The 57,671-nt window shown below is 54.8% G+C and carries 53 protein-coding genes and 1 pseudogene (2 of these 54 running past the window's edge); 39 read left to right on the forward strand and 15 right to left on the reverse strand.

The genetic code is table 11. From position 1 onward, the window contains the following. Positions 1-522 carry the 5' portion of an HAD family hydrolase gene (locus J4772_RS12350; protein WP_116061126.1) on the reverse strand. Its footprint begins 231 nt before the window's first position, so only the first 522 of its 753 coding nucleotides appear in the window; the start codon lies at positions 520-522; its stop codon lies beyond the left edge, outside the window. 132 nt (positions 523-654) lie between these two features. On the opposite strand from J4772_RS12350, the gene J4772_RS12355 reads away from it, so the two are divergent. Next, the gene (locus J4772_RS12355) at positions 655-792 is read left to right on the forward strand and encodes a hypothetical protein (RefSeq protein WP_209075425.1); all 138 of its coding nucleotides are present in this window, start codon (positions 655-657) and stop codon (positions 790-792) included. A 34-nt stretch (positions 793-826) separates the two neighbouring features. Here J4772_RS12355 and J4772_RS12360 read toward each other — a convergent pair whose 3' ends face one another. Beyond that, a complete protein-coding gene (locus J4772_RS12360; RefSeq protein ID WP_116061127.1) occupies positions 827-1,057 on the reverse strand; it encodes a hypothetical protein in 231 nt (76 codons plus the stop codon). A gap of 135 nt (positions 1,058-1,192) precedes the next feature. On the opposite strand from J4772_RS12360, the gene J4772_RS12365 reads away from it, so the two are divergent. Beyond that, entirely contained in the window at positions 1,193-1,921 is a 729-nt protein-coding gene (locus tag J4772_RS12365) for a phosphonate ABC transporter ATP-binding protein (RefSeq protein ID WP_116061128.1), read from the forward strand. A 147-nt stretch (positions 1,922-2,068) separates the two neighbouring features. On the opposite strand, the gene J4772_RS12370 is transcribed toward J4772_RS12365, so the two are convergent. Beyond that, entirely contained in the window at positions 2,069-2,206 is a 138-nt protein-coding gene (locus J4772_RS12370) for a DUF6254 family protein (protein WP_181917670.1), read from the reverse strand. A gap of 38 nt (positions 2,207-2,244) precedes the next feature. On the opposite strand from J4772_RS12370, the gene J4772_RS12375 reads away from it, so the two are divergent. From J4772_RS12375 to J4772_RS12390, 4 genes and pseudogenes are all read left to right on the forward strand, one after another. Continuing rightward, positions 2,245-3,000, forward strand: coding sequence for an MOSC domain-containing protein (locus J4772_RS12375; protein ID WP_371822851.1), 756 nt, complete (start codon positions 2,245-2,247; stop codon positions 2,998-3,000). A gap of 653 nt (positions 3,001-3,653) precedes the next feature. Then, the gene (locus J4772_RS12380) at positions 3,654-4,658 is read left to right on the forward strand and encodes a 2-oxoacid:acceptor oxidoreductase family protein (protein WP_116061130.1); all 1,005 of its coding nucleotides are present in this window, start codon (positions 3,654-3,656) and stop codon (positions 4,656-4,658) included. 93 nt (positions 4,659-4,751) lie between these two features. Further along, positions 4,752-7,068: pseudogene (locus J4772_RS12385) on the forward strand (thiamine pyrophosphate-dependent enzyme). A gap of 19 nt (positions 7,069-7,087) precedes the next feature. Beyond that, on the forward strand, positions 7,088-7,399 hold the full coding sequence (locus tag J4772_RS12390; protein WP_116061132.1) for a hypothetical protein: 312 nt from the start codon (positions 7,088-7,090) through the stop codon (positions 7,397-7,399). Positions 7,400-7,474: 75 nt separating this feature from the next. On the opposite strand, the gene J4772_RS12395 is transcribed toward J4772_RS12390, so the two are convergent. After that, positions 7,475-7,987, reverse strand: a complete 513-nt coding sequence (locus tag J4772_RS12395; protein WP_247741077.1) for a hypothetical protein — start codon at positions 7,985-7,987, stop codon at positions 7,475-7,477. 159 nt (positions 7,988-8,146) lie between these two features. Here J4772_RS12395 and J4772_RS12400 point away from each other — a divergent pair, with 159 nt between their 5' ends. The 3 genes from J4772_RS12400 (at position 8,147) to J4772_RS12410 (ending at position 11,923) form a co-directional block, all read left to right on the forward strand. Beyond that, the gene (locus tag J4772_RS12400) at positions 8,147-8,671 is read left to right on the forward strand and encodes an ADP-heptose synthase (protein WP_116061133.1); all 525 of its coding nucleotides are present in this window, start codon (positions 8,147-8,149) and stop codon (positions 8,669-8,671) included. Between the two features lie 57 nt (positions 8,672-8,728). Further along, complete coding sequence (locus tag J4772_RS12405) at positions 8,729-10,693, forward strand: tetratricopeptide repeat protein (RefSeq protein ID WP_209075426.1); 1,965 nt, start codon at positions 8,729-8,731, stop codon at positions 10,691-10,693. A gap of 237 nt (positions 10,694-10,930) precedes the next feature. Beyond that, on the forward strand, positions 10,931-11,923 hold the full coding sequence (locus J4772_RS12410) for a CobW family GTP-binding protein (protein ID WP_209075427.1): 993 nt from the start codon (positions 10,931-10,933) through the stop codon (positions 11,921-11,923). Between the two features lie 92 nt (positions 11,924-12,015). Here the strand turns inward: J4772_RS12410 and J4772_RS12415 are convergent, their stop codons facing one another. Genes J4772_RS12415 through J4772_RS12425 form a run of 3 tightly spaced genes read right to left on the reverse strand, consistent with a single transcriptional unit; the run spans position 12,016 to position 15,809 of the window. Then, entirely contained in the window at positions 12,016-13,176 is a 1,161-nt protein-coding gene (locus tag J4772_RS12415; RefSeq protein WP_209075428.1) for a Ger(x)C family spore germination protein, read from the reverse strand. Between the two features lies 1 nt (position 13,177). Beyond that, a complete protein-coding gene (locus J4772_RS12420; protein ID WP_209075429.1) occupies positions 13,178-14,734 on the reverse strand; it encodes a spore germination protein in 1,557 nt (518 codons plus the stop codon). Beyond that, positions 14,709-15,809 (reverse strand): GerAB/ArcD/ProY family transporter, encoded by a 1,101-nt coding sequence (locus J4772_RS12425; RefSeq protein WP_209075430.1) that lies wholly within the window; start codon positions 15,807-15,809, stop codon positions 14,709-14,711. The genes J4772_RS12420 and J4772_RS12425 overlap by 26 nt, the downstream gene beginning before the upstream one ends. 179 nt (positions 15,810-15,988) lie before the next feature. Between J4772_RS12425 and J4772_RS12430 the strand changes: the two genes are divergently transcribed. Further along, a complete protein-coding gene (locus J4772_RS12430) occupies positions 15,989-16,435 on the forward strand; it encodes a GNAT family N-acetyltransferase (protein ID WP_209075431.1) in 447 nt (148 codons plus the stop codon). 118 nt (positions 16,436-16,553) lie between these two features. Next, on the forward strand, positions 16,554-18,521 hold the full coding sequence (locus J4772_RS12435) for a copper amine oxidase N-terminal domain-containing protein (protein WP_209075432.1): 1,968 nt from the start codon (positions 16,554-16,556) through the stop codon (positions 18,519-18,521). 117 nt (positions 18,522-18,638) lie between these two features. Here the strand turns inward: J4772_RS12435 and J4772_RS12440 are convergent, their stop codons facing one another. Then, complete coding sequence (locus tag J4772_RS12440; RefSeq protein ID WP_209075433.1) at positions 18,639-18,995, reverse strand: hypothetical protein; 357 nt, start codon at positions 18,993-18,995, stop codon at positions 18,639-18,641. Positions 18,996-19,162: 167 nt separating this feature from the next. Here J4772_RS12440 and J4772_RS12445 point away from each other — a divergent pair, with 167 nt between their 5' ends. After that, on the forward strand, positions 19,163-19,963 hold the full coding sequence (locus J4772_RS12445) for a hypothetical protein (RefSeq protein WP_209075434.1): 801 nt from the start codon (positions 19,163-19,165) through the stop codon (positions 19,961-19,963). A gap of 12 nt (positions 19,964-19,975) precedes the next feature. Here the strand turns inward: J4772_RS12445 and J4772_RS12450 are convergent, their stop codons facing one another. Both J4772_RS12450 and J4772_RS12455 read right to left on the reverse strand, forming a co-directional pair. Then, positions 19,976-21,490 (reverse strand): sensor histidine kinase, encoded by a 1,515-nt coding sequence (locus tag J4772_RS12450; protein WP_209075435.1) that lies wholly within the window; start codon positions 21,488-21,490, stop codon positions 19,976-19,978. Next, positions 21,487-22,182 (reverse strand): response regulator transcription factor, encoded by a 696-nt coding sequence (locus tag J4772_RS12455; protein ID WP_209075436.1) that lies wholly within the window; start codon positions 22,180-22,182, stop codon positions 21,487-21,489. The genes J4772_RS12450 and J4772_RS12455 overlap by 4 nt, the downstream gene beginning before the upstream one ends. Positions 22,183-22,405: 223 nt before the next feature. On the opposite strand from J4772_RS12455, the gene J4772_RS37405 reads away from it, so the two are divergent. The 10 genes from J4772_RS37405 (at position 22,406) to J4772_RS12505 (ending at position 34,950) form a co-directional block, all read left to right on the forward strand. Continuing rightward, a complete protein-coding gene (locus tag J4772_RS37405; protein WP_209075437.1) occupies positions 22,406-23,959 on the forward strand; it encodes an efflux RND transporter periplasmic adaptor subunit in 1,554 nt (517 codons plus the stop codon). Beyond that, a complete protein-coding gene (locus J4772_RS12465; RefSeq protein ID WP_209075438.1) occupies positions 23,959-24,672 on the forward strand; it encodes an ABC transporter ATP-binding protein in 714 nt (237 codons plus the stop codon). Before J4772_RS37405 ends, J4772_RS12465 begins: the two co-directional genes overlap by 1 nt. After that, on the forward strand, positions 24,669-25,844 hold the full coding sequence (locus J4772_RS12470) for an ABC transporter permease (RefSeq protein WP_209075439.1): 1,176 nt from the start codon (positions 24,669-24,671) through the stop codon (positions 25,842-25,844). The genes J4772_RS12465 and J4772_RS12470 overlap by 4 nt, the downstream gene beginning before the upstream one ends. Positions 25,845-25,879: 35 nt before the next feature. Then, positions 25,880-26,449, forward strand: coding sequence for an RNA polymerase sigma factor (locus tag J4772_RS12475; RefSeq protein WP_209075440.1), 570 nt, complete (start codon positions 25,880-25,882; stop codon positions 26,447-26,449). 69 nt (positions 26,450-26,518) lie between these two features. Then, positions 26,519-27,217, forward strand: a complete 699-nt coding sequence (locus tag J4772_RS12480) for a response regulator transcription factor (RefSeq protein WP_209075441.1) — start codon at positions 26,519-26,521, stop codon at positions 27,215-27,217. Beyond that, a complete protein-coding gene (locus J4772_RS12485; RefSeq protein ID WP_209075442.1) occupies positions 27,214-28,587 on the forward strand; it encodes a sensor histidine kinase in 1,374 nt (457 codons plus the stop codon). Before J4772_RS12480 ends, J4772_RS12485 begins: the two co-directional genes overlap by 4 nt. Positions 28,588-28,758: 171 nt before the next feature. Then, the gene (locus J4772_RS12490; RefSeq protein ID WP_209075443.1) at positions 28,759-31,863 is read left to right on the forward strand and encodes an efflux RND transporter permease subunit; all 3,105 of its coding nucleotides are present in this window, start codon (positions 28,759-28,761) and stop codon (positions 31,861-31,863) included. Positions 31,864-31,887: 24 nt separating this feature from the next. After that, positions 31,888-33,081, forward strand: coding sequence for an efflux RND transporter periplasmic adaptor subunit (locus J4772_RS12495; protein ID WP_209075444.1), 1,194 nt, complete (start codon positions 31,888-31,890; stop codon positions 33,079-33,081). 38 nt (positions 33,082-33,119) lie between these two features. Continuing rightward, a complete protein-coding gene (locus J4772_RS12500; RefSeq protein ID WP_209075445.1) occupies positions 33,120-33,692 on the forward strand; it encodes an RNA polymerase sigma factor in 573 nt (190 codons plus the stop codon). A gap of 103 nt (positions 33,693-33,795) precedes the next feature. Then, positions 33,796-34,950 (forward strand): metallophosphoesterase, encoded by a 1,155-nt coding sequence (locus J4772_RS12505; RefSeq protein ID WP_209075446.1) that lies wholly within the window; start codon positions 33,796-33,798, stop codon positions 34,948-34,950. A gap of 367 nt (positions 34,951-35,317) precedes the next feature. On the opposite strand, the gene J4772_RS12510 is transcribed toward J4772_RS12505, so the two are convergent. Further along, positions 35,318-35,989, reverse strand: coding sequence for a stalk domain-containing protein (locus J4772_RS12510; RefSeq protein WP_209075447.1), 672 nt, complete (start codon positions 35,987-35,989; stop codon positions 35,318-35,320). Positions 35,990-36,332: 343 nt separating this feature from the next. On the opposite strand from J4772_RS12510, the gene glpX reads away from it, so the two are divergent. From glpX to J4772_RS12560, 10 genes are all read left to right on the forward strand, one after another. Continuing rightward, positions 36,333-37,298 (forward strand): class II fructose-bisphosphatase, encoded by a 966-nt coding sequence (glpX, locus tag J4772_RS12515; RefSeq protein ID WP_116061154.1) that lies wholly within the window; start codon positions 36,333-36,335, stop codon positions 37,296-37,298. Positions 37,299-37,782: 484 nt separating this feature from the next. Next, positions 37,783-39,852 carry a bifunctional aldolase/short-chain dehydrogenase gene (locus J4772_RS12520; RefSeq protein ID WP_209075448.1) on the forward strand — a complete coding sequence of 690 codons (2,070 nt, stop codon included), beginning with the start codon at positions 37,783-37,785 and terminating at the stop codon, positions 39,850-39,852. A gap of 22 nt (positions 39,853-39,874) precedes the next feature. Further along, positions 39,875-40,246 carry a sensory rhodopsin transducer gene (locus J4772_RS12525; protein ID WP_116061156.1) on the forward strand — a complete coding sequence of 124 codons (372 nt, stop codon included), beginning with the start codon at positions 39,875-39,877 and terminating at the stop codon, positions 40,244-40,246. Between the two features lie 25 nt (positions 40,247-40,271). Next, entirely contained in the window at positions 40,272-41,534 is a 1,263-nt protein-coding gene (rhaA, locus tag J4772_RS12530) for an L-rhamnose isomerase (protein WP_209075449.1), read from the forward strand. A 20-nt stretch (positions 41,535-41,554) separates the two neighbouring features. Further along, positions 41,555-43,039, forward strand: coding sequence for a rhamnulokinase (locus tag J4772_RS12535; RefSeq protein WP_209075450.1), 1,485 nt, complete (start codon positions 41,555-41,557; stop codon positions 43,037-43,039). A 62-nt stretch (positions 43,040-43,101) separates the two neighbouring features. Then, entirely contained in the window at positions 43,102-43,869 is a 768-nt protein-coding gene (locus J4772_RS12540) for a DeoR/GlpR family DNA-binding transcription regulator (RefSeq protein WP_116061159.1), read from the forward strand. Positions 43,870-44,042: 173 nt separating this feature from the next. Further along, entirely contained in the window at positions 44,043-44,765 is a 723-nt protein-coding gene (locus tag J4772_RS12545) for a (Fe-S)-binding protein (protein WP_209075451.1), read from the forward strand. A gap of 1 nt (position 44,766) precedes the next feature. Next, the gene (locus J4772_RS12550; protein WP_209075452.1) at positions 44,767-46,290 is read left to right on the forward strand and encodes a LutB/LldF family L-lactate oxidation iron-sulfur protein; all 1,524 of its coding nucleotides are present in this window, start codon (positions 44,767-44,769) and stop codon (positions 46,288-46,290) included. Continuing rightward, positions 46,277-47,008, forward strand: coding sequence for a LutC/YkgG family protein (locus J4772_RS12555; RefSeq protein WP_116061162.1), 732 nt, complete (start codon positions 46,277-46,279; stop codon positions 47,006-47,008). The genes J4772_RS12550 and J4772_RS12555 overlap by 14 nt, the downstream gene beginning before the upstream one ends. A 19-nt stretch (positions 47,009-47,027) precedes the next feature. Next, positions 47,028-47,735: a FadR/GntR family transcriptional regulator gene (locus tag J4772_RS12560; RefSeq protein ID WP_209075453.1), complete on the forward strand. Its 708-nt coding sequence runs from the start codon at positions 47,028-47,030 to the stop codon at positions 47,733-47,735. A 20-nt stretch (positions 47,736-47,755) separates the two neighbouring features. On the opposite strand, the gene J4772_RS12565 is transcribed toward J4772_RS12560, so the two are convergent. Both J4772_RS12565 and J4772_RS12570 read right to left on the reverse strand, forming a co-directional pair. Next, positions 47,756-48,736, reverse strand: a complete 981-nt coding sequence (locus J4772_RS12565; RefSeq protein ID WP_209075454.1) for an alpha/beta fold hydrolase — start codon at positions 48,734-48,736, stop codon at positions 47,756-47,758. Positions 48,737-48,816: 80 nt separating this feature from the next. Then, a complete protein-coding gene (locus J4772_RS12570; protein ID WP_209075455.1) occupies positions 48,817-49,608 on the reverse strand; it encodes a TetR/AcrR family transcriptional regulator in 792 nt (263 codons plus the stop codon). Between the two features lie 216 nt (positions 49,609-49,824). Here J4772_RS12570 and J4772_RS12575 point away from each other — a divergent pair, with 216 nt between their 5' ends. Beyond that, positions 49,825-50,025, forward strand: coding sequence for a hypothetical protein (locus J4772_RS12575; RefSeq protein WP_209075456.1), 201 nt, complete (start codon positions 49,825-49,827; stop codon positions 50,023-50,025). On the opposite strand, the gene J4772_RS12580 is transcribed toward J4772_RS12575, so the two are convergent. Further along, the gene (locus tag J4772_RS12580; protein ID WP_209075457.1) at positions 50,022-50,261 is read right to left on the reverse strand and encodes a hypothetical protein; all 240 of its coding nucleotides are present in this window, start codon (positions 50,259-50,261) and stop codon (positions 50,022-50,024) included. The genes J4772_RS12575 and J4772_RS12580 overlap by 4 nt on opposite strands. Positions 50,262-50,443: 182 nt before the next feature. Here J4772_RS12580 and J4772_RS12585 point away from each other — a divergent pair, with 182 nt between their 5' ends. The 6 genes from J4772_RS12585 (at position 50,444) to J4772_RS12610 (ending at position 56,971) form a co-directional block, all read left to right on the forward strand. Continuing rightward, on the forward strand, positions 50,444-51,220 hold the full coding sequence (locus J4772_RS12585) for a CPBP family intramembrane glutamic endopeptidase (RefSeq protein ID WP_209075458.1): 777 nt from the start codon (positions 50,444-50,446) through the stop codon (positions 51,218-51,220). A 31-nt stretch (positions 51,221-51,251) separates the two neighbouring features. Further along, complete coding sequence (locus J4772_RS12590) at positions 51,252-52,412, forward strand: sensor histidine kinase (protein ID WP_209075459.1); 1,161 nt, start codon at positions 51,252-51,254, stop codon at positions 52,410-52,412. Continuing rightward, positions 52,412-53,080 (forward strand): response regulator transcription factor, encoded by a 669-nt coding sequence (locus J4772_RS12595; RefSeq protein ID WP_209075460.1) that lies wholly within the window; start codon positions 52,412-52,414, stop codon positions 53,078-53,080. The genes J4772_RS12590 and J4772_RS12595 overlap by 1 nt, the downstream gene beginning before the upstream one ends. Positions 53,081-53,233: 153 nt before the next feature. After that, entirely contained in the window at positions 53,234-54,265 is a 1,032-nt protein-coding gene (locus J4772_RS12600) for an ABC transporter substrate-binding protein (protein WP_209075461.1), read from the forward strand. Between the two features lie 3 nt (positions 54,266-54,268). Beyond that, complete coding sequence (locus tag J4772_RS12605) at positions 54,269-55,018, forward strand: ferric iron reductase (protein ID WP_209077123.1); 750 nt, start codon at positions 54,269-54,271, stop codon at positions 55,016-55,018. A gap of 183 nt (positions 55,019-55,201) precedes the next feature. Beyond that, complete coding sequence (locus tag J4772_RS12610) at positions 55,202-56,971, forward strand: helix-turn-helix domain-containing protein (protein ID WP_209075462.1); 1,770 nt, start codon at positions 55,202-55,204, stop codon at positions 56,969-56,971. A gap of 86 nt (positions 56,972-57,057) precedes the next feature. Here J4772_RS12610 and J4772_RS12615 read toward each other — a convergent pair whose 3' ends face one another. Next, positions 57,058-57,671 carry the end of a M81 family metallopeptidase gene (locus J4772_RS12615; protein ID WP_209075463.1) on the reverse strand. 865 nt of this gene lie beyond the right edge of the window, so the window shows 614 of its 1,479 coding nt (coding positions 866-1,479); its start codon lies beyond the right edge, outside the window; it ends in the stop codon at positions 57,058-57,060.

Genomic DNA, 57,671 nt, shown 5'->3' on the forward strand with positions numbered 1-57,671 from the left:
GAAGATGCCTCCGGACAAAATCTGTTCCAGCGCATCCGTGTTCTTATGTTGGCGAATGTAGATCCGATTGTCGAAGTAGCGCTCCAGCCGCATGCTTTCGATTTTGCGCAACTGGATCGAGGCATCTCCGCCGGTATACAGATGAAGCTCGTGGCCTTCCGTAGCCAACGATTCCAACGTTTCCTCCATCATCGGATAAGGCTCGATTTCCAGATCGTAAACGCTGTTGCCAAGCTTCCATAGCAGATCCTCTTCGAGAGAGGAGCCGGATCGTCCGGTAACGAGCTGGAAGTGCCGGTAGGTGTCGATCATCGATTGAGGGAAGTGCTCGCTCTGAAAGCCAAGAACATGAACGCCGGCGATGTCGATCTCCGTCTGCTTGGCCGCGATCTCTTCCTTACGGATGCCGGCGGAGCCGAACCAATCAACCATCCGGTCGGCGAAGCGATCCAATATGGAATGAAAATATTTGTTGCAATAGACAAGCGTATCGTCAAGGTCGAATAAAATTTGCTGGTTCATATGCTGCGTTTCTCCTTAAATCCTGATTCGTTTTTCTCATTATGGCTCGCTGCGGCGGGTTTGTAAATGAGTGAAAAGAGGAAAACTACAAAGTAACCCTATCGGACAGTCGATGGGCAGGGGGTGAATTGTATGGATAAGAAGCAGTTCAGAAGCTCGAACGGGCCTATGAAGCCATCGGGAGTCAAGGAACATAAGGAAGATCCAGACGTAAAAAGAATGACGCGCTTTCCGCCCAGCTTAAACGGAATCAATAAAAATCTGCCCTAATTAAGCCGGGCGGAGGGCGCGTCCCTCGTTTGATTCAAGCATGCTTGAGAATTTTCTCTGCCAGGTTGCGCTTTATTAGACGAATGCGTTGACGGACGTAGAAATCGTAGCTGCCCCCGCTGAGCTCGCGGGGGCTCAGCGTGTTGCCTGTGTCGTTATCCAGGATGACAAGCTTCCCGTCGTCGTAAAATTTGAAGGTCAAGTCTCTAGACGGTCTGGCGCCTCTCTGAGGCTCCAAGTAACGGAGATGTTCGCATTTCACCATCCATTATCCCACCTTAGAAAACAGAATAAGAACTTTTGTTCCTGTTTTTATTATAGCAAACGTTTGTTCGTATGGCAAGGGATGGGATTATACTTTACACTAGATTTATCAAGATTGAAGGGATAGGACACAGCCATGATCGTAATTTCTGGATTGACTCGCACAATACCCGACGGGAAAACGATTCTTAAAGATGTGGACGCGAGGCTGGAGCCCGGAAAGTTCATCGCCGTCGTCGGCTCGAGCGGCAGCGGGAAATCCGCATTGCTGAGAGCGCTTGCGTTAAAGGAAGTGTGGACCTCGGGGGAGTATAAGATAGATGGGAAAGATTTGATGGAGTCCGGTTTTCTGGCGAAGATGCGCTTTAAGCGGCAAATCGCTTATTTGGAGCAGAAGCCGATTCTATACGAAAAAAAGACGGCGCTCAAAAACGTGCTGATAGGAGCGTCCGAGCAAACGCCGATCTGGCGAAGAATTACCGGCATGGTGCGCAGCGACGATTATATGGGCGCAATGGATATGCTTGAGCATGTCGGCCTGATGGAACGGTCGAAGCAAATCGTGGAGCGGATGAGCGGAGGAGAGCGACAGCGCATCGCGATCGCCCGAGCGCTCGTTCACGGCGCCCGCCTTGTACTGGCTGACGAACCTGTCTCCGGTCTGGACCCTCATACGTCCGAGGAGATGATGGCGACGCTCAAGAAGCTGTGCCGCGAGAAAGGGACGACGATCGTCGCCGCCTTGCACCGGGTAGAGCTTGCAGAGAAGTTCGCGGACGAAATCTGGGGAATGCAGGACGGGCGACTGGTTATGACCGCGAGAGGCCGCCGCCTGACGGCGGCGGAGAAGATGCGGCTAACATAGAAGCAAAAAAATGCTTCCTAAGATGGAAGGGACTGTCGAATACATGAGACCGCCAACCATTGAAGCGGAGAGCAATCCAGCCTTTGCTAGGGCTGTTTAGCTGTCCTGTTAGAGTGCTGAATGCCTAATACAAACAAGCGAACGCGTTCAGGTCGTCGAGTCGGGCCTGTCTTCGTTGGCCGTCTCGGCGGACAGCTCACGAAGCGAAGAAATTTTTCCGTGAGGCTGGGGATTTTGCTTGCGGCTTTTCCAGACGCTTTCTCGGCGACGTTTAGAGGTGGACATGTTGTTCCCGCCTTTCGTTTAATGGGTGAGAAAGATGAATGGTACATCAGTTATCGTGGCGTATCCGGCTTGTGCTTATTCAGCAGTCGTCGCTAGCGGGGGAAGAAGGGAGCAATTGGTGCATGGGCAACGCCGTGACTACGCAGGTTTATCCGCTGCTGGCGCTCAATATCGGTAAGGTTCAAGCTGCTATGTATAAAGGCAAAGAGGCGAAATCCGGCATTGCCAAGAGCTCTGTCGAACAGGCGGTGCAACTGACCAAGCTCGGCTTCGAAGGAGACGAGCAAGCCGATCTGGTGCACCACGGAGGACCGGATAAAGCGATATGCGTGTATAGCTACGACCATTATCTCCACTGGGAAAAGGTGCTTGGGCATAGGCTCGATTATGGGGCGTTCGGAGAAAATTTTACGGTTGAACGATTGAGCGAACGGGACGTGCGCGTCGGCGATATTTATCGCATTGGTTCTGCGACCGTGCAGGTAAGCCAGCCCAGGCAGCCTTGCTGGAAGCTGGCCATGAGGTGGGGTTTGGACGAGCTTCCTCTGTTAGTGACGAACAGCGGAGCTACCGGTTTTTATTTTCGCGTGCTGGAGACGGGAGTGGTACATGCAAGCGACGAACTGGCGTTGCTGCAGTCTCACCCGCACGGCATAACTGTAGCTGAAGCCAATCGGGTTATGCACCAGGATAGGGACGACGCGGAAGGCATCCGACGCTTGCTTGCCGTGGACGCCCTATCCGAGAGCTGGACGACTACGCTGACTAAACGGTTGGGACGATTGAGCGGCTAAAACGCCGCTCTCGTTTATGGCCGCACCAATAAGACCGCCCCACGAACTTATCCACCACCTCCGTACCGCAAACGCATCAATAAGACCGCCTCACGAACTAATCCGCCATCTCCGTACCGCAAACGCACCAATAAGACCGCCCCACGAACTTAACCGCCACCTCCGTACCGCAAACGCACCAATAAGACCGCCTCACGAACTTAACCGACACCTTCGTACCGCAATCGCACCAATAAGACCGTCTCACGAACTAATCCGCCGCCTCCGTATCGCAATCGCACCAATAAGACCGCCCCACGAACTTATCCACCACCTCCGTACCGCAAACGCACCAATAAGACCGCCTCACGAACTAATCCGCCACTTACCCGTCATTTTCTCATCAATGAGCCAATTCTCCGCCTCCACCATAAGCCCGAAGGAACTGTAAGACGGCAACAAGCAATAGGGCAAGGCTGTAACATCGCGAACATATAATAAGCAAGGGAGGGGAAGGGACGCGGCACAAATTTCAGATAAAGTTTGGCTATATTTGGCGCATTTCCACACGAGAGGAAGGAATTCATCTTTTAAAGGCGAAATAATTAATGTTTGTATATTGTAAATTTTCTGAATGTTCCTTCACCACAAGCGAAAGGGGATTGCAGAAAAACATGGTGACGCTGCCTAAGGTTAACGAGCTCGGTTTTTTTGAAATTCGACTGGAATCGATCGGCGGGCTGGGCGCCAATCTGGCCGGCAAAATGCTCGCGGAAGCCGGGGTGATGGGCGTCGGACTCAACGGCGTCAGCTTCAGCTCCTACGGCTCGGAGAAGAAGGGTTCGGCGGTTAAGGCCCACATCCGGTTCTGCGACATCAACACTCGCATCCGGGACACGTCTCCTGTAGAGCGGCCGCATGTGATCGGAGTGTTCCACGAGAACCTCTCGAAGACGATTAACGTCATTTCGGGAATGCAAGAAGACAGCATCGTACTCGTCAATTCCAAGAAGACCCCGGAGCAGCTCAAGAGCCAGCTTAAGCTCAAGGCCGGCATTATCGCGGTCGTGGACGCCACCGGCATCGCGATGGAGGAGAACAACCGCGTCAACATGGCCATGCTCGGCGGGCTGTTCCGGTTGTGCGAATTTCTTGATGCCGAGTTCATGAAAGGCGTTATCCGCAAGTCGCTTGAGAAAAAGTATCCCGCCGCCGTTCAGCCGGCTTTGAACACCTTTCAGCGCGGCTACGACGAAATGAGCTTTCAGACGTTCGGTCTGGAGGAGGGAGACGAAATGCCGACCTTCGTCCGCATGGACACGCCGGTGCTCGGCTACGAGACGCAGCCGATTGGCGGCCTGATCACGAACCCGGGCAACAGCATCTTGAAGGATTTGAGCATTTCCCGCGCAGGCAAAATGCCGCATTTCGCCGATGACAAATGCATTCATTGCGCGGCGTGCGACAACGTCTGCCCCGATTTCTGCTTCGTCTGGGAGGAACAGTCCGACAAGAAGGGACGCCCGCAAATGTTTCTGCAGGGCATCGACTACCAGTATTGCAAAGGCTGCTTGAAATGCGTTCAAGCCTGTCCGACGGATGCGCTTTCTTCCGAACTGGAGGAAGACGGATACGCGGACGGTCACCGCGTTGCGCACAAGTTCCATTTGGCTATATAAGAGTTTGGCTATATAAGAGGTTTGAACTTTCAGAGATAAAGCCTCTATGTTCTTCATTCAACGAGAACCCGATAGGAAAGGTGGAGTCTGGAAATGTCGATCGATATTCGCCAAGAAGCGGTGAAGCAAGGAACCGTAGAGCAAAGGATCGTCTATGAATCAGGCAACGAGATGGCCGCATACGCCGCACACCAGATCAACTATCACATCATGGGTTATTTTCCGATCTCTCCTTCAACGGAAGTCGCGCAATTTCTCGATTTGATGAAAGCAAACGGCCAACACGACATCGTGCTTATTCCCGCAGACGGAGAGCACGGCTCTGCAGGGGTATGCTACGGGGCTTCGGCAGCGGGCGGAAGGGTGTTCAACGCCACTTCGGCGAATGGCTACCTCTATATGCTCGAACAAATGCCTGTGCAGTCGGGAACGCGGTTTCCGATGGTGCTCAATCTCGTATGCCGTTCGGTAAGCAGAAGAGGGGCCGCTCGACATTCACGGGGATCATTCGGATTTGTACTTCGCGCTTAATACGGGCTGGCCGATCGTGCTATGCCGCGATCCGCAAGCCGTGTACGATATGAATATTATCGCGCTTAAGCTCGCAGAGGACCCGGAGGTTCGCCTGCCGGTCATCGTCGCTTCGGACGGCTATTTCACCAGTCATCAGAAGCGCAGAGTAATGACGTTCACTCACCGCGAGGACGTGCAGAAGTTCGTCGGCGAGCATCCGCCGGAAGGGTTCCAGCATGTGCTGGATCGCGACAATCCGATTACGGTAGGCCCTTATATGAACGAGCCCGATTACATCAACAACTGTTACCAACAAAGCATGGCGATGTATCGCGCCGAAGAAGTGTTTGAGCGCATTCAGCAGGAATATGCGGAGCTGACCGGACGGGAATACCCGATTTTGGAGCTGTACCGGATGGAGGACGCCGATGTCGCCGTCTTCCTGCTCAATTCGTCGGCCGAGATTATCAAGGATGTCGTCGACCAGCTTCGCGGGCGCGGCATCAAGGCGGGGGCGATCTCTCCGAACATTATTCGGCCGTTCCCGGCGAAGAGAATCGCGGAGGCGCTGAAGCACGTCAAAGCCGTCACCGTCGGCGATCGTGCCGATTCTTACGGGGGCCACGGCGGCAACATGGTAATGGAGGTGCGCGCCGCGCTTCAGCAGTACGGCAATTCGTCCACACTTGTCATCAGCCGCATCTACGGCCTTGGGGGCAAAGATTTCTACGCCGAGGACGGTCTGGCTTTGTTCCAGTTCGCGATCGACGCGATGAACAAGGGCTATGTGGAGAAGCCGTTCGACTATCATGGCGCAACGCCCGGCGATCCTACGAAAGCGCCTAAGCGCGTGTTGGAGCCGATGAAATACGAGGATTTGAAAACCGGGCTGATTACCGTAACTCCGAACGAGGAGACGGGCAAAGTCAACGTGCGGATTCCGCCGCTGCGTTCGCTGACGAAGAAGCCGAAACGGATTGCTCCGGGACACGGAGCTTGTCCGGGGTGCGGCATTTTCTCGGGGCTCGAGCTGTTCTTCAAAGGAATCGAAGGCGATATCGTCGCCCTGTTCCATACCGGCTGCGCGATGGTCGTCACGACGGGCTATCCGTATTCGGCGCATAAGGCGACATACATTCACAATCTGTTCCAGAACGGCGCGGCTACGCTGTCCGGCGTCGTCGAGATGTTCCATGAGCGCAAGCGCCGCGGAGAGCTGGATCAGTACGGGCTGAAGGACGATTTTACCTTTGTGATGATTACGGGCGACGGCGGAATGGACATCGGCATGGGGCCGGCGATCGGCGCCGCGCTTCGCAACCATAAGATGATCATTCTCGAATACGACAACGAAGGCTACATGAACACAGGAGCGCAGCTCTCGTATTCGACGCCGATGGGACACCGGACGTCGACGTCCAACGTCGGCAAGTTCCAAGGCGGTAAAGTGTTCCACCATAAGGATACCGCGCAGATTATGGCCGCTACGAATATTCCTTACGTCTTCACCGGCAGCGAGGCGAGTCCCCAGGACCTCGTGCGCAAAGGGGCCAAGGCGCAGTGGTATGCGCAAAACGTCGGCCTTGTGTACGGCAAAATCCTGATTACGTGTCCGCTTAACTGGTTGTCCGACGACAAGGACGGCTCCGATATTATCGATCATGCGGTGAACAGCTGCTTTTTTCCGCTTTACGAGGTGGAGCGCGGCGTTACGACGATTACCTATAACCCCGAGGAGAAGGGAAAAAGGGTGCCCGTCGCCGACTGGCTCAAAATGATGGGCAAGACAAGACATCTGAACAAACCGGAGTATGCGGAGACGCTGCGAGAATTCGAAGCGGAGATCGAGCGCCGTTGGAACGTGCTGAAGGCGAAGCACGACAATCCTTACCTTTGATGGGGCGGAGGCTGAGAAGATGCCTTACGCATATCGCCACGCGGCCACGGGAACGCTGTTGGCCGCCTGGCAAACGAACGGGTATAAGCTTACTTATTATGGAATCGTAACTTGGGAGAACGTGCCGTCTGCAGCAGCTGCAGCGGAAGCGTTGGCCCAAGCCGGAATCTCTCCGGAGGATACGACAGCAGGCAGACTTGAGGAATGGGAGACGCTGGAGCTGACGGAGCATGAGGCGAAGCTTGCCAATGTCAAGCTTCGCAACGACCCGGCCAGAATCGTCTTCTACCGAGACGGTGCGCTCGGAGCCAGTACGGCGCCGAACGTTTAACGGCATTAAACAAGCGTCCTTCGAATCTGGAAGGACGCTTGTTATTTTTGCGATAGTGCACGGGTGGTTGTCTGCCTACGCTTCCGGAAGCAGGGAAGCCGATTTACTGCCGTTGACCGACAGAAGGTCCGACACTTTCTGGAGGCGAAGCACTTCGTTAGGCTTAAGCTCCCGCTGAAAGTAGCCGTATAGATAAGCCGCTTCAAGAAAGCTCAGGCCCGGGTAGCAGACGACCTGCTGATGCGAATATGGATTGTCAAGCAGAATTTGCCATTCGCCGTCGCGACCGGTAAGCGGGATGGCGGCAAGCACATCGTTTTTGATGACGAAAATGAGCTCGAGTTCGTCCCAGACGGCATTCCAGGAAGGACTAAACCGCTGCGGCTCGGGAAAAAGCTCGCGGGCTCGGGACAGCTTGCGGTCAATCGTGGCGATCCTGTCGTCTCCGTACGTTTTCAGTTCTGTGCGAAAATCCTCGATAAACCGGTAAAAGGAAAAATATCCTTCCTGCGCGATCCGTTCACTGTACGTTTGCTCTAATTCCTCCGATTCGGTCCGCATATAGTGGAGGAAGGCAGACTCCGACATTCCCGACAGCCCCTTAACGGCAATAATTTGGAAAACTTCAAGAATTATTATAACGCAGCCGCGCCGCCATTCAAAGAACGACGACAGCCGTTTAGGCTTGTGATATAATGTAAAACAATGCGCAAGGCGCGGTTAGAGTTGTGGGAGGGAAATACAAAGATGAGTCGGCGTTTTGTCATCGAGGCCGTCATGATCGCCATATACGGTCAATTGCTCTTGCCGAAGCGTCCTGTCGAGTACAGGATACCGTACACTTCGGTTATGGAGCTCTATGATATGAAAGACAGCCCGGAGCCGGTCATGCCGGAAGCGGACGACGATGCTTACGTGAAGACGAAGATCGGCGAGATGATTGCGTACTTCGAGGATTCGTTTAATAAAAAGAAAATCGAGCGCGCGTTGATGGCGCCATGGCGGGAAAGTCCGCCGCTGCCGATCAACGACAACGTCTCGCTCATTATCGTGAATGCGGCGGAGAACATGCAGTACGGCGAAGTGTTCGATCCGATCGAGACGGAAATTATTTTAATGGCGAATAAGCTGCAGTGCCCGATTCTGACCGATCAGATCGAGTTTCAAGACAAGGTCGTGCACAATTCCGTTCCCGTACAGCTGTTCGATATCGACGATTTCGAATATGCGGTTGAGGAAGTCGCAGAGACTGCGGAAGAGCACAAAGAATAAGAGAGCTGCCGAGTCGCTCGGCAGCTTTTGCGTCAAGCCGGAGGGAGGACGAAGCCGATGCTGTACAGAATCGCCCGCTGGATGGCCAAGAGATTAAGTAAACAGCGGAAGCTGCGGCAATCGATCCGCTGGCACGAGCGCTGGGGAATCGAAAGAATGACCTTGCAGGAGCGTGTCGATTATGCAATGCTGCTGCACGACTACGGAAAGACGGAGCAAGCGGTCGAGTTTCTGACATCTCTTCTGAAGGAGAGAGGATACTCGAAGGCTTATGAAAGACGAGCCCATATTTTCAATGAAATGGGGCGGGAAGAGGAAGCGATCGCCGACCTGGACGCTGCCATCAAGTTGGACCCCGAGCCTTCTATCGTATGGTACACCAGGGCGATTTCGCATAACAATCGCGGGGATTTCGAGCTTGCGGCGCGCGATTTTCAGGAAGCGCTGCTCAGGAGAGAGGATTCCAAAGCTTCCACCTATTACGAATTAGGCAACGTCTATATGAAGATGGGGAGCTACGAGGAGGCGGAGGCTGCTTTCGCAAGCGCTTGTTCGGATGCGGGCAACGCGATTCCTCATTACTATTTCCGGCATGCTCAAGCATTCGAGATGCTTGACAGGATGGACGAGGCGGCTCAAACGTTGGCCGAAGCGACCAAGCTGCAGAAGCAATGGCGCGATGAAGAGCAACAAGGGGCCGCCAATTACAGAGCGAGAACGAACTATTCACCTACAGCGATCGATACTTTGATTCGGACTGCTGAAGAAGAATACGGCTTCCTTCTCTACGAATCGAAGCTGAGGGAAGCGGCCGGCGATATAGAGAGCGCTCTCGCTTCGATTCGCGAAGCGACCGAACAGTATTCGCCAGGCCCTGATTTGCAGCTTCGCCGAGGACAATTGCTGCGCCTGCTCGATCGTCCGCAAGAGGCGCAGGAAGCGCTGGAACGGCTTGTAGCCGACTATCCGACGTGGCTGCCGGGCCATATGGAACTGAGCGCTCTGCTGCGGTCGCAGGATCGCCCGGACGAGGCGGTACGAGTACTGCTTGAAACGAAACGGCGATACCCCGAGCATCCTGTCGTCCGATACTGGTTGGCGGACGCTTACCGGGAATCCGGTCAAGGGGACGAAGCGCTTCAAGAGAACGAGGAGCTAACGGAGCTTGAGCCGGACGACCCGCTAAATTGGAAGCAGCGCGCCGAAATCCTGATCGATGCCGCCAAGTATCGCGATGCCGATGCTGCCTATACGCAGTCTTTGCAGTTGGAGCAATCCGCGGAATGTTATATGCGCCGAAGCTATTCTCGCTATATGGAAGAGCGTTACGAGGAAGCGATGCTCGACATCCAGGCCGCGGCTGAACTGGACAGCAATCTTCTGAAGGAAAGCAAGACGGCGTACGCGATGGCGGAGCTGTACATGGGGATGGGCAATCACGAGCTCGCGGATTCCGAATATTCTCGGGCGCTGGCGCTTGAACCGGACAATCCGCAGATTTACGATCGGCGCGCGCGCTGCCGTTTTGCGGCGGAACGCTGGGAAGCGGCGCTGGAGGACTGCGATCGGGGGCTGCAATTGACAGGGGCGAACCCCAGGCTAACCTGGCTTCGCGGGCTTATCCAATATCGTATGGAGGATCTGGACGGAGCTTTGCACGAGATGACGGCTTACACGGACCTCGTACCGGACGATGCGCAAGGCTTTTACAATTTGGGACATATCTATAATCATTTGAATCGGCCTGACGATGCAATCGCGGCCTTCTCCAAGACGATCGAGCTGAGCCCGTTCGACGCTCAGGCGTATCTCGAACGAGCTTCGATCTGGTATCATCATTACTTTGATCGGACTCGCGCGGTCGACGATCTGGCGCAATGGCTGCTGTACGCGGAAACCCGAGCCCGAGACGGGGACCGTTTTGAACTGTTGAGCGAGGTAAAGGGCTTCGACGACGAGATGAGGGAGCGGGCCAAGGACCAGTTTCTTCGGGTTTACGGGAGCTCGCAGTATTTATCTTAAGTCGTGTTCAACAAGTCCGGTTTTCAGCACCGGCTGAGTTCAAGATTCGATGTCGAATTCGCATCCTGCCCTGCTTCGTGATCAAAACTGGACTTGTTGAACTACCGCTCAAATGAAGGTTCAATAAGTCCGGTTTTCAGCACCGGCTGAGTTCAAGATTCGATGTCGAATTCGCATCCTGCCCTGCTTCGTGATCAAAATTGGACTTGATGAACTACCTCTAAAAGGGGCTTAACTATGGATCAGCTTATTCCTGTATATGTATTAACCGGCTTTCTCGGCAGCGGCAAAACGACGCTGCTGAATCGTATTCTAGAGGATGGCCGAGTCACGAAAAAGAAAGTGGCGGTGCTGCTTAACGAGGTCGGCGACGCCAACGTAGAGGGCCAATTGCTGGGCAAGGACGTGCCGATGGCGGAAATGCTGGGCGGCTGCATCTGCTGCTCGATCCGCGCGGATCTCGGCATGGAGCTGACGAAGCTTGCTCGCGAGCATCGTCCTGACGTCATTTGGATCGAGACGACCGGTATCGCACGTCCGCTTGAAGTGATGGATGCGGTCACCGAGGCTTCCATGTATGAGAAGTTGGAGCTGCGCGGCGTTGTTGCGGTGGCGGACGCCCGTCATCTGCTTGACCGGGTACGCATAGGCGCAGGCAAAACCTATAAGCTTATGAGAGAGCAGATTGAGGCGGCCGGTTTTGTCGTGCTGAACAAAACCGATCTGGTAGCCCCCGCGGAGCTTGCCGAGCTGGAGGGCTTCATCGCCGACTGGAATCCGCACGCCTGGGCGATCTCTACGGTAAGAACGGAACTCAATCTGGACGCAATTTACCGCATGGATCACAACGTCTCGGCGCCAGCGGAACGACAAGAAGCCATATGTCCTCCAGGGTGTACGCATGATCACGAGCATCAGCACTCTCACGAGCATGCGCATGATCCCACTCATGACCATGTCAAAGCATTAACCTATTATTTACCCGGACCGGTCGACAGCCGCATTTTCGAGGAATGGGTCGCCGGGCTGCCGGAGGGCGTCTACCGAGGCAAAGGCATCGTGACTTTTCGGGATACGTCCAGTCGCTTCCTGTTTCAATACGCCTACCGGGAGAGCGATTATATGCGGATTACTCCGCAGGGAACCGTCCATGACGTCGTCGTATTGATCGGAGAAGGGTTTCCGCGCGAAAGTTTGTTGAAGCAGCTGGAGCGATTATGTCTGGATTGATGACTAAAAAGAAACAGTGGTATGCTACGGACTATGAAAATAAAGTCTGCGGCTGCCACTGTATTTTTATCTATACAATCATCTGCAGCTCCTCAATAAGGCGTCATTCTTCTTTTCATTTTATACATGCCGCTGGTCGCGATCTTGACCGTCGCTTTCACTTCCCCCAAGCGCGTAGGCGCAAGAGGGGAGCGTCCTCCCGACGTCAGCCGTTTCCAGGTCGAATAGTCGCGGCGATAGAGCCTATGCTCCAGGTCGAGGACGTCGGCGTTCGCCTCCCAGCCGATGCGATGGGTCGTTCTGATCTGTTCCTCGATTTGTTTCCCCGCAATCGTCTCCAGCTCTTTCTCGGACTTTATTTTCCACAATTCCTGCAAGGAAGCGACCGCTTCGAAATCCACATGGAATACGGGCTCGCCGTTCTGCATGGCGATTCGCACCTTCGTGCGCGGCTTGCTCAAACGAAGGGTGGCGATACGCTCGTCCCCTTCGCTCAGCTTTACCCGAGCGCCTTGTTTTCTGTCGACCAACCACCGAACGCCGAGCAGCTTCTCGGCGGGCAGCCATTCCTGGTAATGCGTATTGCGCAGCGCAAAGGCTCCGTTAATTTCCAGCTTTGGATCGTGTTCTCGATTTTGCGTCCACGTATGGTTGGTCACGGACAAGGAGGGAAGCAGAGTCGTCTCCCCGGGCTCGCGAACTTGTCGTAAGAAACGGGCTAACCTTATCGGCGCAATGATCGGACGTTGACTGTAATTGGTCTCGGGGGCGTACAGAATGGAATTCATCGGCGACAGGTTAAAGAAAGGCTTGGTCGTAAAAAGCTCTTCGATTTTTTTATCCGTGCCGTAGATCCAGGGCGTATACCGTATTTCAGGATAGCGGATCAAGGAATCGATCAGTCCTAGCAAATCCCCGTTCTTCAAAACTCTGTTCGTTAGCACGATTGAATTCAGATGTCCCCAGAAAACCGTCTGCTGAGTCGTCTGATACAGCTCGATGATGGCTTCCGACAGCGTCTCGCCGCTAGCTCGTCCCACCCACACGAGGGCCGGTCTATCTCCCTTTCCCGCTTCGGTCTTGGCGACGCTGGAGAAATCAAGCTGCTGAACGTATACCTGGTACCGCTTATTCTCGTAATCGATGCCGATGCCGGTAAAATAATTGACGTCCTGCAGAGATTTCACGTCCCAGCACCCTGTCAGCAAGCAGCAGATGCCGATAACCGATGCGCAGAGCAGCCAGTTTCTCATCCTACGTCTTCTCTCCTTGGCGGGTGGAATCATGCGTTCTGTATATGCTCGGCCTTTTCTTATACCATTGCTTGGGAAAAGCCGCAATGGCGAATAGCGACTCCTTGAAGCGAAGCGGGGACAGCGGGGAAAGGTACGGAATGCCGAACGAAGTGAGCGACGACAAATATACGACGATCAGGAACACGGACAGGAAGAAACCCAACATGCCGAAAATACAGCTTAAAATGAGAACGAACAGCCGGATGAACGTTACCGATCCGCTAAGCGATTGATTGACTAGCGTGAAAGTCGCAACGGCCGTCAGCGCCGCTATGACCAGAGTCGTCGGACCGGTCAGTCCGGCGTTAATCGCCGCGTCTCCCACGATCAGGCCGCCGACGACCGCGACGGTCTGGCCGACCGCTTTCGGCAATCGCATGCCCGCTTCGCGGAACAGCTCGAACAAGCCGATCATCAGGAACAGGTCGACCGGTCCCGACAACGGCAGCCCGAGACGCGCTACAACGATCGTGGCCAGCAGCGGGAACGGGATTTGATCGAGATTGTAGGCGGAGATTGCGACCCAGAATCCGGGAAGGAAAATCGCCACGATCAATCCGACGATGCGCAGCAGCCGTTCCAGCGCGACGTAATAGAAGGGCAGGTGCATATCTTCCGGCGATTTAAGCATCGTCATTATATTCGACGGGGCCATCAGCACCATCGGAGATCCGTCGACGACGATCGCGAAGCGCCCTCGCAGCAACCCGGCGGCAATATAATCCGGGCGTCCCATGTATTCGATAAGCGGAAACAGGGAATTGGAGGAATCGGATAGCGCTTCTTCGAGCAGTTGGCTCGTCAGGACGCCGTCTACATCGATGTTGCGCAGTCGGCCGCGGACTTCTTCCAGAAGGTCCCGATTCGTAATGTCCGTCATATAGAGCAAGGCGACGGAAGTGACGCTGCGAGCGCCCATTTGGAAGTATTCAACGCCAAGGCTGGGCGTCTTCAACCGTTTGCGCACGAGGGCGACGTTCGTTTCGACCGCTTCCGTAAACCCGTCCCGAGGACCTTTAATCGAAATTTCCGTATTGGACTCGCTCGTCTCCCGTTGCGGGGTAGAGGCCATCTGGACAACGTGCAATTGTTTCGTTTCTTCAAAGAAGAGTACGAGGTTGCCGGAGAACACTTGCTGGATCATGTTGTCCACCGCGCCTTGCCCTTCAAGCCGGTAAAAATTATGAGATTGGAAAGGAAGAGAGCCATCGGAAGAATCCTCTTCGGAAGGTGCCCGTGTCAGCAGTCTTCTAAGCTGCGAGTACAGAAAATCGTTCAACTGCCGCCCGTCGATCATTCCGTCGCAATAAACGAGCAGAGGATTCAGAGAGACCGGAGCTCCATCTTCCTTGTAATACAAGTGAATGTTGACGTCGCCGGAAGCGCAGAACAGCTCGCGCAGCTTCTCTCGGTCGAGCTCACAGAGAGAGGGTCGGGCCGGGCCGGATTTGCCGCTTTGCGCATCCTGGATACGATTGGGGTTCGGTGCTTCACGTAACGGTTGCTTGAGTTTCATGGGCTTTCCCTCGTTTCGGGAGAATCATGAGCAGCAGGACAAACGGGAAGGCGTAGAAGAACGTCATGACGATCGGGAAGTATTGGCCGATAAAATGAAGGAAATGCGCATCGCTTATCCGCCCATCCGTGATGATGACGACAAGCACGCAGCCGACAAGCGCCATTAAGGGAAGTTTGAGCTTGCGCTCGGATAGCTGCAGCAGATCGAACATGAGATAGAAGGCAAGGGCGACGCGAATCAGCGATCCGGACAACCATTGGTAGATTGACAGGAAATCCAGATGGGAGATGAACTTGCCCAACATTAGCATTCTCCACTGCTCGAAGGCCGGATAGCGCTGATCCGCGGCCTCGAAGGGACCGAAGATCGTAATTGCCGCGAGGAGCGGGCCGAAGACGAGCCCGGTTACGGCGAGGGTCAGAATGAGAAGCGCGCGCAGCCGGAACTTTTTACTGAGATGCTGCTGCAAGGCGAGCAGCAAAATAAATTCGACCAGTCCGCCAAGCGTATACTGCGTCCCGCGCAAGATCGACGATGCGCTATTGGAGAATACCGGAAGCAAATAGCTGTAATCTTTGAATTGGAAATTGACGCTCATGACGAACACGCCGAAAGCAACGACGCCCGGCAGCAAGATGCCGGCCGCGATAGCGACCGTTCGCAATCCGGCTGCCGCCGCGACCATGCCGGAGGCGACGAACAGAATGACGGTAATCGGATACGGCGTTTTCGGCAAGTAGGTCACTTTGGTCCAAGCTGTCGTATCCCTTACGGTGATGAAAAGAATCGTCGCGCACAACAGGATCAGGGGCAGGATAACGAGCCATGCGACAAAGGGGTTGTAATGCTGCTTAAACCATTGATACAGCGATTGCTGCTTGGTCATGTTCATAACCCGATAGACGACGATCGTCCAGAGAATGACCGCGGGAACGGCGAGCAGCGCGCTGATCCAGGAATCTCGGTAGGCGGATTGCAGAATAAGCGGGACGATAATGACGTGATTCGTAATTCCGATAGCCAGATTAAACAAAAAGATGGCCTGAATGATACTGATTTTGACTTGGCGCATGTACGGACGTGTCCCTCCTTTGCGTCCGTATAGTATGAACGAAGAAGCGAGGCCGTATGCAAATAATGGAATCGCCGATCCATTGATCATTCCCGCTGGCTCGAGTATGCTGTAGGAATGCGGGTTGTCCTGCCGGCTAACGCCGGCCCGAAGAAATAGCTTAGCGAGGAGGGAAGTGAATGGAATGGATACGCGCGGAGACGATGGAGCAGCTGCGAGAAGCGTTTGCGATCCGAATGGAAGTGTTCGTCAAGGAGCAGGGTGTCCCCGCTGACATCGAGCTGGACGAGTATGACGAATCCCCGTTATCTTGTCGTCATTACATCGTTCGTTCGGATCAGGACGGGGTCGTTGCCGCAGGCAGATATCGATCCTACGAGCCAGGGGTTGCCAAAATGCAGCGGATCGCGGTTTTGAAGCGCAGCCGGGGAACGGGAGTAGGTTCGTATCTGTTGTCGGCAATGGAAGACGAAGCGAGGAGCGAAGGCTATCAGGCCTCTATTCTCGACGCGCAGTGCTCGGCAGAACCTTTTTACCGCAAACTGGGCTACGAGACCGTCTCGATCGAACCCTTCCTGGATGCGGGTATTCCGCATGTTCGCATGCGCAAAAGTCTAAATAAGTAAGTTGGAGTTAATAGGAAGTTTATTTTCGTAAAATCTAGCAACCTTTATCCGTTTTTGGCGTTATAACATATGATCCAAACGGGAGTGGTTCACTAACTAGAATCAGAAGGAGCAGAGTATGAAGAAAAGTTTTACGTTTTTGTTGCTTTCCGCACTCATGATGTTATCGTTCCAAATTCCTCAATCCGCTCATGCAGAAGGAAGCGCCGGCGGTTTGGAGACGCTTATTCTCGTTCGAGACTCCAACGAAATGTGGCATAACGGAGTCAAGGTCAATGCCCCGCAGCCTATGACGGAGGTCAAAGGCGTGACATACGTTGCGGCAAAAGCATTCATGCACGAAATTTACGGCAAGGTGGCTTACGACTCCAAGAGCAAGAAGTACACGCTGACCAGCGGCAAAAACGTTCTTCAACTCGTTGCGGATAAGTCGACCTACACGATCAACGGCGCAACGAAGAGCATGACCGGGGCGCCCTACGTATTGAAAGGGACGCTGATGCTCCCCGTTCGGGTCGCGGCCCAGAGCTTCGGTCTTACAATGAGAAATTTGCCGGCAACGAAACAGATCGAGCTGACATGGTCCAATGCTCCGATCGCCAAGTTTTCCGTGTCGGAGTTGAACCCTTACGCGGAGCAGACTCCGGTTCGCTATACGGACGAGTCTTATCATCCCAGCGGGCTAGCGATTATCGAAGAGCGTTGGGAGAACAACAACGACATTTTTGAGCAACCGGGAACTTACGTCGTTACTCACTGGGTTAAGGACGAACTGGGCAATTGGAGCGAGCCTTATTCGGTGACGATAACGGTTAAACCGGCCAACCAGCCTCCGGTAGCCAGCTTTACGATCGAGAAAGACACGTACAGAATGGGCGAATTTATTACTTATACCGATCTGAGTACGGATGACGAGGATCGGATCGTCAGCCGCGTCTGGACGAACGCGCAGCGCGGATTTTTCGAACCGGGACCGCAGACCGTGACGCTGAGAGTAACCGATGCGCTCGGCGAGGTGGGCGAAGTGTCCAAGACGATCACGATTACCGACGAGACGCTGTACACCAAAGAAGAGTTTGATCTGCTTTACACGGAGCCAGGCGAGAAGTTCGAGATGAGCGGAAGCTCCGTGCTCCAATGGCCGACGCTGAGTTACAACATCAACGATCGTCAGCAGACGTTGATCCGCGCGAACAGCCCGGAGACGATCCGCGAAGAAGGCATTTATTACGAAGATATGGTGTCGGGCGATGTCCGCTTCCTGCTTCACAATCAGAACGGACGCTCCAAACCGGTCAAAATCTATATTGTTCTGACGAACAACAATCTTGATCCGGCTACGGTTCGCATGGGGGCCAAAGGCATGGCCGGCCCTAATCCGATCGTATCGACGGTAGGCAAAGCGGTCACGGGGCGGTTCCTGGAATCTCTGCTCTCGCCGCAATACTCTTACGTGCAAATTCCTGCGGGAGAAAGCCGTATGATCTTCCAAGAATACAGCGATAAAGCCGTTAAACCGGGCGATGTGTACTCGATGTTCGCGGATGTGTGGATGAGCGCTGCTTTGGACTTCAAAGTTGTCGTTGTGGATGCGGAACGCGATGTGATAAGCGCGCTGCCGGGTCTGAGCATTCTGGAAAGCGACAGAGTACACGTGCGCGGAACGTTCGATAACGCCAACCGCATTATGTATGTGAATCAAATGGTCGGCGACGTGAAAAGCCGCATGGTGCTGGCCGACAACGCCGTCGATACGAGAATATCCGGCATCGACAAGACGACGGGCATGCCCGTTTTGAACGCAGGCAACTACGGCGTGCTGTACACGATTCAGTTGAACAACGTACAGCCGCATACGGCGATTGTGCTTAGCCCGCGCGGCGGCCACTATGCCGGTGCCTTTACGGTAAACGGGAAAGTTGTCTATACGACATCGACGAGCATTCTGCGCAATACGAACGAGCTTGGCATGCTTTACAAAACCGGGGATTCGGCGGAATCGGTGACGATTACTTTTACGCCGGCCAACGGCAGCATGCTGCCTATCAATCTCTTATTTATGCCGCTTCCGACGCCTAAAGTTTAATCTTCAAGAAGCTGTTCCGACAGCAACGAAGTCTTGCTCAAGAGACTTTGCTGCTGCGGGGCGGCTTTTTTCTATGGCTGACTTTCGAGCGCTTTTTTTGCGAACATAGCCTTTCAGTTAGTCGAAGTTGTTCACGTAACGGTCTACGAGACCGTAAGGGGCAGGCAAACGTACGAATTTGGATGCGTAACGGTCTGCGAGACCGTAAGAGGCAGGCAAACGTACGAATTCGGATGCGTAACGGTCTGCGAGACCGTAAGGGGCAGGCAAACGTACGAATTTGGATGCGTAACGGTCTGCGAGATTGTAAGGGGCAGGCAAACGTACGAATTTGGATGCGTAACGGTCTACGAGACCGTAAGGGGCAGGCAAACGTACGAATTTGGATGCGTAACGGTCTGCGAGACCGTAAGAGGCAGGCAAACGTACGAATTCGGATGCGTAACGGTCTGCGAGACCGTAAGGGGCAGGCAAACGCGCGAATTCGGTTGCCTAGCGGGCCGCTAGAAGATCAGGAAAATCGTCAGCAATAAAAGTTGACATTGATAATCATTATCATTCATACTAGGGGAGAAGAGATAAACAAACGATCAAATTCGGACTTTTAGAGCCACCTTCATATAAAGGAGTTGTCATTTTCGATGCAACTATCGACCAATCCGGGAGAACTGATCTTTCATTTCTCTTCGGTGAAGAAGCTGTCGGACAATGAATTGGTTGCCGCCCCATTGGGAAAAGGCATTGTCTATAAAAAGGAAACGGCCAAGGACTGGGTGGAGATCAGCGAAGGGCTGACGGATCAGACGCATATCAATCGTCTGCAAGCGCACGGCGATCAGTTGTACGCTTGTTCCAACAAAGGCTTATTCAACTGTTCGGAGGGGAAATGGCAGTCTGCGGGATTGTCCCTTGGCTGCTACCAGTACAAGCAGTTCGGGGAAATCGGACTGGCGGCGACGGTATGCGGACTCTGGTATATGGAGGACGAGGAGTGGCGTATGATGATGCGTTCGGATGTGACCGTGTACGATTTTCTGTATTTGCCTCAGTATGTCGTACTCGGAACGAATGAAGGCATGTCGATTCTGGACCGGATGACGACGAGTTGGATGAACTACAAGCTGGATACGGCCGTGACGAGTCTGTCCGTGCACCGCGGAACGCTTATCGGCGCAACGGAACACGGGGAATTGCTGACCGGCAACCGGCGTGGAGGGTTTGATCGGTACCGGATGCCGGGAATTTTTATTTTCTCGATCGTATCGCGCGGACAGGAAATATTCGCTTGCACCGATCGCGGCCTGTATCGGGTAAGTTCGATCGGCGGACGTATTTCATTAATGGCATTAAAAATCGGTTGTCAGGTGACGGACGTAGACGTAGACGAACGGTGCTACTATATGGCGACGTTGTTCGAAGGCATTCAGTGTATGGAACGCTAACCGTGCTTCGCGCTAGTCGACGTCAGAAGCTGTCGTAACAGCCTTGCCGTTGTCCTCGTCGCTTGAATAAGGGAAAAAAACGATAAACGCGCTGCCTTCTCCGTCTCGGCTCTCAGCCCGGATTGTACCGCCGTGAAGCTCGGCGAGCGAGCGGCTGATCGCTAGCCCGAGTCCCGCTCCTCCATGCGTTCTGGCGCGGGAGCTATCGATCCGATAGAAGCGCTCGAACAGATGAGGCAGATGCTCCGGCGCTATACCCGTTCCGTTGTCCACAACTGCCAGCTCCGCGCCGTCTTGGCGCGGCCTCACAGCCACTGTAATCATTCCGCCGATCGGTGAAGTATGCTGAATCGCGTTCTGGAACAGGTTCAGGGCAATTTGTTTGACCTTATCGGCGTCCAGTTGAAGCTGGTTCGTCGGCTGCAGGTCGAATAAAACTCGCCGTTCTCCGGCCAACAGCTTGAACTGAGGCTCCATCTCGCGCAGAATGGGGCCTAATTCTGCTGCCTCCAACTGCGCATCCGGCATGCGATCCGCCTTGGCGAGCTGCAGCAGGTCGCGCACAAGCTTGTTGATTCGTTCGGATTCGCCGTACATGCCGCGCAGCGCCTTGTCCAGCTGATTCGGGTCCGATGCGGCTCCCCGCAGCAGAACTTCAAGAAAGCCGTGTATCGAAGTAAGCGGAGTTCGCAGCTCGTGGGATGCGTCGGAGACGAAGCGGCGCATGCGCTCCCGGCTTTCCTGCTCCGCGCGGAACGAGCTTTCCAGCCTCGCCAGCATCCGATTGAAAGAATGGGACAGCCGATCGATTTCCATCGGACCGACGGGCTCCGGCAGACGTTCATTCAGCTTGCCCGAATCGATTCGTTCTACCGTCTCGACCATACGAGACAGCGGCGTCAGAGTACGCCGGATGACAGGCAGAAACAGCAGCAGGGCACCGAGCAGCGCAGCAAAAGCAAGCGCCGAATAGAGCAGCACTTGACGGCGAAGCTCTGCCTTTAGCGGAGCCGTTCCGGTGGCGACCTGGACGACACCGCCGCTGCCCTGGAACGAGCGGACGGCTTGCAGTACGACAAGCTGCTCCCCGCCGGCGCCGTTCACGATGCGAAACAGCGGCTTGCCTCGGCGCGGCCTCTCCGCAGCCCTGCGATAGTCGTTGTCGGACAGGCGGGGCACGGAGTTCACAGATTCGCTTCCGTTAGTCGAAAGCACGGTAAAAACGCCTTGCTTGTTCACGTAAGCGACGGACGCGGAGGGGAAGAAGACGAACGGCTCCGCGGGAATGCGACGTCCCGACTCCGTCAGCCGCCCCCAGACCTCGCCAGGGACCGATTGCACCTGTCTCTGTATAGCTGCAGCCCGGTTTTGATAAATAAATCGCTCCATGAACAAGTACTGGGATAGCCCGATAATGACTAGCAACCCGGCAAGAATGAGCAGGATGCGAGAGATCAATTGGTAGCGAAGAGAGCGGGGGAACAAAATCGGCCTCACGCCTTGCAGCCAAGAAGCTAATCGGCTCATACGAGATCTACCCTGTAACCCGCGCCCCGGATCGTTCGGATCACCTTATGATCGCGATCTTGCAGCTTGTCCCGAAGCGAGCGTATGTAAACTTCTACAATGTTGTCCTCCCCGCCGAAATCGTACCCCCATACCCGATCAAGAATCGCGCTTTTGCTTAGTACATGGCCGTGATGGAAGACAAGATGCTTCAGCAGCTCGAATTCGGTCGGCGACAGGTCCAACTCGCGTTCGCGGAAGCGAAACTCCTTGCGCGCCGCATCGACGGAGAACGGCCCGATCGTGACCTCCTCCAGCAGATGCGGGAACTGGTTTCGCACCCTTGCTTGAATGCGGGCCAGAAGCTCGGCGAAGCTGAACGGCTTGGGCATGTAATCGTCCGCGCCGAGCGACAGTCCCTTCACCCGATCCTCGATTTCCTCCCGCGCCGTGAGCATGATTACGGCAACGGGCCGCTCCTTTTTCAGCGCGCTGCATACCTCAAAGCCGTCCATCCCCGGCATCATCACATCAAGAATGACGATGTGGGGCGAGAAGCTCTCTGCGAGGGAGAGCGCTTCCTGTCCGTCCTGCGCCGCAGCCACTTTATAGCCTTCGTTAACAAGCCCCAGCTCGAGAAACTGCAATATATTCGGCTCGTCGTCGACGAGCAAGACTTTAATTCTTTGCGCTTGTTTAGCTGCAACCGTCATCTTATATCCTCCCGGAGACATTATCGTCCTCTCTCCATTATGAGCGATAGAGCTTAACTTGCGCTGAGAGAAAGCTGAAAGAATGCTGAAAGCGCAAATGCTTTTTTTGAACCTCCCCTACACAAGGATGTTCAGCAAACATTCAGCGCGCGCTCATCTAGAGCTAAGGTTTTCCGCTCATAATTGGCGGCAAGATCAGAAGAAGCGAAGGTGAACCAGTCGGATGAAAAAGAAAATGCTAGGGTGGACGGTCGCAGTCGTCGTGATTGCGGCGGGAGCATGGGCGGGCTACCGATATTTTGACAGTCAGAAGGAGCCCGTCCTCGCGGCGGCTTTGTCGACGACCCAGGTCCGCAAAGGGACGATCGAGGTTAAAGTAAGCGGAACGGGGAATATTCAGCCTTCGGCGCGGGAGACGGTTACGGCCGGCGCCAGCGGCACGGTGAAAAAGGTGCATGCGAAGAAGGGCGATACGGTCAAGAAAGGCGATGTGCTTGTTACATACGAGGAAGAAGAAGTGGATAATGCAAACCAGATCAGAAGCAAGGAGATTGATTTGAAGAAGAAAAAGCTGGAGCTGCAGGACCTGCAAACGAAGTTCAAATCCGCCCCGGATGATGAAAGCCGAGAGTCGATCGCGCTCAGCATCCAGAAGCAGGAGCTGGATATCGAAAGCGTGCAAGCGGAGATTGCTTCGTTAAAGGAGGAAAAGGCTGACAACGCCGATCCGGTAGTGGCGCCGATCGACGGAATGCTGACGTCGTTTAACGTCAAAGAGGGCGACGTTCTTAACCCGAACTCGACGGTCGCGGAAATCGTCAATTACGCGCAGCTTCAAATGGTCGTCGGCATTGACGAGCTGGACATTCCGAAGGTGAAGCTGGAGCAGGAGACGTCTATTCTTGTCGAGGCGCTGCCCGAGCAGGAATTCACGGGCAAAGTCGTCTCCATAGCCGACGAAGGAGCGTCCAGCAACGGAGTCGCTTCCTTCGACGTTACGATCTCCTTATCGGCGGCGGACAATCTGAAGGTCGGAATGTCGGCCGAGGCCAGCATTTTGACGGCACAGAAGACGGATGCGCTCTACGTGCCGGTTGAAGCGGTTCAATCCTCGCAGGGCAAATATTTCGTGTTGGTTCCGGCGAGTGCTCAGCAAGGAGCGGGCGGCGCGGGAACGCCTTCGGCTGCAGTTCCTTCAGGCGAGACGTCGGCGACGGAAACTCTTTCGGCTCAAACGAACGGAGCTCAGGGCGGACAAGACCAGCAGGGACAACGCAGGATGGGACAAGGACAAGCCGGCACGGGCGACGCCGGGCAGACTCGGCAAGGCGGGGTGGCCACCGGAGAAGGCGCTGACGGGCAGACCAGGCAAGGCGGCTTTACCCCAGGCGAAGGCGGGGCCGACCGATTCGCCAATCTGTCCGAGGAGGAACGGGCGGCGATGCGCGAGCGCTTCATGTCCGAGCGCGGCCAGGGAGGAATGGGCGCCGCAGCGGGGACGGGCGCGGTCTCGACGACTAGGGTGGAAGTCGAGGTCGGCGTTAACAACGAGGACAACATCGAGATTGTGTCCGGCCTGAAGGAAGGGGATATCGTCGTGCTGCCGACGACTTCAAGCTCCGGTTCGTCCAATATCAATATGCAGGGCGGTTTTCCGGGCTTAGGAGTAGGAGGCGGAGCTTTCCCGGGAGCGGGCGGAGGCGGCGGTATGTCGGGAACCGGAAGCGGAGGCAATCGTCAATTCGGCGGCGGAGCAGGGGCGGGCGGTGGCCGTTGATGACAACCAAGCAAAGTGCGCCACCCGCAGATTTAATCCGAATTCATCATCTGAACAAAGTATATCGCATGGGCGGAGAAACGCTGAATGCGCTGGACAATGTCAGCTTGACGGTAAAGGAAGGCGATTTTGTGGCGATCGTCGGACCGTCGGGCTCGGGCAAGTCGACGCTGATGAACGTGATCGGCTGCCTCGATACGGCTTCCTCCGGGGAGTACTGGCTGGACGGAGAAGAGATCAGCCGACTGCGCGAAAATAAGCTCGCGGAAATCCGCAACCGCAAAATCGGTTTTATATTCCAAGGCTTCAACCTGCTGACCAAACTGACCGCGATCGAGAACGTGGAGCTGCCGCTCGTCTATCGCGGAGTTCCCGCGAAGCAGCGCCGTCAACAGGCTATCGAGGCGCTGGGCAAGGTCGGCTTGGCCGAGCGCATTCATCATCGACCGGTCGAGTTGTCCGGAGGCCAGCAGCAGCGGGTGGCAATCGCCCGCGCATTGGCAGGCAATCCGCCGATTCTGCTTGCGGACGAACCGACGGGGGCGCTGGACACGAAGACGGGGATCGAAGTGATGGGATTCATTCGAGAGTTGAACTCGCTCGGGCATACGATTGTCCTCATTACGCACGATCCCGACATCTCGCGGCAGGCGAAAAGAATCGTCCGCATTCAGGACGGCAGGCTGCACGAAGAGGAGGCGAGAGCGGAATGAGCGTCATGCAGGCTTTCAAAATGGCCATTAAGAGCATTTTGTCCAACAAGCTCCGATCGCTGCTCACGATGCTGGGCATCATTATCGGCGTGACCGCGGTTATCTCTCTCGTCGCTCTAGGGCAGGGCGCGACAAAATCCGTTACCGAGCAGGTGAAGAGCCTGGGAACGAATCTGCTAACGGTGAACATTCTCGGCCGGGGATCGGCGAACGCGCTGGACGTCGGGGAAGCGGTTGCCCTCGGCGACGAGGTGGAGGGAATTCAATATATCGCGCCGGCGAACACGCAGAACGCGACGGTCAAATTCGGCTCTTCAAGCGAAAACGTAAGCGTCGTCGGAACGAACGCGGATTATGCCAACGTCAGAGAATACGAAGTGGCTTCGGGGCGTTTCGTCGCCCAGATCGATCTGGACGTCTATCAGAAGGTCGCCGTGCTCGGGCACACGACGGCGACCGATCTGTTCGGCTTTGCCGATCCGATCGGGGAATACGTGCTCATTCAAGGCACGCGCTACAAAGTGGTCGGCGTGCTCGCCGAGAAGGGCAGCTCAATGACCGGCTCCAACGACGAGGTCGTCATCGTTCCGGAAACTTCGTTCGAGCGGCTGTTCAAAACGAAGGGCGTACGAACGATCTATGTGCAGGTCGAGACGACCGAGCAGATGGATGCGGTCGTGGCGGGGCTGGAGAAGTCGCTTAGCTCCCGTTTTCGCGGCAACACGGACAGCTATCGCGTATTCAACCAGAGCGACGCGTTATCTGCGCTGACGTCCGTTTCCGACACGCTGACGCTTGCTTTGGCCGGCATCGCAGGCATTTCGCTGCTCGTCGGCGGAATCGGCATCATGAATATCATGCTTGTGTCGGTTACTGAGCGGACGAGGGAAATCGGCATTCGCAAGGCGATCGGAGCCAAGAAACGAGATATTCTCATTCAATTTCTGATCGAATCGATGGTGCTAAGCGGCTTGGGCGGATTGCTCGGCATCGGCATCGGCGTCGGAGCGGCGCGAGGCGCTTCGTCCGCCTTTAATATGGATATCGCGTTTTCGGCGAATGTAATCGCGATCGCCTTCGCGTTCTCTGTCGGCATCGGCGTCGTCTTCGGCATGTTCCCCGCGAACAAGGCGGCCAAGCTGAAGCCGATCGACGCGCTCCGATTCGAATAACGCTTGTCCTACGCGGAGGAAAGGAGGGAACGGGCATGGGCGCGTACTCCGAATATGAAATCAAGGTGCTGCCGCATCTTCGCGAGCTGCAAAATTACTGCATGTATTTGGCGAAGTCGAAGTGGGATGCCGAGGATTTGTTGCAAGAGACGCTGCTGAAAGCTTTCGTGTTCTTCCTTCATACGGAGCCTTACGTGGACGTTAAACCGTTCTTGATCCGCGTGGCGAGAAATCTGTGGATCGACGCCTGCCGCAAGCGGCAGCGCGGTAGACGCTTCGCGGCGTTTGATCAGACGAGCGGCGTCTTTGAAGACAGCGACTACGTCGAGGTGAGAGGAACGCTCGAATGGCTGGCTGAGCGCCTTCCTCGGCGCAATATTGAAATTTGGCTGCTGTTTTATTATTTCGGTTACTCGATGCAGGACATTGCCCTGGAGACGGATATATCCGTCTCCGCGGTCAAATCGCTGCTTCATCGCACGCGCGAAACGCTGCGCGTTCGCAGCGAGCGGATCGAGCGGCGAACTTTCGTTCGCACTGATATCGAGCGTTGGTCGCGAGCCGTGATGCAGGAGCGGCCGCAGGCGATTTTGTCGAAGCGCTGACGGTTGGGAACCGATTGTCGAATCTCCCGTATTAGAAAGAGGAAACTCGGATACGGGAGGCTTGTATTTATGGCGGTTAACATCCTGATTGTCGACGACGATCCGGATATCGTAGAATTGATGCGTTTTTACTTGCAGCGCGAAGGGTATTCGGTTGTTGCCGCAGCCGACGGGGTTCAGGCGCTGGAGCTGGCGGAGGAGAAGAAGGCGGACTTGGCAATCATCGATATTATGATGCCGAAGATGGACGGCTGGGCGCTCTGCGAGCAGCTGAAGACCGAATATCCGGACATGCCCGTCATCATGGTGACGGCCAAAGGAGAGACGGGCCACAAGCTGAAAGGATTTCATCTCGGCGCGGACGATTATTTGGTCAAGCCGTTCGAGCCGCTTGAGCTGGCGGCCCGCGTCAAATCGCTGCTGCGGCGCTATCGCATCCAATCGCAGATGAAGGTTCAGATCGGCAACGTAATGCTGGACAAGCATCGCTATGCCGCCATTGTCGGAGGAGAAGACGAGCTTGACTCCCCGCCGATTGCGCTGCCGCTAAGAGAATTTGATCTGCTGTTCAAGCTTGCGAGCCATCCTGGACAGATTTTTACGAGAAACGATCTGATCGAGCAGGTATGGGGGGCGGATTTCGAAGGCGACGACCGCACAGTGGACGTACATATCAAGAGGATCAGAGATCGGTTCGTGGAGCTGGATTGTCGCTTTGTCATCGAGACGAAGCGGGGGCTCGGCTATAAGCTAGAGGTTGCGGAATGATCAAGTCGCTATATGTCAGAGTCGTCCTTTCCTACATGGCGGCGGTTATCATCGGGTTGATCAGCACTTATTTTCTAACGCTGCTGCTGATATCGTCGGTCGGGGACCGATATGCGGAGAGGTTACAAAGCCAGTTGCTGAACGATAGCAAGAAGATTCAGGAGCTATACTTGTCGAACGGGATGGAAAAGGCTGCGGAGGAGATCGGTAATGGGACGTTGGACGACAAATACGATATTTTAATCTACGATTCCTCCCTTCGTCTGCTGGAAGACGGATCCGGGAATACGCCTCAGGAGCTGTACAGCATATCCAATCAGACGATCCGTTCGGTGCTGAGCGGGAAAATGCATCTCGGCGCGGATATTTCCGCGGATCAGATGTTTGTGGGACTGCCCTATGAATATGGCGGAAAAAGCTACGCGTTGTTCGTTCAGGTATCAGAGCGAACGGCGATGAATCTCATTTCTAAGCTGCTTATATTTGCCTTCGCAATCAATCTGCTCGTCGGGGGGCTAATCATTCTCGTAGCCGCACGGTATATCGTAAAACCGCTTCTCGGGATGAAAGCCGCGGCGGAGCGAATGGCCAAAGGAGAATTCAACATTCAGTTGAAGTGGTCCAAACGCAAGGACGAGCTGGGAAGGCTGGCGCAGAGCATCAACGGAATGGCCAGCCAGGTCGGGCAATTGGAGACGATGCGGCAAAATTTTGTGTCGAACGTCTCGCACGAAATCCAATCTCCGCTGACGTCGATTTCCGGCTTCTCCAAGGCGCTTCAGCAGAGCGGGTTGTCCGAGGAGGAAAGGATCCGCTACTTAAGCATTATCCAGAATGAAAGCGAACGTCTGTCCCGCCTGAGCGACAATTTACTGAAGCTGGCCTCGCTGGACAGTCAGCATCATCCGTTCGAGCCGCAGCTTTACGATTTGGACGAGCAGCTTCGCAAAGCCGTCGTCGCAAGCGAGCCGCAATGGGCGGACAAAGCGATCGAGTGGCAGCTTCAGCTTCCGAAGACGAAAATTACGGCTGACGAGGATCAGATGAACCAGGTGTGGGTCAACCTGCTCGGCAATGCGATCAAGTTTACGCCGGAAGGCGGGCGCATCGGCATCCGCATCGTTCACCACTCCGAACAGATTGACGTTGTCATTTCGGATACCGGGATCGGAATTCCGATCGCGGAGCGGAGCAAGGTGTTCGAAAGATTTTACAAGGTGGACGAGTCTCACAATAAAATGAAAACCGGCAACGGCCTCGGGCTGGCCATCGTCCACAAAATCGTTACCAGGCACAAGGGCTCCGTAACGATCGGAGGCAATCCCGACGGCGGAACGACCGTAACCGTGACGTTGCCACATCAGAATTAACCGAGCTGTACTATAGCCAATTGGCGCGGGAATCTTATTCCTTCGCCGTTGGCTTTTTTTGTCGCGTCATAATTTATTCATATTCGTGTATTAAACTGAGGCAAGGATGCAGGAAAGCTTTGCCTGAAACCGCTAGAATGTCGAATTTGAAATTGCAGGAGGGTCGCCGATTTGAAGGCAATCATTGATTTTTCCATGAACAAAGTCGCGGCGATGGTCATTATGATCGTCATCGTGTTCGGGGCGGGGGCATATTCGGGCAGTTCGTTAAAGGTAGAGAACATGCCGGAATTTTCGTTTCCGTTCGTCGCAATCTCCACCACGTATCAAGCCTCGCCGCAGGACGTCATGAGTCAGGTGACGAAACCGATTGAAGACAAAATCGCCAATGTCCCCGGACTGAGAATGCTCTCCTCGACTTCAAGCGATAGCTTCTCGAGCATACTTCTCCAGTTCAACGAAAAGGTCGACATCGATAAAACGAAGCAGGATTTGGAAAGTCTCGTTCAGGATGTAAACCTGCCGCAATCGGCAAGCAGGCCGAAAGTTTCTACATTCGGAATGTCATCGGAGCCCGTGTATTATATGGCGATGTACGCGACGGATTCGATGTCTCAGACCGAGCTGGATCAGCTGTTCGAGAAGGAGATGAAGCCTCGTTTCGAAGCCATTGGCGGGATCGACCATATGGATGCGATCGGAGCGCGCAAATCCTCGCTCGATATCCAGTTGGACGCGGGCGCTCTGGCCGCCTATCAATTAAGTCCTTCGGAAGTGAACGCCTCGATCCAAGCCGCCGTGGCGAACGGTTCGGTGGGGGTCGTGAAATTCAACGGCAACACTCAGATGACCCGCGTAACGGGAAAGCTGAACAGCCTGTACGAGCTGAAAAACCTGGAAATCGCCACGGCTACGGGCACTACGGTACAGCTCAAGGACATCTCGAAGATCGAGGCGGTGAACGAGTCCAACTTTATCGCCCGTCTGGACGATAAGCCCGCAATCGGCATCCATCTGTATAAGACGGCCGATACGAACGCCGTCCAGTTTTCCGATGCCGTTCAAGCTTTGATTCGCGGGTGGGAACAGACGAATCCGGAAGTGACGTTCAAGACGCTGTACGACAGCGCCAGCGAAGTCAAAGGCTCGATCAAAGGACTGGTCAAGGAAGGGGTAATGGGCATCGTTCTGGCCGCCCTGATGATCTTGTTCTTCTTGCGCAACCTGAGAATGACGCTGATCGTCGTCGTGTCCATTCCGTTATCGATTCTCTTGACTCTAGTTATGATGAAGTACATGAACATTACATTGAACATTATGTCGCTTGGCGGCATGTTCATCGCCGTTGGCCGGGTCGTAGACGACAGCATCGTCGTTATCGAAAGCATATACGCAAATTTGCAAAAGGCCCAGAAGAGAAACGAGTCGGTGATTATTCTCGCGGTGAAGCAGGTGGCCATGGCGATCAGTTCGTCCACCTTGGTCACGGTCGGCGTGTTTCTACCGATCGGGCTCGTTACGGGCTTTATCGGCGCCTTGTTCCGTCCGTTCGCGATAACGGTGTCGATCGCGTTGCTCGCATCGCTGCTCGTCTCGTTAACGGTCATTCCGATGTTGGCCAAGCTCATGGTGCTGAACAACGTCAAGTCGACGGACGCCAAGGAGCACGATGGGGGCAAAATGGAGCGTTGGTATGAAAAGACGCTCGTATGGAGCTTAAAGCACAAAGTTGTCACGCTTCTGCTTTCGGGATTTTTGCTAATCGTAACAATCGTGGGCACGATTCCATTCCTGCCGATGGGACTCCTGCCGTATTCGCCGCCGCCGAAGCAAATGAACTATTCGATCCAGTTGCCGAACGACACGACGTTCGCCAGCACCGATCTTCAGGCGAGGCAGATCGAAGCGCTGCTGAAGGACGCAAAGAATGAGAGCGGCGGACCGCAATTTACATTCGTGGAGGCGCTCGTCGGATATGCGGGCGACGCTAAGGAACGCGTGCCGAGTTATTTGCAGATCATTACGGAAGTCGATGCCGACGCGGATACGAAAGCCGTCCAGGATCGCTATCAAAAGCTTATTCTGGCCCAACTCCCGAAAGGTACGGAAGTCATGCCCGGTTCATTCTCGGAGGGCAGCAGCGGACCGTCGGGTCCCGATTTTACGTATGTCATTTTCGGAGACGACCAGAAAACGCTGGCACAGGTCGCAGAGCAAATCAAAGGCAAAATGAAACCATTTTCCGAGCTTAAAGAAATCAAGGACAACTTGGGAGACGGGAAGAAGGAAGTACAAATTACGGTCGATCCGAACAAGGCGCGTCAATTCGGATTGGATGTCCCGAGAATTCAAGGCTTGACGGCCGAATGGATCGGCAGGTCCCCGCTCGGCGACGTTCGCTTGGACAACACGTTATATCAGGCGGCAGTCGAGCTTGCGCCCCAAGATAAAAACTCGCTGCAGCAGCTAGGGCAAATGCCGATTCGGACGGCAAACGGCAGCGTCGTGTATTTGAACGAAGTCGCCCATCTCGAGGAAGTGGATTCTCCGACAGCCTTCCAACGGGAAAGCCAGAAGCTGATGGTGTCGCTGACGGCCAAGATCGATTCGGCAGACAAAGCTACAGTAACGAACGCGGTGTTGAGCGCGATCCAGGAAGTCGAATTTCCGTCGGGGGTAACGAATACGATTCGCGGTACGAACATCGATATGATGGAGGGCTTTAGTCAGATGTTCGTCGCCATGGGCGTTGCCGTTGCGATCGTCTATCTGATCATGGTTCTCTGCTTCGGCAACGCGGGCACTCCGTTCGCGATTCTGTTCTCCTTGCCTTTAGCGGTCATCGGGGGCTTGCTGGGACTGGTTGTAGCCGGGGAATCGCTCAATATGACGTCGATGATCGGATTTCTTATGCTGATCGGCATCGTCGTCACGAATGCGATCGTGTTGCTGGACCGCGCCCAACAGCTGCGTAAAGAAGGCTATATGGTGCGGCCCGCTCTCATTGAAGCCGGCAAAGTACGGTTGCGTCCAATTATTATGACGGCAGGAGCGACCATCGCGGCCATGGTTCCGTTAACGCTAGGTTTAACCAAGGGACTATTGATCTCCAAGTCGCTTGCCGTTGTCGTCATCGGCGGACTGATCACATCTACGATTCTGACGCTGGTCGTCGTGCCGATCGTGTACGAGATGATTGAATCGTTCAAGGCGCGCATGAGCCGTCTGTTTAACCGCAAAGGAAAAGTATCGCCCGGACAAGAACTCAACGTATAAATCGCATTAAGGGAGCGACTGAACATGAATGCACAAGGTTCCAAAATAACCGTTTATCAAAAAGCGATGCGAATCTCGATTGTCTTTATTTGCGCAGCTTATATCGCGGGATGCTCGGCGGCCCCGACTCCGGCTGCCGAAACCGACACGGATGTGAAAGCGACGATTAAAGTAGAGGAAGCGGTTAAGCAGAGCATGGGCGAGCCGCGCGAACAAATCGCCGAGGTGAACGCATCCACGAAGACGGACATCGTGGCCGAAGCCGGCGGCAAGCTGTTAAAGCTGGTGAAACGCAACGGTGAACTCGTGAAGGCGGGAGACGTGATTGCCGAGTTTGAGAGCAAGAGCGGGAAGCTGGAGCGGGGGAGCGCCCAAGCTAGATTGATTGCCGACGAAGCGATGCTGGAGAAAACAAAAGCGGAAATTGTATCTTCTCGGATTACGCTTACGAATACGATCAAGGATCTTGAACAGGTATTGAAGGAGCAGACGGCTCAAGGCAGCCCGGAGATCGAGATCGAAAAAACGAAGCGTTCTCTTCAGGCAACGATGCAGCAGCTGAATACGTTAAACTCCGGCAAGACTCTTGCTTCGCTGGAAGCCAACGTCGAAACGTCAAGACTGGCGCTGGAGCAAGCGGAGAAGGCATGGAACGGCGGCCAAATCGTCGCTCCCGCGAATGGCGTGCTGACGGATGTCAGCGCGGATGTCGGGATGAGCGTGCAGCAAGGCGGCACATTCGGCATCGTCCAAAATACCGATAAAGTGAAAATCAAGGCGCAATTGACGCAATCCGCGGTCAAGCTCGTCGGCAACAAGAAGGAGCTAATTTACATCGACTCGGACGGAGACGGCAAACCGAAGAAAGCGAAAGTCGTATATATGGCCGGAGTACCCGATGCGAGCACGAAGCTGTACGCGCTTGAGCTTGAGGCGGACAACGCCGACGGAGCGCTAAAACCGGCTTCGCGGGTACGCATTCAACTCACGACGCAGGAGGAAGAAAACGTCGTCGCCGTTCCGGCGCTTAGCATTTTGAAGGAAGGAACCGACGCATTCGTGTTCGTTCTGGACGGGAATAAAGCAAGCAAGCGAAAAGTCGAGCTCGGCCGGGTGAACGGAGCTTATCAGGAGGTGCTCAGCGGGGTTGCCTTAGGCGATTCCATCGTCGTGAGCGGTCAGCATGGACTGGCAGAGGGGCAGACTGTAGAACGGTGAGCGGAGCGTTCGTCCATGCCGGGAAGGGAAGTGAGCGAATGGATGCTTCATCGGCGTACGAAGCTTGGGTAAATCCCCACATGCTTGAGCTGGAAAAGTACTGCAGCTACTTGGCGGGCTCGAAGTGGGATGCGGAGGATTTGCTGCAGGATACGCTGCTTAAAGCGTTCGTCTACTTCGTCAAGGTTGAGCCGGAGGCGAATATGAAAGCTTTCGTTTTCCGCATCGCCCGCAACCTGTGGATCGACGAATGCCGCAAACGTCGGCGCAAACGCACCGCTTTGCTGGAAATGCCCGAGCCTGTCTATACGGACAGCGATTACGCCGAAATTCGCGGCTCGCTGGAATGGTTGGCCGAGCGATTTTCCCAGCGCAGTATCGAAATGTGGCTGCTTGCCCGTTACTTTGGCTATACGCTGCAGGAAGTGGCCGACACGATGGACGTTACGGTGCCGACGGTCAAGTCCGTGCTGTTCAGAACCAGGGCGATGCTGCGGCAGCGCCGCGAGCTCCAAGCCTGTCAGAGCCCTCCGATCCGCCAGGAAGTCGAGCGGTGGTCCAGAGCGGTGCTGCTGGACCTTCCCTGCTGCCTGCTGGGGGACCGAGGATGATTCGCCGATAAGGAGAGAAGCCTTGAGCCGTTTCGGTTCAGGGCTTCTTCTATGATATAATTTTTCTCATAAATTGATAGTAAAGGTAGGGAGCCCATTTCAGATGAAAGTTCAACCTCGGTTTATCGTCCTCGTTTCATTGCTGCTTACCGTGTATGCGGCTATTAACTTCTACATCGGATGGCATATTACGGAATGGTCGGCGGCGGTGGGCCTCGGCTATTCTCCCTATGGGTTTTGGATTCCGTTCGCGCTGATCGCCTACGGATTTGTGCTGGGAAGAATCCCGCTCCCCGGTCCATTAAGGCCGATCGGTCGATTGCTGAAGGTAGCGGGTTCCATTTATATTTTCGTCATGGAAATCGGACTGCTGCTCTTTCTTCTTGCAGATGCGGTGCGGCTAGCTCTGTGGCTGACGACGGGAGTGTCCGACGGCTATATCGTCGTCTCGGGAAGCGTCGTACTGGGCCTGATCGCTGTGCTGCTGCTTGTCGGCTCGCGGAACGCGTGGAGTCCCGTTATCCGTTCGCATGAGCTTCAGATTGACAAGTTTGCGGACGGGGGGCCAACAGAGTGGACGATTGCGGTCGCATCGGACATTCATCTGGGCAACTTGGTCGGGCGCAAGCATCTGCATCGTCTCGTCGAGCGTATGAACGCGATGGAGCCCGATCTGATTCTGCTTCCGGGCGACGTGATCGACGATTCGATCGAGCCCTATCTGCGCAACCGGATGGGCGAGGTTCTGGGGCGGCTGCAAGCGAAGCACGGCGTCTATGCGGTGCTGGGGAACCATGAATATTATGGCGGGCATATCGACCGTTACGCGGAGGAAATGAAGTCGCTCGGCATACGCGTGCTGCAGGACGAAACGGTGGAAATCGACGGCAAGCTGTATGTCGCCGGTCGCAAGGATAAAACCGTGGAGGCGTCGGGGCCGGACGGCAGGCTTGCCGTTCGCGAGCTGCTGCAGACTGCGGATCTGCGCAAGCCGGTGGTGCTGATGGACCATCAGCCGACGCAATTCGCCAAAGCGGCGGAGGCGGGGGCGGACGTGCTGCTTAGCGGCCATACGCACAGGGGACAGTTTTGGCCGAACCATCTGTTTACGAGGCGGCTGTTCGAGCTGGATTGGGGCTATATGCGCAAAGACGCCATGCACGTTGTTGTCTCGTCCGGTTTCGGCTCCTGGGGACCGCCGATTCGTCTGGGCAGCCGCAGCGAGATTATTCGGTTAAAGCTGGTGCTCCGGGAGTAAGGGGCAAAGCTTTGCAGGTCTTTGTAGGTCTTCGACTGCTGTAACGTAACCTTCGCCTATGACGGCAGCTCGATTCGTTATGTACCAGCTAGCAACAAAACGAAGAGGCTGTCCCACAAGTAAAAAAAGTCGTACAAAAAGATAATCGATAGAGAATGTTATCGTGCATATATCTCCTTCCGATGCTATACGATCCTGAAATCTGAATGGGTAAACCCGTTAAGAGGTGATTTCAGGACCGTATGAGGCAGTCTCCAGGAGATATATGCACTTTTTTCTTGATCGATTATCTTGCACGACCTTACTTGTGGGATAGCCTCTTCTCGTCAAACCTGGGGAGCCAAGAGAGGGGTTCTCCTATTTTAGTTTACTTATAATAGGACGCAATAAGGGGAACGAACATCGCTCCGCCGTCGACTAAGTCCGCATTGATGTACAAGGCCTCGATTCCGCCGATATCCACTTCGATCGTTTTCAACCCTTCATCCATCGTTACCGAGGTTTGCAGCAGCTCCTTCAAAGACCCGCTCTCCTGAATCTTCAGTTCTTCAATATCTTTACCGACAGCGGCGACCTGAAGATAGAGCTTCTGATACTTCTTCTTCGGGTACAGCATGAAAGAGCCGGAGCGCGAGCCTGTAGCGTTATTCAAATAGACTTCCTTATAGTCTTTGCCGTTGTAGGACGTTTTGGACGGATCCTTCGTCTGGTACATATCTTCGAAGCCGTCCAAAATCGCTACGCCCTCGGATCTCTCGCCTAGGTGCACCGTACCGGCTTTCGCATCGTAGTTTACAGCAACGCCAAGTGTATCGGACACGGCCCGAACGGGTAAATAAGTCGTTCCTTTGTAAGTAATCGGGAGTACGGTGCTGCCGTTGCCGTCTCTTAGTTGAACCGGCACTCCGTCCACTTTGAATTTAAGTCCGCTGTTCAAGTAAGCTTTAATCTCTTGTAGATTGGATGCAGCATAGGCGCCTGCTCCCATACTGGCCAGCATGGACAAGCCGATGACTCCTGCGAGCAGTTTCTTTTTCATGCTTTCACGCTCCTAATTCGATGTATTGGGGATTACGAAGTTAACATGGGCTGGAAATAACTCCAACAATCATATTAAATATTTCTGCTGCTTACAACATGGAAGGGACTATTTGATTATAAAAATAAGGCGAAAAACCCGAATTGGCTTAGGCAGAAAAGAGGGCATCGGTCCCAGCGCGGGACAGAATAATCGTCAATATACTCCTTGTGATAAATAAAGCTTTATGCGGTTTTTTTTAATTGTGACACACTAAATCGAAAAACAGTCTTGTATATATGGTGTCATATATAATAATATGATATATATTAAATGCGAGTGATATTGATGTGGAGGGGTCATCATGGAGAGGGAATTGGCGCTTGAGATCGTTAGGGTAACGGAATTGGCCGCGCTGGCCTCCGCGCCGTGGATGGGACGAGGAGACAAAATTAATGCGGACGGGGCGGCGACTTCGGCGATGAGGGCGATGTTCGATTCGATCTCGGTCAGCGGCACGGTCGTCATCGGAGAAGGGGAAATGGACGAGGCGCCGATGCTCTATATCGGAGAACAGGTGGGCAGCATGAACGGGCCTGAGGTGGACGTAGCCGTCGACCCGCTCGAAGGAACGGAGATCGTGGCCAAAGGGCTGAATAATGCGATGTCCGTTATTGCGATTGCGAATAAGGGCAATCTGCTGCATGCGCCCGATATGTATATGGAGAAACTTGCGGTCGGCCCGCAGCTTGTCGGCAAGCTGAGACTGACGGACCCGCTGGAACTGACGCTTAAGAAGGCGGCTGAGGCGCTGAACAGGAACGTCTCCGAGCTGACCGTTATGATATTGGATCGCGTTCGTCACGAATCGACGATCAAGACGCTGCGCAAGGTCGGCGTCCGGATTAAGTTCCTGACCGATGGGGATGTTGCCGGAGCGATGGCTCCGGCATTTCCCGAGGCAGGCATCGATCTGTACGTCGGGTCCGGCGGAGCGCCGGAAGGGGTGCTTGCCGCCGCGGCGCTGAAATGTCTGGGCGGCGAAATTCAAGGGCGTCTTATGCCATCCGACGCCAACGAGTATTCGCGCTGCGTGCAGATGGGCATCGATGACCCGTACAAGGTGCTGACGATGGAGGACATGGTTGGCACGGAGGACGTCATTTTCGCGGCGACCGGCGTTACTCCGGGCGAGTTCCTCGGCGGCGTACGCTACTTGCCGGACGAGCGGGCGGAGACACATTCGATCGTGATGCGCGCGAAGACGCGAACGATTCGTTTTATTAAGGCTTTGCACTACTTGCCTAACAAAAAGTTTATTCAATCTTGAGCGTGAGCCAAAGCATCCTGATCGTTAATCGACTAGGATGCTTTTTTTCTTTGGCCAAACGGTCGGATATGCCCGCGTAACCACCTGCGAGACCGTAAGAGGGGTGCGGAAGGCCGGATTTGCGTGCGTAACGGTCTGCGAGACCGTAAGAGGGGTGCGGGAGGCCGGATTTGCGTGCGTAACGGTCTGCGAGACCGTAAGAGGAGTGCGGAAGGCCGGATTTGCCTGCGTAACGGTCTGCCAGACCGTAAGAGGGGTAGCGGGAGGCCGGATTTGCGTGCGCAACGGTCTGCGAGACCGTAAGAGGGGGGGCGGGAGGCCGGATTTGCGTGCGCAACGGTCTGCCAGACCGTAAGAGGGGGACAAGCGGCCGAGCCTACCACTATTTATTTTTGTTTGTGTTTGATTTTAAAGTATTCAAAAACAAACGGGTGTGATAGAATGATTTCAAAACCAAACAAAAACAACATCCGGAGGTAATCCCATGGTACAAAGCTTGTGGCAATCATCGAAAGCGGACGAGCTGCAGTCCGGTCTGGACCAGCTCGTTTATCGTTCCAACATCATCGGCACGGATCGCCGCGTCTGCAACTACGGCGGCGGCAATACATCTTCGAAAACGATCGAGAAGGACTTCCGCGGCCGCGACGTCGAAGTGATGTACGTCAAAGGCAGCGGCTCCGATCTGGCGACGATGAAAGCGGGCAATTTCACTGGCCTGCGTATGGACGACATCCGTCCGCTGTTCGAAAAGCCGGAAATGTCCGACGAGGACATGGTCGCTTACTTGGCGAACTGCATGATCGATTCGAAGCATCCGCGCGCCTCGATCGAGACGCTGCTGCATGCTTTCCTGCCATTTAAGCATGTGGATCACACGCATCCGGATTCGATTATCAGCCTTTGCTGCGCCGATAACGGCAAAGAGCTGGCGAAGGAAATTTTCGGCGACCGCTTCGTCTGGGTTCCTTACATTCGCCCGGGCTTCACGCTGTCGAAGATGATCGCGGAAGGCGTGCTGAACAACCCGAAAGCCGAGCTCGTGCTGATGGAGAAACACGGCCTCGTTACTTGGGGCGAGACGTCCGAGGCTTGCTACGCACAGACGATCAAAATTATCTCCGAAGCGGAAGCGTTCATCGAAGCCCGCATCGACGAAGCAAAAACATTCGGCGGCGCGAAATACGAGACGCTTCCTGCCGAAGTTCGTCAAAATATCGCGGCTAAAGTGATGCCGACGATCCGCGGCGCGGTCAGCGACGCTAAGAAGATGATTCTGAGCTTCGACGATGCCGACGACGTGCTGCAATTCGTCTCCGGCCAAGATTCCGCCAAGCTGTCCCAAGTGGGCGCAGCCTGCCCGGATCACCTCGTCCACACGAAGGTTGTGCCGTTGTTTATCGACTGGACGCCCGACGCGAACGACATCGACGGCCTGATCGTCAAGCTGAAGGAAGGCGTTGCCGCATACAAGGAGCAGTACACCGCCTATTTCGAGCGCAACAAAAACGAAGGCGACGTCATGTTCGAAGCCGCACCTCGCGTTATTCTGATCCCTGGCGTGGGCATGATCAACACCGGCAAGAGCTGGGCGATGTCGCAAGTGAGCGGCGCGCTGTACCACCGCGCGATCGCGGTTATGAGAGGCGCGACGGCGCTCGGCAACTTCGTCTCGCTGTCCGAGAACGAGTCCTACAACGTCGAGTACTGGCCACTGGAGCTTTACAAGCTGTCGCTGGCTCCGCCGGAAGCCGAGTTCTCCCGTCAAGTCGCGTTCATCACGGGCGGCGCAGGCGGTATCGGCAGCGAAACGGCACGCCGTCTCGTATCGGAAGGCGCGCACGTCGTGTTGGCCGACCTGAACCTCGAAGGCGCGCAGAAGGTTGCCGACGAGATCAACGCCAAGTGGGGAGAAAATCGCGCGCTGGCCGTTAAAGTCGACGTAACGAGCGAGGAACTGGTGCAAGCGGCTTACGACGCGACGGCGCTTGCTTACGGCGGCGTGGACATTATCGTCAACAACGCAGGCTTGGCTACCTCCAGCCCGTTCGACGAAACGTCGCTGAAGGAATGGAACCTGAACATGAACGTGCTCGGTACGGGATATTTCCTCGTTGCCCGCGAAGCTTTCAAATTGATGAAGACGCAAGGCATCGGCGGCAACATGGTATTCATCGGATCCAAAAACTCGGTATACGCCGGCAAGAACGCTACCGCCTACAGCTCCGTCAAGGCGCTGGAAGCGCATCTGGCGCGCTGCATCGCGGCCGAGGGCGGAGAGTTCGGCATTCGCGTCAACACGATTTTGCCGGATGCGATTCTGCAAGGGTCGGCGATCTGGAACGGCAGCTGGCGCAACGAGCGCGCCGCCGCTTACGGCATCGAACCGGATCAGTTGGAAGAATACTACCGCAAGCGCACGACACTGCTTGTTAATATTTATCCGAGAGACATCGCGGAAGGCATCGCATTCTTCGCATCGTCCAAGTCCGCCAAAACGACGGGCTGCATGCTGACGATCGACGGCGGCGTTCCCGCAGCGTTCACTCGATAATCATCGGAAGGGGATCGTTCCTATGCATAGGGCGCAAGGGGAGAAGGTCTGGTACATTCCGGACGCTTATATTCCCGAGATCAGCTCCGGGCAGCTGACAAGCCACGAATCCATCTGCGTGCTCAACACGGCGTCTGAGGACGCCTTGCTCAAAATCACGGTTTTCTTCGAGGATCGCGAGCCGTTGGAGGACATCATGGTCGTCGTCGGAGCCAGGAGAACCAAGCATATTCGAACGAGCTCGCTGAACAAGGAAGGGACGCCGATTCCGGTCGGCGTTCCTTACGCGATGGAGGTTGTAAGCGATATCCCGATCATCGTTCAGTACAGCCGGCTCGATTCGACGCAAGCCGAGAATGCCCTCATGTCCGTCATTGCTTATCCTTTAAAATAAAACCGAAGCCCGAGGAGGAACGCGCATGCAACAATCCACCGTTAACAATTACGAAGCGGCCAAACAGCTGTACGCCAAGCACGGCATCGACGTCGATCAGGTTCTGGAGAAGCTGGCTCAAATAAAAATTTCGATGCACTGCTGGCAGGGAGACGACGTCAGAGGTTTCCTGAACAAGGATCAGGATTTGACCGGCGGCATCTCCGTTACGGGCAACTATCCCGGAGCGGCAAGAACGCCCGAGGAGCTTCGCGCGGATCTGGAGAAAGCTTTCTCCTTGATTCCGGGCAAGCACAAAGTAAATCTCCATGCGATCTACGCCGACACCGACGAGAAGGTTGAGCTGGATCAGCTCGAACCAAAGCATTTTCAGAAATGGGTCGATTGGGCCAAGGAGCAAGGGCTGGGTATGGACTTCAACCCGACCTGCTTCTCCCACGAGAAGTCCAGCGACGGCTTTACGCTGAGCCATCCGGACCCGGAAATCCGCCGCTTCTGGATCGATCACTGCAAAGCATCGCGCAAGATTGGCGCTTACTTCGGAGAGCAGCTCGGTCAGACTTGCGTCACGAACGTGTGGGTTCCGGATGGCTATAAGGACGTTCCCGCAGATCGCTTGGCGCCTAGACAGCGCTTGAAGGACGCCCTGGACGAAGTGTTCGCGGAAGAACTGAACCCGGCGCACCATCTCGATGCCGTCGAGAGCAAGCTGTTCGGTCTCGGATCGGAAGCTTACGTCGTCGGTTCCCACGAGTTCTATATGGGCTACGGGCTGCGCAACAATAAGCTGATCTGTCTCGACGCCGGCCATTTCCATCCGACGGAAGTGATCTCGAACAAGCTGAGCTCGCTGTCGTTGTTCGCGGACGGCATTCTGCTGCACGTGAGCCGCCCAATGCGTTGGGACAGCGACCACGTCGTTACGCTCGACGACGAATTGATCGACATCGGTCGCGAGCTTGTGCGCGGCGACTTGCTGGGCAAGACGCATATCGGTCTCGACTTCTTCGACGCCAGCATCAACCGTGTGGCGGCTTGGGTGATCGGCACGCGCAACACGATCAAATCGCTGCTTCGCGCCATGCTTGATCCGATCGAAGCGCTCAAGAAAGCGGAGCTCGATGGCGACTATACGACGCGTCTGGCCCTGACGGAAGAGTTCAAGTCGTATCCGTTCGGCGCGGTATGGGATTATTACTGCGAGAAGAACGGCGTGCCTGTTCGCGAAGACTGGCTGGGCGAAGTGAAGGCGTACGAGCAAGACGTGCTGCTGAAGCGCGCCAATTAATTAACCGAGGATGATGAGAGATGTCGAGCATACTCGCGTTCGATCTGGGCGCGAGCAGCGGCAGAGCGCTGCTCGGACGACTGACGGACGGCAAGATCGAGGTCGAGGAGCTGCATCGCTTCCCCAATGATCCGGTACAGGCGGGCGACCGCCTGTATTGGGACATTTTGCGGCTCTATCACGAAATCAAGCAAGGCTTGCTGAAGGCCAAGCATCGGGGCATCGACCTGCAGAGCATGGGCATCGACTCCTGGGCGGTCGACTTCGGCTTTATCGGCAAAAACGGCGAACTGGCCGGCAACCCGTACCATTATCGCGACCGTCATACGGAAGAAGCGATGGAACGAGTGATGGCCGAAATTCCGGCTGGGGTTATTTTCGCTCGGACGGGTATTCAGTTCCTTCCTTTTAATACGATCTATCAGCTCTACGCGCTGAAACAGGCCAAATCTCCGGTGCTTCAGGAAGGAAGCCGGCTGCTGATGATTCCGGACCTGCTGCGCTATTTCCTTACGGGGGAAATGCACAACGAGTTCACGAACGCGACGACGACGCAGCTGTACAATCCGGTAACGGACGATTGGGATCCCGAGCTTCTGAGATTGCTCGACTTGCCGCGGAGCTGGTTCGGCAACGTGCTTAAACCAGGGGAGCTTGCGGGCCGGCTTCAGCCGTCGGTATGCGAGGAACTGGGCGTCGCTTCAATTCCCGTGTATGCGGTAGCTGAACACGATACGGGCTCGGCGGTTGCGGCCGTTCCGGCAACGGAGAAGTCGTTCGCTTACTTAAGCTGCGGAACGTGGTCGCTGATGGGCACGGAAGTCGACAAGCCCGTGCTGCACGAGCTGGCGCAGAAGCTCAACTTCACGAACGAAGGCGGTTTCGGCAATACGTTCCGGCTGCTGAAAAATATTATGGGTCTGTGGATTTTGCAGGAGTGCCGGAGAGAGTGGGAGCGAGAAGGCCGATCCTATTCGTTCCCGGAGCTTGTGCAGCTCGCTTCGAACGCGAAGCCGCTGGCGACGTTCATCGATCCGGACGACGACCTGTTTCTGCCTCCCGGGGATATGCCGGAGAGAATCGCGGAATATTGCCGGCGGACGAGTCAAGCGGAGCCGGACGGCGTAGGCGAAATCGTACGTTGCATCCTGGAGAGCTTGGCGTTAAAATATCGCTACGTGTTCGAAATGACGGAACGGTTGTCCGGACAAAGCTTCGGCGGTCTGCACATGGTCGGAGGCGGCATTCAGAATACGCTGCTCTGCCAATGGACGGCGAATGCGATCGGTAAGCCGGTATGGGCCGGACCTTCCGAAGGAAGCGCAATCGGGAATCTTGCCGTTCAATGGATCGCTCAAGGCGCTTTCGCCGACATTTGGGAAGCCCGCAAGGCGATACGCGAGTCGTTCCCTGTGGAAACGTACGAGCCAAGCGATTCGGAGCTATGGGTTGGCGCATACAAGCGCTTCCGGACGCTAACGGGGCTTGGAGACTGCGACGAATAAAGTACCGTTAAATTCGTCGCAGCTCCGGTCGGACTAAATTCGGTTGCGAAAAGAGGGTACACATGCTGGTTGCGGAGCGATATGAGAAAATTGTAGGCTTGGTCAACGAAAGAGGAAGCATCCGGGTATCCGAGCTGAGCGAGCTGTGCCAGGTAACGGAGGAGACGATTCGCCGCGATCTGGACCGGCTCGAACGAGCGGGGCGGCTGCGCCGCTCTCACGGAGGCGCGGTCAGCGTCAAGGAGACGACCGCGCTGCATCCGGAAATTCCTTATGCCGTGCGCGAAATTACGAACGCGGACGAGAAGAAGCGGATCGCCTTGGAGGCGATCAAGCGCATCTCGCCGAACGACCGCATTTTGCTGGACGCCAGCTCGACCGCTTGGTATATGGCGGCCGACGTGCCCGACATCGACCTGACCGTGCTGACCAATTCGATTAAAGTCGCGACGGAGCTTAGCAACAAGGAGAAGATCCAGGTCATCTCCACGGGCGGCATTCTCGCCCAGCGTTCCTTGTCGTTCGTAGGTCCCTTGGCGGAGCGCTCCTTGGATGCGTACCATGTGGATAAAGTGTTTCTCTCTTGCAAGGGAGTGCATCTGGAGCGCGGCATCAGCGAGTCCAACGAGCTGCAGGCCCGGATCAAGGAGCGGATGATCGGCATGGCGGACGAGGTCATTCTGCTCGCCGACTCCAGTAAGTTTGGCGTACAGGCGTTTACTCATGTCGCCGATCTGTCGGAGGTCGATATGATCATTACCGACAGACGGATGCCTGCGGAGACGATAGAGCAGTTGGAAGGCCGCGGCATCGCCGTTGTTACGGTGTAGCGTGCGGCTCCCAAACAAGCGGTTCCTGTCATAGACGCGCACTCGCTTCTCGGCAATAGGTGGAGGCGAGTGCGTTCTTAGGAACGCTTTTTCCGTATGAAAATCATTCTCAACTTGTCTGACAACCTGATAACCTGATAATATAAAAATAGAAGCGAAAGGGGTGCGGCACATTGAAGGTTTCTCTGTTTATTACTTGCTTGAGCGACGCGATCTTCCCGCGGGTCGGGGAGGCGATGATCCGCCTGCTGGCACGGTACGGGGTTACGCTGGAGTTCCCCCCGGTTCAGACGTGCTGCGGCCAGCCCGCATTTAACAGCGGCTATTGGAACGAAGCGAGAACGACTGCCCGCACGATTATCGAAGCCTTCGAAGACAGCGACTTCGTGATTGCGCCGTCCGGCTCCTGCACGGGCATGATCCATCATTATCCGAAGCTGTTCGAGAACGATCCGAGTATGCTGGACAGCGCGCTGGCGCTGCAAAGCAAGACGTATGAATTCACCCAATTCCTCGTTAATGTGCTAGGAGTGACAGACGTGGGCGCGACGTTCCGGCATAAAGTAACGTACCATCCTTCCTGCCACGGAACACGACTGATGGGCATCAAGGATGAGCCGATGGCGCTGATGAGTCGCGTACAAGGACTCGAATTCGTTCCGCTTCCGCACGCGGAGGACTGCTGCGGCTTCGGTGGGACGTTCGCGGTCAAAATGTCGGATATTTCCGGCGCGATGGTGGGCGAGAAGAGCGATCACGTCAAGGAAACGGAAGCGGAAGTGCTGGTCGGACTGGACATGGCCTGTCTCATGAATATCGCGGGCAATTTGCGTTATCGCAACGAGCCGGTCAGAGTGATGCATTTGGCCGAGCTGCTGTATGAAGGGGTGAAATAAGATGAGCCACGGACCTAAAGGCGGGGCAACGGTTAAAGAACGCGCGGAGCTGGCGCTGAACAACGACTTCCTGCGCAAGGCCGTCAAATTCACGACCGAACGGCTGAAGAACGGCAAGCTGAAGGCGACGGAGGAGCACGGCAATTGGGAGGATTGGCGCGAACGGGGCCGACAAATCCGGCTTCATACGATCGCTCACCTCGATTATTATTTAAACCTGTTCGTAGAGAACGCGCGCGCGAACGGCGTTCATGTGCATTTTGCCGAAACCGCGAAGGAAGCGGTCGATATTTCCATGGCGATTGCCGAAAGGGTAAGCGCCAAAACCGTCGTCAAATCGAAGTCGATGGTATCGGAGGAGCTGCATCTTAATGCGGCGCTGGAAAAAATCGGCGTAGAAGCGATCGAAACCGACCTTGGCGAATACATCATTCAACTGGCCGACGAGCCGCCGTCCCACATTATTATCCCCGCCATTCATAAAAATCGCTATCAAATTGCCGAGCTGCTGTCCGAGGATGCGGGAGAGAAGCTGGAGGCGGATACGAAAATATTGGCCGGTTATGTGCGCAGACGGCTTCGCTCGAAGTTCCTCGAAGCCGATATCGGCATGACGGGCTGCAACTTCGCGATCGCCGAGACCGGTTCGATGGTGCTGTTCGAGAACGAGGGCAACGCCCGGATGGTGACGACGCTGCCGAAGACGCAAATTACGCTGATGGGCATGGAGCGGATCATTCCGTCATGGGCCGATCTCGAAGTGATGGCGACGCTGCTGCCTCGTTCGGCGACCGGACAGAAGCTGACGATGTACATGTCGGGCATTACAGGGCCAAGACGTTCCGTGGACGCCGACGGACCGGACGAAATGCACATTATTATCGTCGATAACGGACGCTCGCTGCAGCTCGGAGATCCCGAATTCCAGGAGCTGCTGAACTGCATCCGCTGCGGCGCCTGCTTGAACGCCTGCCCGGTTTACCGGCATATCGGCGGCCACGCTTACGGCGGAACGTACAGCGGACCGATCGGCGCCGTGCTGACGCCGTCGCTCCAAAAAAATATCGCCGAATGGGACGATATCGCCAACGCTTCGAGCTTGTGCGGAGCTTGCTACGAGGCTTGCCCCGTGAAGATTCCGCTTCACGAGATGCTGATCTACCTGCGCAGGCGCAAAGTGGAAGCCGGACATAGCGACAAGCTGGAGGATGCGGGAATGAAAGGCTTCGCGACGCTGTTCTCGAAGTCCGGACGGATGAGCGCGGTGCTGAAGCTCGGCAAGATCGGACAGAAGTTCGTCGCTCGCGATGGAGGCATCCGCCTCAAGATCGGACCGCTCAAAGGCTGGAATACGTACCGGGTTACCCCGACGCTGCCGAAGAAGAGCTTCCGCCAGCAGTGGGCGACGCTGGATGCGGAAATCCGCGCAGGTCTTCAGGAGATGTCCCCGGACGTCAAGCAGCGAATGGAGCAGGCGGTTTCGAATCGCAAGAAAGGGGGGACGCACGGTCATGGACACGGTTAAAACGCAGGAGCAGTGGCTGAGGGAGATGGAAGAGAAGTCTCGCGCTAAGCAAAGTCAATTTATCGGCAATATCTCCTCCAAGCTGAGACGTCCGATGGTGGCCGAAGCGCCGCAGCATCCGTTTCGCGGATCGCCGGATTTCTGGAACGTCTACGAATGGAACGAGCAGGAACGCATCGAACGGTTTACGGAAAATTTCAAAAGCGTGGGCGGTCACGTAGAACGGCTATCGTCGATGGAAGACGTGCAGCAGTTTGTTACGGACAAAGCAAGCGAGCTCGGAGCGAAGTATATCATTCGTCAGAACGAGCCGGAGCTTGCCGCGTTAGGATTGGAGCAGCGTCTGCCAGAGGCTAAAATCTCGGTCTGGAACACCGACGCCGAGGAAAACTGGAAGGCGCGTTCGGCTGAAGCCGACATCGGCGTCGTGCTGGTCGATCATGCGGCGGCATACACTAGCTCGATGGTCGTGCTGTCCTCCAAGGACAAGGGGCGCTCCGTTAGCTTGCTGCCGACCGTGCTAATCGCGATTATTCCGCTTGATCGTCTGAAGACGAGGCTCGGCGAAGTGATGTCAACGTTCGACGAAGGCGGGCGTGAAAGCCTGCCTGCGGGCATTCATTTTATATCCGGTCCGAGCCGATCGTCGGATATTGAGAACGACTTGACGATCGGCGTGCACGGTCCGGGCATCGTATACGCGCTGCTCGTCGGTTGAGCGGGAGGCATGCAGGCGAATGGCGATAACCCGGTTAACGAAACGGAATCATTACGAGGAGATCAAGGATCAGCTCATGGGGATGATTCTGGACGGCAGATTCAAGGTCGGCGATAAGCTGCCGTCGACGAAGGAAATGTCGGAAAGCTTCGGCGTGGGTCGTTCGACGACTCGCGAAGCGCTAAGCGCGCTCAAGGCGATGGGACTCATCGAGATCCGACAAGGCGGCGGCTGCCGAGTGATTCGCAACGCCCCGGCCGAAGCGGCCGTTCCCGAGCTAGATTCGCTCCGGCTAAACCGCAGCACTCTGCTGGAGCTGTTAGAAGCGCGGCAGTCGCTGGAAGTGTCCAATGCCGCAATCGCTGCCGTCAAGCGGACTGACGCCGATATGGCCGAATTCGAAGCGTTGATGCACGCAATGGAACAGACGGTCGGGCAGGAGCTGGAAGGGGAACGCACGGACGTTCTGTTCCATCTCACGTTGGCCAAGGCGACGCACAATTCGATTATGGTTCGATTGTTCGAATCGATCGTCGGTCAGCTGGAATCTGCGATTCGCGACATCCGCAGAGTCGAAATCTACTCCAATCAACAGGTGGCCGAACAGCTCTACCGGGAGCATTCCGCGATCTACGAGGCTGTCCGTCTACGCGATCAGGAGCGGGCCGCTCAGACGATGAAGCGCCACTTGGAGCATGTAGAGAACATTTTGACGAAATATATTTAATCGCTGAAGCCGTCCCTTGCTTATCTCAAAGATGAAGGCCACTTTGTTTTTTCCAGGGGACCAGGCTTGGAACTGACCAGTCTATGAACGAGACTTGCCACCAGTTCCGGATGATTCTGCGGAATCATATGGGCAACTTCGGGGAGCAGGACGAGCTCCGCGTGCGGGAGGTCCCGTTTTAGCCGCTCCGCCTGGGCTGCGACGTCGAACGGATCGTCTTCTCCAACCGCAAATACAACGGGAAGCTTGATGCTGCCGTAATCGAGGCTGTACTTGGACGCTGCCGGGGGGAAGGCCAGGATGTCCTCGCGGTTGGCTCTGAATTGTTTGGGTCGAAGCCACAGCGCGTGCACGTCTTCCCGATAACCGGCAGGAATCGGCTCCGGAGCGAAGGTTTGCCGCAGCATTCCGTCCGTCATCCGTATGCCAAGAGGACTGCGCAACAAAGTGTGAAGCAGCAGGCTTCCGATGATCGGCATCGTCGCCAAGCGGGAAACCGGGTCTCCGTTCTCCGCGGGATAGCCTTCCTTGTACATTGCCGCGCTCAAAGCGACGATCCCCGTCACGTCATCAGGAAACTGCAGGGCGTAAGTGAGAACGAGGACTCCGCTCCAGGAGTGTCCGACCAGAATGGGCCGATCAACCCCCAGTTGCTTCAAGGCAGCATGAATCAGTTCGGCTTGCCGGTCCACGGACACCGGGCCGGCCGGTCTGCCGCTGTGACCGTAACCCGGGCGGTCCAAGGCGATCGCCCGGTAACCTTGCCCTGCAACGATCTCCGCCGCGCGTTCGAAATCGCGGCAGGACAGAATGCCGCCGTGAAGAAAAACGACAGGGCGACCGGCTCCCCGACTGATATAGTGCAGCCGAATTCCCTCGACTTCCACGAAGCGGCCGGCGGGGGGATGCTTCGCTTCGTCTTTCTTGACCCGATAGTTGCTATATCCCCACATGCCTGTACCAGACCCAATAATGAGCGCCAACAAGCTTAACCACCACATGCTCCATCTCTCCTTTTGCGATATTTACATACTCATAAGTATGTTTCGCTGAAACAAAAACCCGTAAAGCTACGGGCTGTTTACGTTCGAGCGTTGTCCGCGCCGATACCTTGCCACAGCATCCGGGAGATTTCTGCAGATACCTGTTCGAACGAAACCTGGTTGGGCGCGATCAGCCACATCAACACGACTCCGTTGATGAGCGAATGGAGCGCTATGGCCAAGCCCTGAGGATTAGCGTTAACCGCAATCTTTCGGCTGCGCTGCATCTCCTCCAGCATAGCTGTAGTCCCTTGGAGCAGCGTGGTAAAAGCGTCGGCCAGCTTGTCGCGAATGCGAGGCTCGCGAGCGCCTGAGACGAACTCGAAGAACAGGGCGGGGCGTTCCCCCTTATCCTCCTCGCATGCCTTAAATTCCGCCTCCAGTATCCGTCTGAACGACTCGATCGGATTCACTGAGCTCACTACTTCCTGGGCCTGCTTCGGAAGACCGGACAGCAGACGGTTCAAGCTGCTCTCGCACAGAGCGAGGAAGAGGTCGTTTTTGCTGGCGAAGTGCCAATAAACGGCTCCCTTAGTCATGCCCGCGTCATGAGCGACAAGATCGAGAGAGGCCCCGTTGAATCCATGTCGGGCGAAAACTCGTCTGGCCGACTCCATAATTTTCGTTCGCGTGTCGGCCTTCAACGGTTCGTCTTCGTCATGATTCCGCGCCAAAAAAGCCTTTAACGCTTCTTTGCTGCCGAAAAATCTCTGAATCGTCGTCCAATGCAGCCCTGTCTCCCGGGCAAGATCCGCAAAGGTGATCTTGTCCATCGGCAGTCGGCTGCTTAACCGATTCACGGCTTCCAAAATCCGTTCGGATGATCTCAACTCGCGCACACCTCTGCATTATTTTATGCTTGGAACATACTGGATAGTATGTGATAACTATATTTCTAGCATGCAAAGATGTCAAGAGACTCGCGCGGTTTGACTTCATAAATGTTACCATCGACGAACGGGCAACCTTTCTACGATCAGTGCGTCTATAAGCGTACAAAAGGACAAGAACGGCTGCTCACGGGAGGCGGCGGTGGAGGAATACGGATGAAAAAAGCGCGTGCGATAGTCATGATAGGTTTAGTTGCTTTGGCGTTGGCAGGGTGTCAAGCGGCATCGCCCGAGCAGGGGGGCAGGGGGCGTCTCATAGGAGACGAGCCGATGGTTCAGAAGGCGGTCGTCGTCGGGCAAGCGGATAATAAGGATATGGGGACGGCCGAATGCTGGACATCTTTACGCGCTTTTTAGAGGCGAGGTGAGGAGGGGCTGGAACGCAGCGGGCATTCCAGATGCGGGCAGTCGTCGCTCTCGCGCCTCCTTCTCCCGTATCCGAATAGTTTGCGAAGCCAGACCGCGCCGTTACGGCGCGATCTGCCGTGTTCCCGCTCCGCTTCGCGCGCCGCGCGCGCCAATTCGAGCTCGCAGATCAACTGCTCTATCTCCGCTTGACGAATATCGTTCAATTCTTTCAGATGGTTTAACATAAGGTTCACTCCTTGCTCTCAGTTATGGCTTCATTATGCTGGAGAGAAAAGAGGAATAAAAGTGAACAGTTTTTATTTTCAATTTCACCTTTTCGCTTTTATGACGATCGTCAATTATCATATGACGGTCTTTTTTATTATGGTTATAGCATAATAAAAGCGTCGTAGGAGGAGTTGGAAGAGTGAGTAACGAAACAGAAGTAAAGCAATACAGCGTTAGTAAAATAATAGGCTTATGGGCATTGGTAGCTTTGCCGATGGCTTTCTTCCGATTCGTGTTGATGCCGCTTTTGGCGCCGGTCGTCAGCATTCATCCCGGCATTTTGTATTGGCTGTTTATGATTCTCGGCATGATCTGGCAGTTCGCGCTATCCGTCTTGATTCTGAGAAGAGAGTTAGGCCGATTGACTTGGCGGAAGCTCCAAAAGCGATTATGGCTGAATCATCCCGTGCAACCGAAAACGAAGAGAACCTACAAACTCGCCTATTCGTTTACGATTCCGATCATCCTTTACGCTTTTTTCTTTGAAAGCTCGGGCTTGTTTTCGTTTATGGAAGAGGCGGTTAACCGGCTGTTCCCTGCGTTGGCGCCCAAGAGTTATACGTTGATTGAAAATTTGGCGACTCCCGAATTTGAGGGCGCCTGGTACTTGCTTGGCATCGCGCTTATCAGTTGTTTGTTTAATTACTTGCTGGGGGAAGAGCTGTTTTTTCGCGGAGTGCTGCTGCCGCAAATGAGGGGAGCATTCGGAAAATGGGATTGGGCAATGAACAACGTATTGTTTGCTGCCTATCACCTTCATAAAATCTCGGAAATCCCGTTATTCCTCGTCGGATCGCTCTTCTACGGCTTCTTAAACGTCAAATATCGCAGCTTCTGGCCGTCCGTCATCATTCACGGGGTGGAAGCCATCCCGCTGCTGGCGGCTGTCGCTGCAGTTGTTCTAGGCTTGATCTGAAGCCATTTACCGTTACAGGATGTGTGAGACCATGCAGATTACAACCGTTCAAACGCTTAGCGATACAAAACTATCGAAGGCCTTTTTTTACGGGTTGTCTTGCGCTTACGTGGTTTTGCTGTTGCTTTACGTTGCCCTCTCGCAAGCGAAGGGGGCCGCGATCGTTGGCGTGCTAATCGCGCTATATTTCGCCAGACATTGGGAGCGCGTATTGAATCATCCCAAGTATCATCCGATCGCAGTCGTCTCTCCATTGGCCGAAATCGTCATCCTGTTCGTATTGTTTCTGCAAAGCGGAACAGGGATCGAGACGATCGTTTTTGTTCTTTTCGCGGCGGATATCATTCTTCATTACAAGTCGTGGTACGCGTTTCCTTTTGCCTATGGCGGATTTGTGACCTATTTGGTGCTGTGGCCCAAGGACGGCTCGGACCTGTGGCAGCATGCATTCGATCTGCTGAGCTACTCCTGTCTGGTCATTCCGATCTGGAGCACAAAGCTTCTGCTTAATCAAAGAGATATAAATTTTCGGTTAAACGAAGCGCTGCTGCAGGAAGCGAAAATGCGGGAGGAGATGGGGGCCTTAAAAGAAAGAACTCGGATCGCGGAAGAAGTCCATGATACGGTGGGACACAATTTGACGACAGCGATCGTTGCTCTGGAGGGCGCAGGCCTGCTATTCGACCAACGCCCGGAGGAGGCCCGCCAGAAAATCCGCGTCGCGCGCGAGCAATTAAAGCAGGGGCTCGGCAACATCCGCCAGGTCGTCAAAACGTTGAAAGCAACGGATGGGTTTGCCGGCGGACTGGGTCTGGAGCAAGGGATTCGCACCCTCATTATCGATACCGAGAAGCAGACTGGCGTTCGCTTTCATTTGGGTTACGAGGTGAAGTCTGCGCTGATTTCTCTTCAAGAGTATGTAATGATTAATGTCGTTAAGGAATCGATCACCAATGCGCTTAAACATGGCCGGGCCAGCGTAATCGAGATTGTCGTGGTGGAGAGACAGGAGACGATTCATATGAACGTTAAGGACAATGGGCAAGGGAGCGCTTCGATCGTTTACGGCTTTGGCCTGAAATCGATGGAGGGAAAAATCGAGGCGGTCGGCGGACAATTCAGCGTGCAAAGCGAACCCGGTAAGGGGTTTGAGCTTCATATCCGAATGCCGATCGCAAAGGGGGACGGGTAATGGACGGAGCGGCGGAAATCAGCGTTATGTTAGTGGACGATCAGAAAATATTGCTTGAAGGGCTGGAGACGTTGATCTCGTTGCGCTCGAACATCAAGATCGTTGGGACGGCGCAATCCGGCGAAGAAGCGTTGGAACGGCTTCGCGAGGTCGTTCCGGACGTTATTCTGATGGATATTCGCATGCCGGGCATGGGGGGCGTGAAAGCGACCGAAGCGATACTGGAGCGCTATCCTCACATGATCATTCTCATTCTGACGACGTTCGACGACGACGCTTATATTATAGAAGCGTTAAGCAACGGGGCTTCCGGGTATTTGCTTAAAGATATCGACGGGGAGAAGCTGGTGCAGTCGATCCACGATGCGCTGTCCGGCAATTTGCTATTGACCGGGAAAGTGGCGAACAAGCTTGCGCTTAACATCCGCAAGCAAAACAAGAGGTTGGGCCAACTCGGCGAGGAGCTTGAGTTCTCGACGAGGGAGCTTGATCTTGCCAGGCTGCTGGTGAGGGGACACAATGCCAAGGAAATGGCCGAAAAGCTGTTTTTGACGCAGGGGACGGTCAAAAACTATTTAAGCGACATCTATGCCAAGATCGGTACCAATGACCGCGCCAAAGCGGTCCTGATATTGGAGCGGTATTTATCCGCATCCGACGGCAAGTAAAAAGGTCGACGATGCAGAGGATACCCGTTCAGATTGTCGCAAAATTACAAGCAGTCTGTCGCGAACTTTCATTCGAATTGAGCCGAAAACCAAGTAAAATTAGCTACGACAATGAGAATCATTATCACAAACTTCGAAAAAGGGGATTAGAAAGTGAACAGATTTCGTAAATCGGCTCAATTCGCAATAGGGTTCATTTGCTTGGCGCTTTTACTGACGGCGTGCGGTTCGGGGAGTAACGAGGGCAAGAACGAAAGCTCTCCAAGCACGACCCCGGCGGCATCTCCGTCTTCTTCGCCAACCGAGGCTCAGAGCGCTCCTCCCGCATCTGAAGATAAAGGCACTTTCCCCGTGACTATTACGCACATGAAGGGCGAATATACACTCGAGAAAAAACCTGAGGTTATTGCAGTTCTGGATACTAAATTCGTCGACCAGCTGATTGCGTTGAACGAACAGCCGGCAGGAAGCGTCACGGCCGCCGGCTCCGATACCGATTTCCCGGAATATTTGAGCGATCGGTTAGAGAACGTGAAAGTATTGGGGACGCGCGATGAACCTAATCTGGAAGCGTTGGTGGCGCTTGGCCCGGATTTGATTCTGATGACGGACTTCCAAGAAAAGGTGTACGACAGCGTTAGCAAAATCGCGCCGACTCTGGTGTTGGATTTCTATGAGGATTGGCGCGCGACGTTGGAGACGATGGGGAAAATAACCGGCAAGCAAGCGGAGGCGCAGACGGTTCAGCAAGCCTATGAGGAGAAAACCGCAAAATTGAAGCAACAGCTTGCCGACAAACTGGGGGATGACACGGTAGCGCTGATTCGTCCAAGAACGGAAGGGATTCGCGTTCATACTTCCCAGCATCGCACGGGCTCGATTCTCTATACGGATCTGGGTTTAAAGGTTCCTGAATCTGTAGCGGCAGTAGACGACACGGCTTATGAGATTTCACTGGAGGCCGTTCCCGAGATCGGCGCCGACCATTATTTCTTGTTGTCGGATGCCATGTTCGCGGAAGCAGTCAATGAACTGGAAAGCACGAAGGTATGGAGCTCCTTGGAGCCTGTGAAGAGCAATCGGGTATATCGGATCGACAGTACCTTGTGGATTGCCTATTACGGGCCGATCGCGAATAATCTGATTGTCGATCAGGCCGCGGCCGCTCTGTTGGGGCAGCCGTAAGAGATGGATCCTTTTTTGACCTCCGATACTTGGCAAGAACTGTGCGGCGACTACAGCTTGAAGATGGGGGACGTTCCATCGTCCTGCGTCAAAACGCTGGCTTTAAGCGAACTGCTTAAAGAAGAGCCGTGCAGAGCGTATTTGGAGTGGCTTAAGGAACATATCGGTTCTCCGAGCCTTAGCGTTGCTTCCTCCATGCTGGTGAAAAGGGTGGCCTATCTGCTCGTCGCTCCGATTCTCAGCGCTATGACCTACCACGATAAAGGGATTAAGGTTGAGCTGGACCAATGCCGACTTTTTCATCCGAATGCTTCGGCTGCCGGTACCGCTTTTCCGTTTATGGCCCTGTCCAATGTCCAGGTTACGGCACCCGAAGTCGGGAAGAGAGAGGCATGGCGGGCAGAGGTCGTCAGACAATTATTCGTCGAAAGTCTGAGTCCGATCATTAAAAGATTAGCCGCAGCAGGCTCGGTATCGAAGGCGATTTTGTGGGAAAACGTAATGGCGCGAATCAATCCGGTGTATGTACACCACGAAGCTCAAGAGGGAGAGCAATGGCAGCGAATGCAGGACGATTTCCACTTTATGACGATAGGCTCTTCGGGCGAGCTGTTCGGGATGAGGAGAAATCCGCTCAGCTCTTTTACGGAGCTGGATGCAGAACATCGCATTACGGGGCGAAGCAAGCGTCTGACTTGCTGTCTCTATTATCAAATGGCGCCCGAATATTGCTTAAAGTGCCCCAAACCATAATTAGCTGTAACCGGCAGTCCGGCGTTGTTCTCTACAACAGCCGGACTGTTTTTTCAACGAAACGGAGTTGATAAATTGAGCATACGATTACCGGTTCGGACTATAGCGCATAGGAATTGACTGTGAGAATCGTTATCAATTAGAATGTATGAAGAGAACAAAAGGCTAAGATAGAACGATTCCATGATGAAACTCGGTTTGGAGATGTGGGAGATGGAGCTGCTGCAACAATTGTCGCTATGGAACGATACCGCAATCAGATTGCTTGACGTTCAACGGCTAAGCGTGCTGCCGGGCAACGATCTGCGCAATTATAGATTGCCGGCAAACCTGCTGTTTTTTACGCGTAACGGTCACGGAAAACTGCTAGTAGACGGGACTTCTTATACGGTTGCTCCCTTTTTTGTGTGCCACGCAGGCAAAGATGCCGTTATCGATCTTGCGGCGACTGCGGAGCCGATTGAATATGTTGCGATTTATTATAGCGCCGAGCTGCTGCAGTCTGCCGCAAGAGACCCGGCTTTTCGCTATGAGGAACGCCATGCGCTGCAGCTTTCGTTCGGATTCAGTCCGGCCAAGCGCTTGTCGCACCATCAGATAGTGGAGCAAATCGAGCACAAGTGGAGCGCAAGACAAGGACTTGAAAGCTTCCATGCCCATGCGCTTCTTCAAAGCCTGCTCTACGAGCTGCTGAAGCAGCTGCAGACGGAAGGCTATCAAACGCCTACAGAGGCGGTTAGTCTTGTTGCGAAACATATTGACGCGAACTACAACAAGCCGTTAAAGCTGGAAACGATGGCGGAGCTTGTGCACTGCAGCTCAAGGCAGCTGCAGAGGTGGTTCAAGCAACAGAAGCAGCTCGGACCGATGGAGTATGTCATTAAGGTCAGAATGGATCACGCGGCACAGCTGCTTCAGCATACTTCGGCAACCGTTCAGGAAATCGCCTTAAGCGTCGGATACCGCGATATGTACTATTTCAGCAATGCTTTTAAGAAATATTACGGAACGGCGCCGCAAGATTACCGCCGAGCTGCCGCTGCTATTCATGTGCATGCCTTGCCAGCTTCAGCAGCCCGCGACGGAGCCGTATCCAGCTATAGAGCAAACGACGGGTTGGTCGTTAGACACGCCAAAGGGGAGCTTCGTTTACAGAGGTCGCCAAAACGCATTGCCGTGCTTGATGTTCAATATGCGGATCAGTTGATTACGCTGAATGAATTGCCAGCTGGCAGCGTGGGGATTGGAGGCTCGGCGATCAGCTGTTTTCCCGATTATTTGCAAACCCGCTTAGGGCAGTTCAGAGCGCTGGGAACGTGCGAGCAGCCCGATCTGGAGGCCATTGCCTCGCTGCAGCCCGATCTCATTGTATGCACGCAGATGCATGAGGAGCTTTATGGACAGTTAAGCCGGCTTGCCCCAACCTTGATGTTCCATCGAAACGAGGATTGGCGCAAAATGCTGAGCCTATTCGGCGATCTTACAGGCAAGCGGCATGAGGCGGACAAAATGCTGCAGGAGTACCGCGACAAGACGGCGCGATTGTCGGACAAGCTGGCCGCTAAGCTGCAGGGCCAGCGCGTAGCGCTCATTCGGCCGCGCGACACGTTTATTCGTCTTCATACGGTCATTCATCGCACGGGGGCCATCTTATATGAGGATTTGGGACTGCCCGCGCCGTTTTTTATTGCCGGGGATTTCGTGTCCGATACCGCATACCACATTTCGCTGGAGTCGTTGCCCGAAGTAAACGCCAATCATTATTTTCTGCTTAGCAACGAGATGTTTAAGGAGCGGGTAAGCGACATGCAGCGCAGCGTCGTCTGGAATTCGTTAAGCGCAGTGAAGAAGCGGCATGTCTATACGGTGGACGCGTCGAGCTGGATCGGCTCTTATGGTCCGATGGGGATTAACCGTATTGTCGATGATGTGGCTCAATCTTTGCTAGCGTAGGCTCGGCGGAAGTGCAAAAAAACGATCGCGGTACACATCGTACGCAGCAATCGTTTTTTTGTTGGACGGTATTGTCGATGATTCGATTATACTCGAACGTGACTAGGGACTTCGTCGAACGGGTAAAGCGGTCTGTTCAGATGCTTATATTCAAAGTGATGCAAATTAGCGCTGCAGCACCCGGGAGAGTCGACGTAGATCGTCTTTTTGGCTATAGAGCCGAAAGCCGTTTGCCAAGCGATCGCCGATTTGGCGACGATAATCTTGTACTGTTCGGCGACGATTCCGGCATATTTGATATGCCCGATATCCCAAGGGGCGACACGTTTCTCCGTCAGCACGATCGTAAGGTTTCCGCTCTCCACAACGGCGGTCTGTCCCATATCGGCCATATGTCCGGTCATATAAGCGCCAAGATGACGGTACTTGCCGTCGAACAATAGTCTGATTTTGCCGCTCACCTCGACAGGTTTGCCGTGGAGTCGGTCGCTTTTACCGCCGATTTGTCCGGTGAACGAAGCTCCGACGCCAAGACGAAAAGCCTCAGTGACCGCTTCAACGTCACGAATGACAATTAAGGCGCTCTCTTGAACAGACACGAGCTGTTCCAGCACAAACGTAGCATCGGCAGGAGCTCCTCCGCCCACGTTATCCGAACCTTCCACCAGAATGACGGGGCCTTCCTGCTCCGCCAGAGCTG

Origin of the sequence: Cohnella sp. LGH (genome assembly GCF_017671885.1) — a bacterium.
In the GTDB taxonomy this organism is placed as follows: domain Bacteria; phylum Bacillota; class Bacilli; order Paenibacillales; family Paenibacillaceae; genus Cohnella; species Cohnella phaseoli.

Coding starts and splice junctions, on each gene's coding strand:
- J4772_RS12355 (WP_209075425.1), top strand. CDS start 655: ATGGATAAGAAGCAGTTCAGAAGCTCGAACGGGCCTATGAAGCCATCG.
- J4772_RS12360 (WP_116061127.1), bottom strand. CDS start 1,057: ATGGTGAAATGCGAACATCTCCGTTACTTGGAGCCTCAGAGAGGCGCC.
- J4772_RS12365 (WP_116061128.1), top strand. CDS start 1,193: ATGATCGTAATTTCTGGATTGACTCGCACAATACCCGACGGGAAAACG.
- J4772_RS12370 (WP_181917670.1), bottom strand. CDS start 2,206: ATGTCCACCTCTAAACGTCGCCGAGAAAGCGTCTGGAAAAGCCGCAAG.
- J4772_RS12375 (WP_371822851.1), top strand. CDS start 2,245: ATGGTACATCAGTTATCGTGGCGTATCCGGCTTGTGCTTATTCAGCAG.
- J4772_RS12380 (WP_116061130.1), top strand. CDS start 3,654: ATGGTGACGCTGCCTAAGGTTAACGAGCTCGGTTTTTTTGAAATTCGA.
- J4772_RS12390 (WP_116061132.1), top strand. CDS start 7,088: ATGCCTTACGCATATCGCCACGCGGCCACGGGAACGCTGTTGGCCGCC.
- J4772_RS12395 (WP_247741077.1), bottom strand. CDS start 7,987: ATGTCGGAGTCTGCCTTCCTCCACTATATGCGGACCGAATCGGAGGAA.
- J4772_RS12400 (WP_116061133.1), top strand. CDS start 8,147: ATGAGTCGGCGTTTTGTCATCGAGGCCGTCATGATCGCCATATACGGT.
- J4772_RS12405 (WP_209075426.1), top strand. CDS start 8,729: ATGCTGTACAGAATCGCCCGCTGGATGGCCAAGAGATTAAGTAAACAG.
- J4772_RS12410 (WP_209075427.1), top strand. CDS start 10,931: ATGGATCAGCTTATTCCTGTATATGTATTAACCGGCTTTCTCGGCAGC.
- J4772_RS12415 (WP_209075428.1), bottom strand. CDS start 13,176: ATGAGAAACTGGCTGCTCTGCGCATCGGTTATCGGCATCTGCTGCTTG.
- J4772_RS12420 (WP_209075429.1), bottom strand. CDS start 14,734: ATGAAACTCAAGCAACCGTTACGTGAAGCACCGAACCCCAATCGTATC.
- J4772_RS12425 (WP_209075430.1), bottom strand. CDS start 15,809: ATGCGCCAAGTCAAAATCAGTATCATTCAGGCCATCTTTTTGTTTAAT.
- J4772_RS12430 (WP_209075431.1), top strand. CDS start 15,989: ATGGAATGGATACGCGCGGAGACGATGGAGCAGCTGCGAGAAGCGTTT.
- J4772_RS12435 (WP_209075432.1), top strand. CDS start 16,554: ATGAAGAAAAGTTTTACGTTTTTGTTGCTTTCCGCACTCATGATGTTA.
- J4772_RS12445 (WP_209075434.1), top strand. CDS start 19,163: ATGCAACTATCGACCAATCCGGGAGAACTGATCTTTCATTTCTCTTCG.
- J4772_RS12450 (WP_209075435.1), bottom strand. CDS start 21,490: ATGAGCCGATTAGCTTCTTGGCTGCAAGGCGTGAGGCCGATTTTGTTC.
- J4772_RS12455 (WP_209075436.1), bottom strand. CDS start 22,182: ATGACGGTTGCAGCTAAACAAGCGCAAAGAATTAAAGTCTTGCTCGTC.
- J4772_RS37405 (WP_209075437.1), top strand. CDS start 22,406: ATGAAAAAGAAAATGCTAGGGTGGACGGTCGCAGTCGTCGTGATTGCG.
- J4772_RS12465 (WP_209075438.1), top strand. CDS start 23,959: ATGACAACCAAGCAAAGTGCGCCACCCGCAGATTTAATCCGAATTCAT.
- J4772_RS12470 (WP_209075439.1), top strand. CDS start 24,669: ATGAGCGTCATGCAGGCTTTCAAAATGGCCATTAAGAGCATTTTGTCC.
- J4772_RS12475 (WP_209075440.1), top strand. CDS start 25,880: ATGGGCGCGTACTCCGAATATGAAATCAAGGTGCTGCCGCATCTTCGC.
- J4772_RS12480 (WP_209075441.1), top strand. CDS start 26,519: ATGGCGGTTAACATCCTGATTGTCGACGACGATCCGGATATCGTAGAA.
- J4772_RS12485 (WP_209075442.1), top strand. CDS start 27,214: ATGATCAAGTCGCTATATGTCAGAGTCGTCCTTTCCTACATGGCGGCG.
- J4772_RS12495 (WP_209075444.1), top strand. CDS start 31,888: ATGAATGCACAAGGTTCCAAAATAACCGTTTATCAAAAAGCGATGCGA.
- J4772_RS12500 (WP_209075445.1), top strand. CDS start 33,120: ATGGATGCTTCATCGGCGTACGAAGCTTGGGTAAATCCCCACATGCTT.
- J4772_RS12505 (WP_209075446.1), top strand. CDS start 33,796: ATGAAAGTTCAACCTCGGTTTATCGTCCTCGTTTCATTGCTGCTTACC.
- J4772_RS12510 (WP_209075447.1), bottom strand. CDS start 35,989: ATGAAAAAGAAACTGCTCGCAGGAGTCATCGGCTTGTCCATGCTGGCC.
- glpX (WP_116061154.1), top strand. CDS start 36,333: ATGGAGAGGGAATTGGCGCTTGAGATCGTTAGGGTAACGGAATTGGCC.
- J4772_RS12520 (WP_209075448.1), top strand. CDS start 37,783: ATGGTACAAAGCTTGTGGCAATCATCGAAAGCGGACGAGCTGCAGTCC.
- J4772_RS12525 (WP_116061156.1), top strand. CDS start 39,875: ATGCATAGGGCGCAAGGGGAGAAGGTCTGGTACATTCCGGACGCTTAT.
- rhaA (WP_209075449.1), top strand. CDS start 40,272: ATGCAACAATCCACCGTTAACAATTACGAAGCGGCCAAACAGCTGTAC.
- J4772_RS12535 (WP_209075450.1), top strand. CDS start 41,555: ATGTCGAGCATACTCGCGTTCGATCTGGGCGCGAGCAGCGGCAGAGCG.
- J4772_RS12540 (WP_116061159.1), top strand. CDS start 43,102: ATGCTGGTTGCGGAGCGATATGAGAAAATTGTAGGCTTGGTCAACGAA.
- J4772_RS12550 (WP_209075452.1), top strand. CDS start 44,767: ATGAGCCACGGACCTAAAGGCGGGGCAACGGTTAAAGAACGCGCGGAG.
- J4772_RS12555 (WP_116061162.1), top strand. CDS start 46,277: ATGGACACGGTTAAAACGCAGGAGCAGTGGCTGAGGGAGATGGAAGAG.
- J4772_RS12560 (WP_209075453.1), top strand. CDS start 47,028: ATGGCGATAACCCGGTTAACGAAACGGAATCATTACGAGGAGATCAAG.
- J4772_RS12565 (WP_209075454.1), bottom strand. CDS start 48,736: ATGTGGTGGTTAAGCTTGTTGGCGCTCATTATTGGGTCTGGTACAGGC.
- J4772_RS12575 (WP_209075456.1), top strand. CDS start 49,825: ATGAAAAAAGCGCGTGCGATAGTCATGATAGGTTTAGTTGCTTTGGCG.
- J4772_RS12580 (WP_209075457.1), bottom strand. CDS start 50,261: ATGTTAAACCATCTGAAAGAATTGAACGATATTCGTCAAGCGGAGATA.
- J4772_RS12590 (WP_209075459.1), top strand. CDS start 51,252: ATGCAGATTACAACCGTTCAAACGCTTAGCGATACAAAACTATCGAAG.
- J4772_RS12595 (WP_209075460.1), top strand. CDS start 52,412: ATGGACGGAGCGGCGGAAATCAGCGTTATGTTAGTGGACGATCAGAAA.
- J4772_RS12605 (WP_209077123.1), top strand. CDS start 54,269: ATGGATCCTTTTTTGACCTCCGATACTTGGCAAGAACTGTGCGGCGAC.
- J4772_RS12610 (WP_209075462.1), top strand. CDS start 55,202: ATGATGAAACTCGGTTTGGAGATGTGGGAGATGGAGCTGCTGCAACAA.